The sequence below is a fragment of the Olivibacter sp. SDN3 genome (assembly GCF_014334135.1).
Classification (GTDB): domain Bacteria; phylum Bacteroidota; class Bacteroidia; order Sphingobacteriales; family Sphingobacteriaceae; genus Olivibacter.
The window spans coordinates 2076177-2133847 of sequence record NZ_CP060497.1 but is presented as its reverse complement, the minus strand read 5'-3'; the positions used below and the strand labels follow the sequence as shown (position 1 = coordinate 2133847).

The 57671-nt window shown below is 40.5% G+C and carries 52 protein-coding genes (1 of these 52 only partly in view); 5 read left to right on the top strand and 47 right to left on the bottom strand.

Features of this window, described 5'->3' with window-relative positions:
• The first annotated feature begins 161 nt into the window (after positions 1 to 161).
• Entirely contained in the window at positions 162 to 392 is a 231-nt protein-coding gene (locus tag H8S90_RS08740) for a hypothetical protein (RefSeq protein WP_187342171.1), read from the top strand.
• 80 nt (positions 393 to 472) lie between these two features.
• Here H8S90_RS08740 and H8S90_RS08735 read toward each other — a convergent pair whose 3' ends face one another.
• The 27 genes from H8S90_RS08735 to H8S90_RS08605 all read right to left on the bottom strand — a co-directional run bounded on the left by H8S90_RS08735 (position 473) and on the right by H8S90_RS08605 (position 30426).
• Positions 473 to 1864 (bottom strand): UDP-glucose 6-dehydrogenase, encoded by a 1392-nt coding sequence (locus tag H8S90_RS08735; protein WP_187342170.1) that lies wholly within the window; start codon positions 1862 to 1864, stop codon positions 473 to 475.
• Positions 1865 to 1944: 80 nt separating this feature from the next.
• The gene (locus tag H8S90_RS08730; RefSeq protein WP_187342169.1) at positions 1945 to 4305 is read right to left on the bottom strand and encodes a tyrosine-protein kinase; all 2361 of its coding nucleotides are present in this window, start codon (positions 4303 to 4305) and stop codon (positions 1945 to 1947) included.
• Between the two features lie 21 nt (positions 4306 to 4326).
• On the bottom strand, positions 4327 to 5106 hold the full coding sequence (locus tag H8S90_RS08725; protein ID WP_255501874.1) for a polysaccharide biosynthesis/export family protein: 780 nt from the start codon (positions 5104 to 5106) through the stop codon (positions 4327 to 4329).
• A gap of 49 nt (positions 5107 to 5155) precedes the next feature.
• Positions 5156 to 6397: a WcaI family glycosyltransferase gene (locus H8S90_RS08720; protein WP_187342168.1), complete on the bottom strand. Its 1242-nt coding sequence runs from the start codon at positions 6395 to 6397 to the stop codon at positions 5156 to 5158.
• 1 nt (position 6398) lies between these two features.
• Positions 6399 to 7226: a glycosyltransferase family 2 protein gene (locus H8S90_RS08715; protein WP_187342167.1), complete on the bottom strand. Its 828-nt coding sequence runs from the start codon at positions 7224 to 7226 to the stop codon at positions 6399 to 6401.
• Between the two features lie 31 nt (positions 7227 to 7257).
• Positions 7258 to 7815 (bottom strand): putative colanic acid biosynthesis acetyltransferase, encoded by a 558-nt coding sequence (locus H8S90_RS08710; protein ID WP_187342166.1) that lies wholly within the window; start codon positions 7813 to 7815, stop codon positions 7258 to 7260.
• 65 nt (positions 7816 to 7880) lie between these two features.
• On the bottom strand, positions 7881 to 9320 hold the full coding sequence (locus H8S90_RS08705) for a Coenzyme F420 hydrogenase/dehydrogenase, beta subunit C-terminal domain (RefSeq protein ID WP_187342165.1): 1440 nt from the start codon (positions 9318 to 9320) through the stop codon (positions 7881 to 7883).
• A gap of 13 nt (positions 9321 to 9333) precedes the next feature.
• Positions 9334 to 10482, bottom strand: a complete 1149-nt coding sequence (locus tag H8S90_RS08700) for a polysaccharide pyruvyl transferase family protein (RefSeq protein ID WP_187342164.1) — start codon at positions 10480 to 10482, stop codon at positions 9334 to 9336.
• Between the two features lie 33 nt (positions 10483 to 10515).
• On the bottom strand, positions 10516 to 11706 hold the full coding sequence (locus tag H8S90_RS08695; RefSeq protein WP_187342163.1) for a glycosyltransferase: 1191 nt from the start codon (positions 11704 to 11706) through the stop codon (positions 10516 to 10518).
• 13 nt (positions 11707 to 11719) lie between these two features.
• Entirely contained in the window at positions 11720 to 12805 is a 1086-nt protein-coding gene (locus H8S90_RS08690) for a glycosyltransferase (protein ID WP_187342162.1), read from the bottom strand.
• A gap of 9 nt (positions 12806 to 12814) precedes the next feature.
• Positions 12815 to 13975 carry an O-antigen ligase gene (locus H8S90_RS08685; RefSeq protein WP_187342161.1) on the bottom strand — a complete coding sequence of 387 codons (1161 nt, stop codon included), beginning with the start codon at positions 13973 to 13975 and terminating at the stop codon, positions 12815 to 12817.
• A gap of 35 nt (positions 13976 to 14010) precedes the next feature.
• Positions 14011 to 14964 (bottom strand): beta-1,6-N-acetylglucosaminyltransferase, encoded by a 954-nt coding sequence (locus tag H8S90_RS08680; RefSeq protein ID WP_187342160.1) that lies wholly within the window; start codon positions 14962 to 14964, stop codon positions 14011 to 14013.
• Between the two features lie 26 nt (positions 14965 to 14990).
• Positions 14991 to 15845: a polysaccharide pyruvyl transferase family protein gene (locus H8S90_RS08675; protein ID WP_187342159.1), complete on the bottom strand. Its 855-nt coding sequence runs from the start codon at positions 15843 to 15845 to the stop codon at positions 14991 to 14993.
• Positions 15846 to 15913: 68 nt separating this feature from the next.
• Positions 15914 to 17068 carry a glycosyltransferase family 4 protein gene (locus H8S90_RS08670; protein WP_187342158.1) on the bottom strand — a complete coding sequence of 385 codons (1155 nt, stop codon included), beginning with the start codon at positions 17066 to 17068 and terminating at the stop codon, positions 15914 to 15916.
• Positions 17069 to 17083: 15 nt separating this feature from the next.
• On the bottom strand, positions 17084 to 17965 hold the full coding sequence (locus H8S90_RS08665; protein ID WP_187342157.1) for a glycosyltransferase family 2 protein: 882 nt from the start codon (positions 17963 to 17965) through the stop codon (positions 17084 to 17086).
• Between the two features lie 27 nt (positions 17966 to 17992).
• Positions 17993 to 19141 (bottom strand): polysaccharide pyruvyl transferase family protein, encoded by a 1149-nt coding sequence (locus H8S90_RS08660; protein ID WP_187342156.1) that lies wholly within the window; start codon positions 19139 to 19141, stop codon positions 17993 to 17995.
• 19 nt (positions 19142 to 19160) lie between these two features.
• Positions 19161 to 20222, bottom strand: coding sequence for a nitroreductase family protein (locus H8S90_RS08655; RefSeq protein WP_187342155.1), 1062 nt, complete (start codon positions 20220 to 20222; stop codon positions 19161 to 19163).
• 2 nt (positions 20223 to 20224) lie between these two features.
• Positions 20225 to 21673 (bottom strand): lipopolysaccharide biosynthesis protein, encoded by a 1449-nt coding sequence (locus H8S90_RS08650; protein ID WP_187342154.1) that lies wholly within the window; start codon positions 21671 to 21673, stop codon positions 20225 to 20227.
• A 282-nt stretch (positions 21674 to 21955) separates the two neighbouring features.
• Positions 21956 to 23053, bottom strand: coding sequence for a GDP-mannose 4,6-dehydratase (gene gmd / locus H8S90_RS08645; RefSeq protein WP_187342153.1), 1098 nt, complete (start codon positions 23051 to 23053; stop codon positions 21956 to 21958).
• Between the two features lie 43 nt (positions 23054 to 23096).
• Entirely contained in the window at positions 23097 to 24038 is a 942-nt protein-coding gene (locus H8S90_RS08640; RefSeq protein ID WP_187342152.1) for a GDP-L-fucose synthase, read from the bottom strand.
• 38 nt (positions 24039 to 24076) lie between these two features.
• Positions 24077 to 24586 (bottom strand): phosphoheptose isomerase, encoded by a 510-nt coding sequence (locus H8S90_RS08635; RefSeq protein ID WP_222852263.1) that lies wholly within the window; start codon positions 24584 to 24586, stop codon positions 24077 to 24079.
• Between the two features lie 624 nt (positions 24587 to 25210).
• On the bottom strand, positions 25211 to 25693 hold the full coding sequence (locus H8S90_RS08630; RefSeq protein WP_187342151.1) for a phosphoheptose isomerase: 483 nt from the start codon (positions 25691 to 25693) through the stop codon (positions 25211 to 25213).
• A 293-nt stretch (positions 25694 to 25986) separates the two neighbouring features.
• Positions 25987 to 27081, bottom strand: coding sequence for a mannose-1-phosphate guanylyltransferase (locus tag H8S90_RS08625; protein ID WP_187342150.1), 1095 nt, complete (start codon positions 27079 to 27081; stop codon positions 25987 to 25989).
• A gap of 30 nt (positions 27082 to 27111) precedes the next feature.
• Positions 27112 to 27561 (bottom strand): hypothetical protein, encoded by a 450-nt coding sequence (locus tag H8S90_RS08620; protein WP_187342149.1) that lies wholly within the window; start codon positions 27559 to 27561, stop codon positions 27112 to 27114.
• 42 nt (positions 27562 to 27603) lie between these two features.
• Positions 27604 to 27807: a hypothetical protein gene (locus H8S90_RS08615; RefSeq protein ID WP_187342148.1), complete on the bottom strand. Its 204-nt coding sequence runs from the start codon at positions 27805 to 27807 to the stop codon at positions 27604 to 27606.
• A 397-nt stretch (positions 27808 to 28204) separates the two neighbouring features.
• Positions 28205 to 29110, bottom strand: coding sequence for a sugar phosphate nucleotidyltransferase (locus H8S90_RS08610; protein ID WP_187342147.1), 906 nt, complete (start codon positions 29108 to 29110; stop codon positions 28205 to 28207).
• Between the two features lie 569 nt (positions 29111 to 29679).
• Positions 29680 to 30426, bottom strand: coding sequence for a tyrosine-protein phosphatase (locus tag H8S90_RS08605; RefSeq protein ID WP_187342146.1), 747 nt, complete (start codon positions 30424 to 30426; stop codon positions 29680 to 29682).
• 267 nt (positions 30427 to 30693) lie between these two features.
• Here H8S90_RS08605 and H8S90_RS08600 point away from each other — a divergent pair, with 267 nt between their 5' ends.
• A complete protein-coding gene (locus H8S90_RS08600; RefSeq protein WP_187342145.1) occupies positions 30694 to 31020 on the top strand; it encodes a hypothetical protein in 327 nt (108 codons plus the stop codon).
• Here H8S90_RS08600 and H8S90_RS08595 read toward each other — a convergent pair.
• On the bottom strand, positions 31014 to 32432 hold the full coding sequence (locus tag H8S90_RS08595; RefSeq protein WP_187342144.1) for an undecaprenyl-phosphate glucose phosphotransferase: 1419 nt from the start codon (positions 32430 to 32432) through the stop codon (positions 31014 to 31016). The genes H8S90_RS08600 and H8S90_RS08595 overlap by 7 nt on opposite strands.
• 370 nt (positions 32433 to 32802) lie before the next feature.
• On the opposite strand from H8S90_RS08595, the gene H8S90_RS08590 reads away from it, so the two are divergent.
• From H8S90_RS08590 to H8S90_RS08580, 3 genes are all read left to right on the top strand, one after another.
• On the top strand, positions 32803 to 33807 hold the full coding sequence (locus tag H8S90_RS08590; RefSeq protein WP_187342143.1) for a sensor histidine kinase: 1005 nt from the start codon (positions 32803 to 32805) through the stop codon (positions 33805 to 33807).
• A 3-nt stretch (positions 33808 to 33810) separates the two neighbouring features.
• Positions 33811 to 34512: a LytTR family DNA-binding domain-containing protein gene (locus tag H8S90_RS08585; RefSeq protein ID WP_187342142.1), complete on the top strand. Its 702-nt coding sequence runs from the start codon at positions 33811 to 33813 to the stop codon at positions 34510 to 34512.
• Between the two features lie 147 nt (positions 34513 to 34659).
• A complete protein-coding gene (locus H8S90_RS08580) occupies positions 34660 to 35304 on the top strand; it encodes a CpsB/CapC family capsule biosynthesis tyrosine phosphatase (protein ID WP_187342141.1) in 645 nt (214 codons plus the stop codon).
• A 72-nt stretch (positions 35305 to 35376) separates the two neighbouring features.
• Here the strand turns inward: H8S90_RS08580 and H8S90_RS08575 are convergent, their stop codons facing one another.
• The 19 genes from H8S90_RS08575 to H8S90_RS08490 all read right to left on the bottom strand — a co-directional run.
• The gene (locus H8S90_RS08575; protein ID WP_255501938.1) at positions 35377 to 36462 is read right to left on the bottom strand and encodes an exopolysaccharide biosynthesis polyprenyl glycosylphosphotransferase; all 1086 of its coding nucleotides are present in this window, start codon (positions 36460 to 36462) and stop codon (positions 35377 to 35379) included.
• A gap of 54 nt (positions 36463 to 36516) precedes the next feature.
• The gene (locus tag H8S90_RS08570; protein WP_187342139.1) at positions 36517 to 38232 is read right to left on the bottom strand and encodes a capsule assembly Wzi family protein; all 1716 of its coding nucleotides are present in this window, start codon (positions 38230 to 38232) and stop codon (positions 36517 to 36519) included.
• A gap of 87 nt (positions 38233 to 38319) precedes the next feature.
• On the bottom strand, positions 38320 to 40035 hold the full coding sequence (locus tag H8S90_RS08565; protein ID WP_187342138.1) for a capsule assembly Wzi family protein: 1716 nt from the start codon (positions 40033 to 40035) through the stop codon (positions 38320 to 38322).
• Between the two features lie 184 nt (positions 40036 to 40219).
• Positions 40220 to 40957: a tyrosine-protein phosphatase gene (locus tag H8S90_RS08560; RefSeq protein ID WP_187342137.1), complete on the bottom strand. Its 738-nt coding sequence runs from the start codon at positions 40955 to 40957 to the stop codon at positions 40220 to 40222.
• A gap of 180 nt (positions 40958 to 41137) precedes the next feature.
• Positions 41138 to 43045, bottom strand: coding sequence for a nucleoside-diphosphate sugar epimerase/dehydratase (locus H8S90_RS08555; RefSeq protein ID WP_187342136.1), 1908 nt, complete (start codon positions 43043 to 43045; stop codon positions 41138 to 41140).
• A gap of 275 nt (positions 43046 to 43320) precedes the next feature.
• Positions 43321 to 44274 carry a glycosyltransferase family 4 protein gene (locus tag H8S90_RS08550; RefSeq protein ID WP_187342135.1) on the bottom strand — a complete coding sequence of 318 codons (954 nt, stop codon included), beginning with the start codon at positions 44272 to 44274 and terminating at the stop codon, positions 43321 to 43323.
• Positions 44275 to 44278: 4 nt separating this feature from the next.
• Entirely contained in the window at positions 44279 to 44791 is a 513-nt protein-coding gene (locus H8S90_RS26170) for a hypothetical protein (protein WP_255501873.1), read from the bottom strand.
• 21 nt (positions 44792 to 44812) lie between these two features.
• A complete protein-coding gene (locus H8S90_RS26165; protein ID WP_255501872.1) occupies positions 44813 to 45169 on the bottom strand; it encodes an NAD-dependent epimerase/dehydratase family protein in 357 nt (118 codons plus the stop codon).
• On the bottom strand, positions 45166 to 46308 hold the full coding sequence (locus tag H8S90_RS08540; RefSeq protein WP_187342134.1) for a glycosyltransferase family 4 protein: 1143 nt from the start codon (positions 46306 to 46308) through the stop codon (positions 45166 to 45168). Before H8S90_RS08540 ends, H8S90_RS26165 begins: the two co-directional genes overlap by 4 nt.
• A gap of 24 nt (positions 46309 to 46332) precedes the next feature.
• Positions 46333 to 47448, bottom strand: coding sequence for a glycosyltransferase family 4 protein (locus tag H8S90_RS08535; RefSeq protein WP_187342133.1), 1116 nt, complete (start codon positions 47446 to 47448; stop codon positions 46333 to 46335).
• A gap of 174 nt (positions 47449 to 47622) precedes the next feature.
• Complete coding sequence (locus H8S90_RS08530) at positions 47623 to 48957, bottom strand: alginate lyase family protein (protein WP_187342132.1); 1335 nt, start codon at positions 48955 to 48957, stop codon at positions 47623 to 47625.
• A gap of 58 nt (positions 48958 to 49015) precedes the next feature.
• Positions 49016 to 50230, bottom strand: a complete 1215-nt coding sequence (locus tag H8S90_RS08525; RefSeq protein WP_187342131.1) for a glycosyltransferase — start codon at positions 50228 to 50230, stop codon at positions 49016 to 49018.
• A gap of 34 nt (positions 50231 to 50264) precedes the next feature.
• The gene (locus H8S90_RS08520; RefSeq protein ID WP_187342130.1) at positions 50265 to 51728 is read right to left on the bottom strand and encodes a hypothetical protein; all 1464 of its coding nucleotides are present in this window, start codon (positions 51726 to 51728) and stop codon (positions 50265 to 50267) included.
• Positions 51729 to 51742: 14 nt separating this feature from the next.
• Positions 51743 to 52783, bottom strand: a complete 1041-nt coding sequence (locus H8S90_RS08515) for a glycosyltransferase family 2 protein (protein WP_187342129.1) — start codon at positions 52781 to 52783, stop codon at positions 51743 to 51745.
• Between the two features lie 41 nt (positions 52784 to 52824).
• Complete coding sequence (locus tag H8S90_RS08510; RefSeq protein ID WP_187342128.1) at positions 52825 to 53700, bottom strand: glycosyltransferase family 2 protein; 876 nt, start codon at positions 53698 to 53700, stop codon at positions 52825 to 52827.
• Positions 53701 to 53712: 12 nt separating this feature from the next.
• Entirely contained in the window at positions 53713 to 54882 is a 1170-nt protein-coding gene (locus H8S90_RS08505) for a polysaccharide pyruvyl transferase family protein (RefSeq protein ID WP_187342127.1), read from the bottom strand.
• Positions 54883 to 54884: 2 nt separating this feature from the next.
• Positions 54885 to 55943 carry a nitroreductase family protein gene (locus tag H8S90_RS08500; RefSeq protein WP_187342126.1) on the bottom strand — a complete coding sequence of 353 codons (1059 nt, stop codon included), beginning with the start codon at positions 55941 to 55943 and terminating at the stop codon, positions 54885 to 54887.
• Entirely contained in the window at positions 55927 to 57399 is a 1473-nt protein-coding gene (locus tag H8S90_RS08495) for a lipopolysaccharide biosynthesis protein (protein WP_187342125.1), read from the bottom strand. The genes H8S90_RS08500 and H8S90_RS08495 overlap by 17 nt, the downstream gene beginning before the upstream one ends.
• Positions 57400 to 57425: 26 nt before the next feature.
• Positions 57426 to 57671, bottom strand: partial view of a nucleotide sugar dehydrogenase gene (locus H8S90_RS08490; RefSeq protein ID WP_187342124.1) — the end only. The gene runs 1071 nt beyond the window's last position; 246 of the gene's 1317 nt are visible here — the last part of the coding sequence; its start codon lies beyond the right edge, outside the window — the gene reads right to left on this strand; its stop codon occupies positions 57426 to 57428.

Genomic DNA, 57671 nt, shown 5'->3' with positions numbered 1-57671 from the left:
AGACGTTGTTGAGCAATCTGAAATTCGCCAACTCTACACACAACTAACCACAAACATATCTCAATATTTAACAGGTAGTTATACATTACGTATGAAACAAATTGCGATATATTTTCTGCCTTATTATCACTTACTTTGTTTGAGTTTCAACAAAAAAACCAATGAGCAGATATGACATACTGATGCGCTTGCACGGAGAAATTTCTCTGGTGATTGCTAACCTTAATGAGGAGGAAGCCGATGATAATGTAAAAACGTTAAATCAACTGAGCAACGAAGGCGAAGTTTATTATAAGCAACTGACTCTTGAAGAAAAGGGTAGTAAAGCCTCAGTTCAACAATTCACTCATAACCCTGTATCGGCGATTACGCATCACGATACCCTAAGCTAAACAATTTAACAAAAAAGCGTCTCTTAGATGTAATTATATCTAAGAGACGCTTTTTTTTATAGTACTATGTCTATAGGCTATCAACTCCCGATAGCCTTCACCTTGAAGCCTATGGCCTCCAGTTTCGCTTTGTCCAGGATGTTCCTGCCGTCAAATACATGGGCAGGCTTCAGCATGTTGTCATAGATCCGCTGCCAGTCGTAATCCCTAAACTCGTCCCACTCCGTCAGCACAGCTACGGCATGCGCATCCCTGCACGCCTCATAGGGATCGTTCACCACCTTCAGCAACGACTTGTTCTCATCGCTGCTCCGCGTGGCAAGGTAATCCAGATCCGTGTAAACCTGCTGAACCGGCACCTTCGGATCATACACCGAAAGCTCCGCCTGCTCCAGCAGTAAATGGTCCGCTACATAGATCGCAGCCGATTCCCGCGTGTCGTTCGTGTCCTTCTTGAAGGCCCAGCCCAGAAAGGCGATCTTCTTCCCGTTAACCGTATTGTACAGCGTTCGGATGATACGGCCCGCAAAGCGCCGCTTCTGGTGGTCGTTCATGATGATAACCTGTTCCCAGTAATCGGCAACCTCCTGTAACCCATACGTACGCGCGATGTACACCAGGTTCAGGATATCCTTCTGGAAACACGAACCCCCGAATCCGACCGAGGCCTTCAGGAACTTCGGACCGATGCGGCTGTCCGTACCGATCGCTCGGGAAACCTCGCTAACATCCGCCTCCGTGTGCTCGCAGAGCTCCGAAAGCGAATTGATCGACGATACCCGCTGCGCAAGAAAGGCATTGGCCGTCAGCTTCGAAAGCTCCGAGGACCACACGTTCGTCGTCAGGATACGCTCACGCGGCACCCAGTTCGCATAGACCTCAACAAGCGACCCGATCGCACGCTTCCCCTCTTCGCTCTGATCACCCCCGATCAGCACACGGTCGGGGCTCAGCAGGTCATCGACCGCCGTTCCCTCGGCCAGAAACTCCGGGTTCGACAGGATCTGGAAGCTCGCACCGCTGCCCGTATGGGAAAGGATATCCTTCAGCGTGCTCGCCGTACGCACCGGAAGTGTCGACTTCTCCACAACGATCTTGTCCGTGGTGCTCACACGCGCTATCTGACGCGCGCACAGCTCGATCCATTTCAGGTCCGCGGCCTGCCCCTTCCCAGCTCCGTAGGTCTTGGTGGGCGTGTTCACCGATATGAAGACCATCTCCGCTTCATCGATCGCTCCGTCAACATCGGTAGAGAAAAAAAGGTTCCGGCCACGGGCCTCGGCAACAACTTCGCTCAGACCCGGCTCATAAACCGGGATCTTCGTCACGTCGGAATCGTTCCAGGCTGCTATACGCGCCTCGTTCAGGTCTACAACCGTAACCCGGATATGCGGGCACTGCTTGGCGATCACAGCCATCGTCGGGCCACCAACATAGCCCGCTCCTATACAACAGATTTTTGTTATGCTCATAAGTCGTATGTTATTCAATATATTATGTAGAAGAAATTATTTATTAACATTCAGATACAAAAAAATCTATCTATGAATTTCTACTTTCCTATCCTTTTCCACCATTTATCTTTTACTTCTTCCTGATTATAATAGCCATATGTATAACCATAATAACTTCCACTGCCTTCCTTGACATCATTTAAGACGACTGCCATATTTTTCATTTTCTTTTCTCTCCGCATGTCTTCAGGAAGGCCGATCAGATCACGCGGCGTATAATCTGCACGGACCACATATAGTGAAACGTCACAATATTCGCTTAACAGCTGTCCGTCAGTCACTGCGCCAATTGGCGGTGCATCCACTATAATAATATCAAACATTTCTCTTGCGCGTGCCAACATTTCCCGGGTACGTGGGTTTATAATCAATTCCGATGGGTTGGGAGGAATGGGCCCACAAGATCCGAAATAGAGATTGCCCGCTTTATTAACCGGCTTGATCATATCTGCCAAGGTCAATTGATTATCAATGATAAAATTCGATATCCCATTTCCGCTACCCGTATAGGTTTTAGATAATTTGGGTTTTCGTAAATCAAATTCCAGTAACAAAACCTTTTTATCTGATACTGCAAAAACGTTTGCCAAATTGATCGATGCGAAAGATTTTCCTTCTCCTGGCATCCCTGAAGTGACTAAAACCACTTTGTCTTGCTCATTTGGCATTAAGAATTGCAGATTTGTTCGCAGGCCTCTAAATTGTTCAGCAATAGGTGAACGAGAAGAATCAAAGTCAACAACTTCACCAGTATTCGTATGGTGGCTCAATTCACCTATGATCGGCAGCGAACTTCTTTTCTCAACATCCGCCCGCCCCCTTACCTTCGTATTAAAAATATCTTCAATATATATTTTGCCAGTCGGAATCAACAAAGCAAAAATAAAAGTACCCAACCATATGATTTGCTTTTTTGGAGAAAAAGGTGAGCCATCTGCCTTAGGCGGATCGATCACCCGGATACCCGAAATATTAGACGGTTTTGCCAATGCGGTTTCTTCTCTCTTTTGCAGTAAAAACAAATATAGTTCCTGCTTCAACTGTTGTTGCCGAGACATATCCAAGAAAGCTCGCTCCTGCGCCGGTAGTTGTCGGATATCACCTTGCGATTGTCCAGCACTTTTCATTAACTGCTCTCTATTTACATTCAGGGATTCGCGTGTATTTTTGATAAACTCAAAAATACTTGCCTTCATAGATTCTATGCGTTTATTCACATTGTCGATATAGGGGTGATCTGCCGTATAAGCTAAGGTTAAGCGCTCTTTTTCTAGAATTAGACTGTTGTAATTATTCAACATCGAATTGAAGCCTTGATCAGCTACGCCATCGTTCAGAGCTGTTCCGGAAATCAAACTTCTTCCCCCCGGCTTACTCAACAACTCTTCTACTCCATCCATCACCATCATCCGTGTCTCAAGCGTTGCTAATTCTTTGATGTACTCGTTGCTATTCTGCAAAATAATCTGCGATTGCGCACCAATGTTAGCTAAGCCCTTGTCTTGCATAAAGCGCTGTATATTCTGCTCAATGCCATCTAGCTCGGCATTTACCAAAATAATACGCTCGTCGATGAAAGCTATCGTACTGTCGGCAATTCTACTTTTGTCCCTTATATTCTGCCGTATGTATTCGTCGATGTAGTATTTTAAGATATATTCACCCTTCGCTCTTATAGCATGATCGAACTGTAAGTCGATAATGGTAGTCAATTTATTCGATATGTTGGCACTTAAGGCTCCTCTAAGCCGTCCAACGGCATTGTCCAGAGGTGCGATAGTTACTTTGTAAGTCTGTTTCCCTTTAGCAAAGGAGTAATTATTTTTATTCAATTTGAAAGCACCGTATCCCTCAATCTGAAAAGAGGTGTTAAAGGGGATATCATCCAAAACGATTTCTTCGTCACTGTCTCCAGTATACTTAAGGCTAAATTTTGCGGTGTCTGTGGGGCTAATGTATAAGGCCAATGTTTTATTAACCTCGTCATTCACGGTGAACTCCAAATCAAAAGGAGGCTCAAACAACTCTACATCCCTGAATGATCCCACATTAAACCACGTAACATATAACTTCAAGTCGCGCACCAGCGATTCCATCAAGAACCTGGTCTTCAGAATTTCCACCTGATTATCCACTCCACTAGTTGTACCCAATAAGCCATTCAAGTCATATTGACCCGAACCCTGGCTAGATTGGCTATCATCAATCAAAACTTTCGCAGACACATGATAGGCCGGTGTAACGTAATAACGCAGGTACAAAAATACCGCGGCAAAACAAATAATTAAGCTGACTAGAAAAAGTGGCCATAGGCGAACTAGCCTTCCCAAGTATTCCCGGAAATCAAACCCCGTATCAACGTTAGACTTGTACTTCATTTCTTGATTACTCTCTTGCATAGTAAAATACCCTTATAAAGATTAAAGTCGTGTAATAATTAATACCACAGTAGATGCCAATGACGCAATAACTGCTAGCATACTAAATCTTGATGACTCGGCAGAAGCAATTTTTCCCTTACTCGGTTCCACATAAATGATATCGTTTTGCTTCAAATAATAATAGGGTGAATCGAATAATTTTGAATCATTTAGATTGAAACGCACCATTTCCTTACCCTCCGGTGTTTCCCTTATCAAAAGCACGTTCTCCCGCTTACCATAAATAGTTAAGTCGCCCGCTAAGCCAATGGCATCTAATACCGTCACCCGCTCTGACGGCATGGTGTAGCTGGAAGGCCTGCCCACCTCTCCAATTATTGTTACTTTAAAATTCACAAACCGCACTTGTACGGTTGGTTGTATCAGATACTTTTTCGCTTTCTCCCGAATCAGATTTCGCGCTTCGTAGCTGGTTAAACCCGCCAATTTCATTCTTCCCAAAATCGGTAATTCTACTTCCCCTTCCTTATCGACCACAAAACCTGTAACTCTTTGTTGACCACCTGCGGCAACTACGCTATTGTTCGTTGCAGCCTCATTGATCGAATTCGAAGCCGTAAGTTCTGCTGTCTGTATAGTAATATCCAAGATATCATCAGGCAATATAGTCGGCTCAGTGAATGCTGATTGACGGATTTTGTTGTATTCTGATTCCGGTATATTTTTAAAATACGGGATGGTTTTATTACTTCTGCAAGACGAGCATACAATAGCGAGCAAAAGTGTTGGTAATAGTATTTTTTTCAGCCTATACATCATTCTTTACAAATTTGTCTTAAAATTATCATTTCTTCTCAATAGTGAACACTTATTTCACTTTTTCTTTACATAATACCCTCATATTTTCTTCAAAACCGTGCATGATCTTCTCTTTGGAAAGATGATCCATCGCATAAGCCCTGGCCTCATCTTTATATGGTTGCAAATCGGTATTCAGCATTGCTTTTAGCCCTTCAACTAGTGCACTCACAGATTCAGGCTCTACCAGAAAACCTAACTTATTATCGGCAATGACATCATGAAGTGAGGTACCTGGCAAGGCCGTGACCAATGCACATCCACCAGCTGCTAAAATTCCCGTAAGCTTGCTGGGCATCACCAGATCGGAGGCCGATTTTTTCTGCAAAACCAAATGGATATCGGCAGTTGCCAGCAAAGCACTTAGCTTGGCATAAGGCTGCAAGGGATAGAAGTAAATGTTTGGAAGCGCTTTAGTCTTGGCAAGTTGTTGTAAGCGCTCCTTAGCACCCCCCATTCCCACGATAATAAATCGAACATTATCCTGATGTCTGAACTGCTCAGCTGCATCAATAATCATCTCCAAACCTTGCTTTTCACCTAAATTTCCGGAATATAAAATTACCCTATCGGTTAATGGTATGTTCCATTCCTCCCGTAGCGATTCCTTCTTCGATAAAGGCTTCACGGCGTCTTCATCGACCCAGTTCGGGAACATCATGTATTTTTGCTCGGGAACGCCCTTCGATAAGATTTTTCTTTTCATTCCTAAACTGATTGACGAGATGGCGTCGCTGTGTTTAAGGATATAGCGTTCAGATTTAAACATTAAGCGCAACAACCGCTCGTTTTTAATCATACCCAAATCCTTCGCTGCATCTATCTGCAAATCCTGAATGTGCGTAATCAGCTTAGCTCTTTTTAATTTGGCATATAGCATTGCAAAAAAACCTAAATGAAAAGGAGGATTGATATTGATCACCACATCATATTTCTTTTTCAATAGCAAGGCGAACCAACGTGGGAAGACACCACCAAGAAAAGAGAATTCATGGACAATACGCTTTTTAGACGTCACTTCTTTTGGAACATATAAGGGCACACGATACACAGTCACACCGTCTCGCCTTTCCTTATGCCAACCCTTCCCCTTGTAAGCTGGATTTATCTCCCACTCGGGATAGTAAGGAGGCGCGGTCACTACGGCCACCTCATGCCCCTGACTCGCCAACCAAGTAGCCATCTCCCCTGTGTACTTCCCAATACCAGTGAGTTCAGGAGCATAATTAATTCCAAAGATTAAAATTCTCATATTAGCTTTCGGAATTTTTCTTATTTAATAATTCTCTTGTTTTCAAAATGATAAAATATTCATAGATAGCCTGTAGAGTCGCATAGGTAGTACCGGCAGATCCGTCCAAAAAAGCCCTTCGACCAAAAACCATATAACACCATTTAATAAAAGGCCTGCCAGGCATTTTATAGAAAAGTCCTTTTTGATGAAAGCGCTTTTCTGTAAAATCTTTACTGAACAGGGCTTTTCTCCAAGAGAACTTCGTACCCTTTCCCATATCTTCTAGTCGCATTGCCGCTTCCATGTCGGCGTAACTTAAGTGCCTTTGTAACCAGTAGCGAAATCCTTTACTGAACGGATAGTGATCTAAAAAGCCATTGATTCGACCGACAGGGCCGTCAGGAATCGACACCGGGTTTACCAACCGCTCATACCGCATCTTATCCGGCCTGAAAAATCGTAAGTAATATGGAGAAATCTGTGCATGCTTTAACCATTTGCCGTTCCAGGCAAAATCGCGTCGCTGCAATTCACAAGCGACCAAGTCCGTATTCCCATTAAATTCCAACACTGCTTTGCGCAATCCATCCGATACCCGCTCATCCGCATCTATATACAAGACCCATTGATGCTTAAATGGAATATTTGCCAGCCCCCAATTCTGGTGCGCTGACCAATTATCAAATTTCCGTTGTGTAATCTGAGCGCCCGCTTCCGTTGCTATCGACACCGTCCGATCATCACTAAAGGAGTCAAAAACATGAACATCATCACACCATGACACAGAGGCCAGGCAACCTGGCAAATCTTGTTCTTCGTTTTTTGTTAAAATAAGTACAGAAATCATTCTTACAAAATTGTCTTTAATAGTTGAGTGTTCACTTCAATATTACCCTTTCCTTTAAAGGCTTGCAGGGATTTCCGGCACAGACCATCCAGTCGGGCATATCTCTAGATACCACCGACCTCGCCCCTATTACCGTTCCTTCTCCTATGGTAACTCCCGGTCCGACAAATGCATCCGCAGCCACCCAAGCTCTACTACCTATGGTTATGGGGGCCAAAATCAGCTCATGCTTCGAACTGGTATAATCGTGACTAGATGCGCACAAGTATGCTTTCTGAGAAACAGTAGCGTTGTGTCTAATAGTAATCTTTCCCTGATTATAGCAATCGACTTCGGGTCCTAAACAGGAATAAGGCTTCATCTCCAAATTCCAAGGGGCCCAAATCTTTACATTGGAATGAATAGTACAGGTCCAGCTTACTTCTGCGCCAAAGCATTTTAATAAAAAGACTCTCCATTTTCTAAATACCCGAAGCCCGAAAGGTCTGAAAAAAAACAACCAAACAATCTTCCAGAAGAATCGGGCAGTTTTATTCTTTAATGAAAATCTAAACCTAGTTTCCGTCATATTTGGAATCACATCTCCCATAAAACTTCTCCATTTTTAAGTAAATCTTAACTCCATTAACATCGCTGGAAAAAAGCTGCTTCAACTTAATTTTCAGTAGAGGATCTTTTCAATTTCCTGAACTTAAAATACGCTAGCTTCCTTTTCACAATTCTGTCAACCGAACTGGAAATTTCAAGGAATCTTAACAATTTGAGCTGTAAGAGCAACTTTTTCTTATAGTAAGCGTAATCATTCTTTGCAACCGCCGTAACAAAAAACTCTCTTGAAAAAGCTGTTACATCATAGCGCATTTTATAGATAATTTTTCGTAATGGCGGCATTTGATACTCCCCTGCTTTCACGCGTTTTTCCGGATGCCACTTCTTTTTCTTATCGTATAACTCCAATCGGTAAGAGAGGCCTTCTCTCCGCTGCCTAAAACCACCGGACTGTGCGTTTAAGGCATCTTGTTCTGTTAACTGAACCAGTTCAACGCGATCCTCTATTTTTGAACTGTTCAACACTTCATTGATTTCAGCATTCCTAACGATCAGCAGATTTGTGCCATTTGCATCCACTTCAAATTGAGGTAACCAGGCATCGCCAATAGTAATATCGGCTGTTTCCCCAACCAAATCATCGCAGAAATTACAGGCAGGTAACATGAGTGCTCCCTGATTAAACTTACCACCTACAACATTTGCGGAATTCTCCATTACCTCATCCGTGGTGTTCCCCTTATTAAAAAAAGCTTTGAAAACGTAGGCCCTGGCAGGAATGCCCTTACCTTTGGTTCGATATTGGAATTTCTCCACATTTTCGGGAGAGACCCCCTTTCCCCATGCGAGCGATAATGTCCAGTTCACACTCTTTAAGTGCCCACATACCAAAGAAGCAGTATATTTGATCGACTGATTGATGACGGGGTCTACCAATTGTACCCGACGTATTGCCTTTACCATACAGGGCAAACCATAAAAGAGGTATCTGCCCGGCTTAGATCGGACCAGATCCAGCACCTCCGAGATTTCGATCACGTGATATTTTGTTCTGGAGCCGCCACGGATAGCTTCCTCCGTAGTACTAATCGCATATTTGAAGAAAGGGTCAGACGCACCTTTCCTTTCAATTTCTTTGACATGAATCACGCCATCAATAAGCCCTCTTCTAAAAAGCTCTGCACCTATCCAAGTGCCAAAACCTCCGGAAGTTCCCCTGTCTCGGTAGCTGCCTTCTTTTACAAAACCGCCGTACACGCTTTGATAAAAACCTATCTTATCACTATATGTTTCACACTTCTTTAAGAATTCCTTTCCAAGCACATCTTCATTGTATTTCTCATTTAATGAAGGGCAAACAAACTCCATTTTTTCCTTTACCTCACTGCTAACATCTGCAGCGTCCACTGAAGGGTAGTATTCTCCATACTTGTTCAGCTTCATTTCTTTGTTTGCAACAAAGGCACAAGCGCCACATCCCACACAAAACCCACCTTCAACCACTTTGTTTATATAAGGAATGTTTTCTATCATCTTATTTTCCATCGCCATTTTTTTATTAACTATCAATCGCGTTTGTCAAGAAGGCAATTGACCTATTTCTGTCCGCCTCCAAATGATCCCTGACAGGACCGAAATCTATACTTACGTCATCTAAATCGGGAAAATCATCTCCTTCCTTTAGCAGACGGGATTGTAAGCCAACCCGCCTCAGCAGCTCCTGCTGTCTGATATTATTATTTTTACTTGCAGGTGTAATCGTGAAAAAAGGTTTCTCAAAAATCAACGAAAATACTGTTCCATGGAATGATGTGGTCAACACAATAGCGGCCTTCTGATACAGTCCTAAAAACTCGAGTGGGCCAAGATCCCTAAGGTTCAATATTTTTTCATCAGACTCTACTCGCTTAGCGTTTTTACATACACGGATGATCCGATAACCAGTTTTCTTCTGAAGCGCATATGCCAGCTCCGTTACGTAGGAAGAGTTCTTAAATATAAACAAGAGAATGTAAGGTCTATTTTCCTCGTATGGCACCAAAATATCTTCCCATTCCCTTTTTGATAACAGTAGCGTAGGATCAACCACCCGCGTGGCTTCTCTTTTGGTGATTTCCTCTATAAGCGTTACTCCAGTTTCTTCCCTAGTACCGATGAAGTCCAGGTTATTCAAAAGCTTTCTATATATAGGGTAGATTAATCGATCAATTTTCCCTACGCCAAAGCTCGATGCGTAAGAAATCTTCCGTGCATTGGTGGGAGCAAATGTTAAAAAATAAGGTTCGAGGTTGGTACCATTGTTTGGATTCCACACTTGGTCACTACCGACAATAAACACGTTATACGGATGCTCAGCCTCGTAAAGCTCCGAAAAACTGTGATAAGTGACCGACAGTGCAGTATTTTTGAGGTGAAAGTTTTTAAACCGCTCTTCTCTCGTACGTGCGACCTCTCTATTGGTAGATTCTGCGTATTTATCCAACCATTTTATGGCAAGGTCTTTCACCTTGTTCATTTTTGATGTACCGAAAAGAGGTTTCGCTTGTTGTTCAAAGCGAAACCTAGGATTTTTGTAATACAAGTAATTGATAATCTCGCTATCATAACCCAACAACTTTAGCTTATGATGTAGGGCGAATGCCTGCAATTCGGCACCGTAATTGTTTACATTTAGAATGGTAATAATACCTATTTTCTTCTTTTCCATATCTTTTATCTCGTTGTTTGCCGCAATCATACACTAGTCCGTCACTACTTTGCAGATGGCGTCGATGGTTTTAGCAAATACCGCTGCTCTCTCTTCAATACTGAACTTCTCTTTAAAAGTGTTGTATGCATTACTTTCCATGCTTTCCAGATCCGATTCCTTCATTTGGTACAGGCGTTCAAATGCTCCATATAGAAGATTGCTGTCAGCTTCTTCTAACACAAGTCCACCATTCCCATCGGCTATTTCCCTCCAAATGTTAACCTTTTTGGTAATCACTACCGGCTTTCTACAAGCCAAAGCTTCAACGATTGCTATACCAAAATTTTCTTGGTGGCTGGGAAGTATATAAGCTTTGCAGCCGTAGAAGCCCCCCCATTTACTCGCTCCATTCAACATACCAGTAAAATGAATTTTTTCATTTGTCTTCGCCTTTTCCATCATTTGACGAGCATATTCTGAATCTTTCGGCCCAGCAATAACCAAATCCGGGACCTTGGGATATTTACTCGATATTTTGCTATACGCATCGATCAAAATATCGACACCTTTTTTTTCGTGTATGCGACTTAAAAATAGCCAATAGCCTTTCCCTATATCCGGACACTTCTGCAGAAATTCGTTTTTCATCTCAGGAACGAAAGCCGGGGGAGATTGAATACCCAAGCCCACATCTAATTCCTGTTTTGGGCGATACCCTTTAAACGCCATTCTTGCCAACAGCAATTCTTCTTCGCAGGTAAAGAATAAAGCATCCGCTGCGTTAATTGATTTCCTTTCCGTTAGCTGCCATACGATTTTATTGCGTAAAGCTTTCATTCTGCGGGTCTTAGACTTTTGAAAATAGGGGTCAAGCATCCCATGTGGCATAATGACTACTTTTGGAACCTTAGCTTTCCTAGCTTTTAATTTTTTTACCGCTTTGTAAACCGCATAGTTATGATATTGCCAGATACCATGCACCACAACAGCATCGTATCGACTGATATGTTGTAAAAGCCACTGATCTAACTTCGAGCTATATTGGAAAGCACTTTTTCCTCGGCCTAACTTATAAATCGTGAAGAGATCATTCATCGGATACGTTACTTCTTCCGGATCTAAACAAACGACCTCGTTATTTAGATGCAACTGCTCCAAATAAAAAACGCTATTCCTGATGACCTGTGCCGGCCCTCCAGTTTGTGGATCCATGGAAGTAATCACGTGAAGGATTGTTTTCATCTGTTCTATTCCGTTATATGGCCATTATTGATAATGCGTTTTCCACCATGCTTTTCATTGTTAATTTTCTTCTGACGAACTCCTTGGAATTACGCCCCATAGCGCTGATTTCCGAATCCGAAAGAAGAGGTACGCGTTCTTTGAAATCATCGCTATCCGCTAATAAAATACCATTGACATGATCTTTTATATAATCATACTCTACGCATTGTAACACCTCTTCGCTACGTTTATATGTTAAAATAGGCTTACCATAAGCCATCGCTTCGACCACAGACAGGCCCACCCAACCTGGTTGGTAATAGATGTCTGCCACTTCGAACAGCTCGTCTTTGATTTGCTTGTCGTAGACGGACCCAAAATCATATACATTTGGATAGCTTGAAAAATCCGGTTTAAATTGGCCCTCTCCTATGATAATAAAACCGTAAACCGAAGAGTCCAAATCTTTTATGCTGTTTACTAGCAAGTCAACTCGGCGATGAGGATTATCAAAGCGGGCACAAAATATAAAACAGGTTTGGTGAACGATTTTATATTTTTCTTTAAGCTTTTGCCTATCCAAGTGCGAATTTTTTGCTCCGAGTATCTCCCCTACACCAGAGATCGTATTATTTAAAGCTACTATCTTTTTATTGGGAAAAATAGCCTTCCATTGATCGCGTTCTTTTTCGGTATATAACCAAACGCCATCTGCCATGCGAATCATTTGTTTGAGTAGTAGATTTGGTTTTCTTTCCTCCTCCATGTAGCGCTTCACTGAAATCCCCTGTCCCCATAGAATAATTTTCTTTCGATGGAATACTTTCAGCAGTAACAACAACCACGTACTGATATGGCCGAAATGTAGCATTAGTATGATGGTATGATATCTTTTGAATAGAAAGGGAGTAATTGAAAACAGTAGGAAGCGCTTTTTAAAAAAAAGCAAACTCTTAAGCGACTTTACAGACAAATCGCTGATCTTAAAGTTCTTTTTTGAATACTGATTCTGGTAAGTATAAATATCCAAATCTACGTATGATGACAGTAGCTTAAAAAACTCTTCCCGATAATGAGGAACCATTGGATTTAGCAGCGCAACTTTCATTTTTTCCATCTTCTTCAATTAAAATTTAACATAAGTCAACAATAGCCAATACGTGAATACCGGCGTGCTCACATTGTCCAAAAGGTATCCCTCAAACGTCGAGCTAACCAAAAAAAAGGTTACTAAACCTCTGAATAGATTAACCGTCAACTTGTCAAATTGCGGGAGATTGGAGAAATACAATCTTAGCAATTCAATCAACGTTCTGAAAAAGAAAAAACTACCAAAAAGTCCTGTCGCCACAATAGAAAAAAGATATGCATTTGTGGTTGCGCCTACTCTACCATAACCAAATAGGGGAAGCTCGGAAGCACGTTCTAACATAGAAGCCCAAGTTCCTTCTCTAGTATTACCTCGACCTTCGAAATCTAATGACTGCAGAGTTAAATTAGCATATAGAAAAAGGCCAAAAATTAGCATGCATAGTATCAAAATCGGTTTGAAGGAGTTGTTTTTCAGGGTATAAGCCATTATACATGCCGTACCCAATGTGCCGGACAGGATTGAGGTACGAGAACCTGTTAAAATACAGCAATATATACTTAAGGCCAATGCTAAAACGAAAAATACCTTTGTTTTATATGCCTTAGCTCGTAAGAATAAAGCAAATGACGCAATCCAACATATTGATGCGCACATACCTAGAAAATTCGGATGAGAAGTCACTCCATATAAACGGCCTTTCCAAAATACGTTGGCACTTGGCGACAGGTATACAAAAACGTTAATGGCAATGAAGGCCAACAATCCGTAAAAAAAATAAATCAGCACTCCATTGCGGAGCGATTCATATAATGGAAGCGAACGTATCACATTAAAAAAGTATAAAAAGGTTATCGTCACAAAACTACCTCTAACCAAAAAATCCTGAAAATCATTTCTGTAGAAATAGCTCGTTAAAACAATGATGAACTGGAAAACAAAATAGCATACAAGCCCTGTAGGCACTCCTGAATGCAATTTTTTGTCGACTCTGTTAATGTTGATTAATATAGAAATTAGCATCAATAATCCTACTAATGGTAGCGATAATCTCTGCACTAGTGCAATATAGCTTGGCACAAAATAGCCCAATGCATCATCATCCGCACTTCCGCCTCTAAAAGAACCTAGCAGAAAGATGATGGCGCAAATTACCAGTAATATTTGCTGTTTACTTATATTTACTTTTTGAAACATTAACTCTTTACAATCATTTTTTGCTAAAAAATATGTTACCCTACTACGGCTTTTTTCAACAAATCTTTATCAATTTTATCTAGTAAGGCCCTTGAATGACGTGAAGAAACTTTTCTAACAAAAAGCTGTTCGGAATTCTCTATGAGATCAAAGTCATCCAAGTTAAACCATTTCCTTAAGGAAGAATCTATTATATGAAGGTTAGCGAATGCTGATGTAAACGGCACATAGGGTTCAGTCCCATCATACAAATTAGTTTTTGAAAATTTTGAATTAAAAAATATCGTATGGAAAAACTTTTCGTCAGATGCTAAGGAATATTTAAAGTATTTGCTTAGTTTTTTATGATTAGCAGTATATTCTATAATATATCTAATCACTTCAATATTGAGCGCCCACCATGAAGAGCCGTGAAATATATCAAGCTTATCTCCATCATTATTACGGATATAATTAGGTTTGGTCTTCAACGAAGAAACAATTAGATTGAGCATCTTACGGATCACCCTGGTGACAGTTAACGAAAAAATAAAAAAATTGAAAAACAAATAATTTCGTACACAATAATTGTATTTCGGTGTGTTCGCATCCGTAATATTCATTCCCCTAATAAAATTCACCTCCTTCCTATCGTCAAAAAAATTGTGGATATAATCGTTACCCTTAATTGGATAATCAGCGCCAGACATAAAAACAACCTTTTTGTATTCGGTTTGATTGCGATCATTTTCCGTTAAACATCGTCTCAGTAAATTAAGAGTCGCTTGAACTTGAGAAAAACCTCCCCAATACACTTTTATGCGATTATCGCCTGTCAAAAAAAACACGTTATGTTTATCAATTCGTTTTATGAATGGTTCAATTTCTTGCTTCTTGTCAATATGTATAAAAAAATCGGCGTCATCATCCAGTACATCAACTAATCTTTGGAGATGTTCAGGATCACTATGGGCGGCTATTAGATAAGCGATTTTTCTTTTTATTTCCATACTTCACTATGTTTAAACATCCATAATTATTTAAATATATCTTTAGGAAACGCATCTAGTAAGCCTTGCTTCATCCTTTCCAAATCAGGTAATGATGGAGCAGGAACACTAAGCCCTTCTTCTACAGTTTTTACTCTTACAAATTCTTTTCTTCCTGTACTGTAGTAATAGTCTTGATATTTGAATAAATTACCTTTTTCTACCTCATCTAATAAAATAGCAGGAACACCATAAGCTTCAGCTATAATAACCCCATGTAATGAAGAGCTTATTATCAATTTGGCTGAAGCAATTTCATTAATAAAATTCTGCCAGTCGTCCGTCAAAGGAGATAATACAGGGTAGCCCATTTCGATATATTTATCAACCGTTTTCCAATGCGGTATGACCAAAAAGTCTTTTTTTTCTGCAGATATAACCGGCGTATAAAAAGTAGGTAACAAAATTGCGGGGTCGCCATAGACTGTAGGGACATCGTATCCAATTTCTACTAACTTTTCTCTTGTCAACGGTCCTCTAACCGCCCGAACATCAAGCTTTAGTTTTTTCTTTCCAAACTTCTCCGCAACATATTCGAACAGAAAGCCACTTCCATAAACGACGGCATCCGCCGTTAAGAATTGAATGACAGAGCCTATGAAAGTTATCCTTATTGTGCGTTTAGCCTTCAAAGACTTGATCCCCTTGTAATTCAGCAAGTAATGAAAAGTCACCTTTGATAACAAATCGCCCACATTAGGCTTTTTTTCTGGTCCGATTTTTTCGTTAAAATACATCAGATTAACGTGATATGGTCTTATCAACCTTTTATAATCACCAAATATTATAAGCCTTCCTGCAATTTTTTTTGTCCACTTATTCAGAAGTATTTTCTTTATCATAAAGTCTGATTAGTTATAAAAATCATCAAGTTTGTATCTATCATTATTGCATCTCAAATTGCACACTGCTAGGAGACCAACTTGCACAAGTTTTGAAATGAAACTCCAATTGAAAAATTAGAAACCGCATGCGTTCTAATAGCTTTGCCTTCTTGTTTAATGGTACTACTTTTAATGGCCTTCTCTATACCTTTTGCATAAGAATCTGGATTAGGTAAGTTGACGAGCCAGCCTGTTTTCCCGTCAACGATAGTCTCTGCTGGGCCTCCTAGTTTCATCGCTATTACAGGTTTTCCCATCATCATTGCTTCAATAACGGTAAGGCCAAAAGGTTCAGCGTCTCTACGCGAATTGATAATTACATCCACAAGATTATAATAGCGTTCAACATCCTTTACTGTGGGATGAAAATAAACTTCTTCAGTTAAACCTAAATCGTTCACTAACTTATTACAATGGGAAAAGAACGATGAATGTTGATCATCCACACCGAGTAAGAATAAACGCAATTGTTTCTCTGGATACAATTGTTTGACCCTTGCGATACTTTCGATAACAATGTCCTGCGCCTTTCTTTTGCCCAAACTAGCAAAGATTCCAAAAACGAAATCGCCTTCATCGAACCCAAAGTCCTTTTTCTGAAAAGGTTGTTGAACTGCATCAGGATCAAAGCGGCTCTCATCAACACCAAGATGCAGAACATCTGGCTGAAAGCTCCCTTTGGCAATAGATGTAGCAGTGTAATGACTATTAGCTATTACATGTATATTTCCCAAACGACATACCAGTCTAGTTATTTTTTTATTGATATCTAAAAAATAACCGTTGCCAACGGTATTTGGCATAATCCAGCACTTTGTTAGACTATTTGGCAGTAAAGCAGCAATCTGGGTGAGATTAGGCGACCGATAGATAAAGGTATCATAATTATCCTGTTTGATTATCGCCTTTAGCGATCGTAAGATTTTTTTACTCAAAGTGAATGTGCTGTATAGATTTCGTAAGAAGGCGACAGTACTACCGCTAGCTACTTGTGGAGGTTCATAACCTAGACAAATGACACGCTGCCCTGCTTCCTCAAGAGCTTCTACCATCCGGCCGGACGCAATACTTACAAATTGTAATGCAATCTCTCCTTTAATGAATTCTCCAGCAAAAGAAACCGTGGCTCTAGAGATGCCAAATCCTTCACGACCATTTACTAACCACAATACTTTTTTCATTTTTTTCCCAAATTATTATCTTAGTGCTTTTCCTCCGAACAACAAACGAAAGTACTCGTATATCATAATTACATATATATATAATACTACGATAAAAACTTTTGCCTTTTCCTGAAAAATCAGCTCACTCCGACGAATTCTCCTCAAGCTAATCCATACGACAGTGTAAAAAAGGTATGGTATATATACAAACTCTTTGAAGATACCTTTAGCTGTTTTGAAATCATATTTTTTCTTCCCACCGAAAACGCGCCGCTTTTTTTGGCCTATCTCCCGTAATGTCCTCCTTGCTGGATGTCTTACGATGACATCTTTTGCATAAACCAACCTATTGTCTACTCGCTCATTTGCACGCCAATTCCATCCAAAATCTTCCCCGGATTTCTTATTCCCATCAAAAAGCCCAACTTCCAAAAACAAACTTTTTTTTACTAAAAAATTAGCGGTGATAGAGGCCTTATAAAGCCTCACATTCTTCTCCTGATCAAATGCGAAAATATACTCGTACAATTCAGCCATTGTTTTTTTCGTAAGATCATTAAAAAAAATAACCACGTTTCCAGCGATACGCTGTATTTGTTCATTCTTAAAGTACTCGGCTGCATTAGTCAGCCATAAAGAATCTATTATGCAATCTGCATCTGTAAAGGCTAAAATTTCTCCACGAGCTTGACCGACAGCCAAGTTTCTAGCAGCATAAGATCCAGGGGCAGGCTGATGTAATATCCGGACATTGGAAGCAGCAACCAAATCAGCAGGAACCTTATGAATAGGATCATTATCTACCACCAAAATCTCATAGTCATTTAACGGAAAATGCATATCCGCCAAAGAGGCCAAACATTTTTGCAAACTTTGCCAATCTTTATATGTAGGAATGATAACCGTGAACTTCATAAACTAATCTATTTTCTCAGCGAGAACCTATCCCTGTAGAACACTAAATACTTGCTCCCACATTTCTTCTGACAACTCTTTCTGCTTTTTTCCAGCTTGGTGAAGTTTTTCACTGATTTCACGTGCGGTATCAGGCTTAATTACCAATTCTATCTTTCTTTCCACCTCTTCAGAATGCAAATCCTCATTTGATAATAATCCTTCTACGAAACCGTAATCTTCCATAAGAGCCAAATATTTATGACTCCACCCTATACATAAGCAGGGAATTGCTTGAGACAAAGCACTAACCAAACCATGAAAACGAGATGTTATAATTGCCTTGGAGAGACCTATAATCCCTTTTACCTTTAATGGGTCATCCTCTTTCAAAATTGGAATATCCTGCCCGAATTTTTGATTAACATCTTTTGCAAGTTGTAAGTCCTTTGCTCCCTCATGAATTAGAAAAAAGGGGTTTCTACCAAGACTTTGCACTTTTGTCACTATTCGGTTCAAGACATTTAGATAATCGTCGCGATCTTTAAAAGTGCTTGACTCCAACAACTTATTATTCGGGATAATAGCAACTTCCAGCTCATCAGGATTAAAATCCACTGGTTTGAGCCCCTTTATCAAGTTAGTAAAATCAGGCTTCAGAAAAATATGTTGTTGATTGGCTTTCAGTGTTTTTAAATAATCAAATGAGTATTTATCCCTCGCAAATATGAGATCTGCCTCATTTAATATCGTTTCCATCTTACTTATCAAAGCAGGTTCTGTAAAAGGACCAAAAGCTTGTGGTAATACAATAATTTTCTTGCCATGAAGTTTCCACTTATGAATGTGGTCTGCGAGTCGTTGACCTGCTTTTGCTTCACCCCAAAAATCACCAAAAGCAAATCCAGAACCATCCAGAACCGCATCTACTTCTTTCGGTAAAATGAATTTGAAAGAACGTCGAATAAATTTCGGCACAAAAAAGCCCAACTTCGCAGTATTTAAACCATAGATCCTTTTATTCAACTTGGTGTAAACACCCACAGATCTCTGTTTATTTATTGGAGCACTGCCACCACGATGCTCCATCACAAATATAGTATCAGGCCATTTTTCCTTTACTTTGCTTAAAACAGCATGTAACATTAGTTCTGCACCTTTGTTTTGAAACTCTACACCGCGTAATTCTATAACCATTGTTCTATATAATTATATTTTAATTGTATTTCCTTATTTGATTGATGGACCTTTTTTCTGAAAATGCAACTAATCCCTCAGGATCTGCGTACCCCAGCCCCATGCACATTAATGGTCTTTGATAAGTTTTCAAAGCTAAAAACTTAGCCATTTTCTTCTCATTGGCCTCAATGTCAGGCCAGTTGATAGCACAACTTCCCAAACCTAAAGTCTCCAACGCTAACATAAAGGACATGGCTGCCAAGGAGGCATCAATATAGATGACGTGTCTATCCCGCTCGTCAAAATAAGCATCTAAACTACCGACCAACACCACGAACACAGGGATGCTATGCCCATATCCCTTCGTACCCATAGGTAAAGACACGCCTTGTTCTACCAACTCTTTCTGGTCAAAAATTCGAAATTCAAACGGCTGCCTATTGCAAGCGCTCGGCGATTGATTTGCTGATAAAACAGCTTTGTCAATTAAGTCACGCGGCACTGGTTTATCTAAAAACCATCGAACAGATCTACGCTGCCTACAAAGTTTGTGAAATTCCTCGTAGGTAATCTGGCTCCTATCTTCTACCAAACGAAAATAGGGTATTGACTTTATCTTTATATCACAGATCGATGCCGGTAAAGGTTGCTCGCTAATAATCTTATTAAATTTTTCTCCTAACTGTTTAATCAAAGGATCTTCGCTCCCGGCAGACCTGAAGTATTCACCCAAAACATCATGGAACCATTTCAATTGCAAATTATCACCCCCTTCTAGTGCAGAGGATTTCCAAACGCCCTCAAAACTATCTAGTGTCTCTTTGATATAACCTTTTCCAAAAACAGGTCGTCTCGGGCGCATTAGCAGACCTTTTTCAATACGATGGGTATCTCTGACCAACAAAAAATAATTAGATTTCGCCTTTTCGGAATCATGCACATGTTTTACCCGACCAGCTAACACGGCCTGTACCTCTCTTAAAAACGATTTATCGAAAATTAAATAATATAAAAATGCTCGTTTAGGCGACTTAGCACAGAAAGCAGGTAATTTCTCCCGTATTAATATTTTAAACCTTTTTTTTATATTTTTTATCATATCTATTTTTGTCTAGCTAACTTTAACTGCTTTACCTGTACTTTCAATTCATGTCCCATCAACAGCCATATGCTGAAACAATACGACACGAACTGAATTATCAGCGAAATATAAAAGTTAAAACCTAACTGCTCATAAATAAAGTATCCAATCAAAAAACCAACTATAGATGCGATCCAAGGATTTTTTACCGCGTTTATAAACTCTGTTGTCTTTACTTTAATATTTAACAGATTGTTAAAAGTATACTGAGCGATGATTACCGCAATGATTTTATTGATCAATACAGCACATGATGCCCCTAAAATTCCATAAAAATGGATTCCGGCCACTAACATGGGAACAAAAATCGATGATTTGAATAACTGTAACTTCATTTCTAAATCCGGTCGCCCCATACCACGAATAAGTGCTGTATTAGAATTCACCATCATATGAAACATCACTGCCACAGCCATTATTTTCAGAGGGATAATCGACGCCTCCCATTTATCGCCGAAGAAGTTTTCAATAATAGGGCGGGAAAAGGTAAAAAAAGCTAACATGATCGGGTAAATAATTAAGCTATTATAATTGACCACCTTGAGGTAATAATTTTTGAGAGCTACTGGCTCGTTTTGCTTCTTACCGTACATGGGATACATTACATTATTGATAACAGCCATCAGTCTACTGCGAAACGTGTCTGTTAAACCAAATGCGAATGTATAAGCACCTAACGCACCAGCGCTCAAAAGTTTTCCAATCAGCAAATAATCAATATTGTTGATTAAATAGTTCGCCACATTTGTTCCAGTGGTGTAAACACCGAAACCGAAAATATCCTTAAAAGCCTTCCTGTCCCAAATAAATTTCGGCAGCCATCCAGTGGCCCTAAAATACAATGGTATCGCTACCAATATCGATGCAACCGAATTGAAAGCTAGAGACCAAACGCCCGCACCCCACAGCGCTAAACCTAAAGCTATGCTCCCAGAAATAATATTTGAAGTATTATCTACAAATGCAATTTTCTTGAAGTTCATCTTCTTAGTTAACTGCGCCTTATTGACCAAGTTTATCGGGCTCGATAATATTCCCAAGCTAATAACAGGAATGAGAGATCTCAATAATGGTTCATCATAAAATAATACCGCCAAAGGAGCCACGCCAAAGCTAATGATGAGATACAGCGCAGTTGACCAAACTATACCTGTCCAGAATGCCGTATGGTAATGGGCTGCTGTTAATTGTTGTTCCTTCTTTTGGACTAGAGCGGCCCCAATTCCCAAATCATTTAGTACTTGGACAAAACCCGTAAAAACGGTAGCCATGCCAACCAAACCAAATTGTTCAGGAAACAGTAAACGGGCTAATACCAGTCGTATAATAAAGGCGAATCCTTGATTGACGACCATTTGGAATCCTGTCCAGAAAATTCCTTTAACAACTAATTTTTTTTCGTTATTCATTTAATTTGAATTCGCCAATGATCTCATTAACTAACGAATTGTATTAGTAGTACTTCTAATACCTAATGTTTCGTACATATTAAATTATTAAATATTCTCCCATCCTAAACACATAATATTTGGATTTTTTTAAAAAGAGCTATCAGCGGATCTATTTTACAGTATAAATTTTAACAGATTTCACGTTATTTTCCTATATTACTACCTAAAAACCAACACAAAGTCTATCAAGATTTAGTTTTTTGTAGTGAAAAGCAACTGATGAAATGTCGTTCCGAAGAACTACCCTGCCAAATGCTCCCACTGTGTTTTATTATCTTTCCTGAAGATCTCTACATCAGAAGCCACCATCTCTTTACACAAAGCAGGTAAGTCATATTCCGGCTCCCAACCTAGCTTGGTTTTAGATTTAGTAGGATCGCCAATCAATAATTCCACTTCCGTTGGACGGAAGTAGGCTGGGTCTACAGAAACCACCTCTTGCCCTACTTCTAGTTTAAATTCATCATTGGAAATCGACTTCACATACCCTTTCTCGTCAACACCCTCTCCTTTGAACTCTATTTCTGCACCAACCTCGGCAAACGCCATTTTTACGAAGTCGCGCACATGCGTGGTGATACCTGTTGCAATAACGTAATCCTCAGCTTTATCCTGCTGTAAGATAAGCCACATGGCCTTTACGTAATCTTTGGCGTGCCCCCAGTCGCGCTGTGCGTCTAAATTTCCTAAGAACATTTTTTCCTGTAAGCCCAAAGCGATGGCTGCAACCGCACGGGTAATTTTGCGGGTTACAAAGGTTTCGCCACGTAAAGGGCTTTCGTGGTTGAACAAAATACCATTACATGCATATAGATCGTAGGCCTCACGATAATTAACCGTGATCCAATAGCCGTACAATTTAGCTACAGCATAAGGGCTACGTGGGTAAAATGGTGTAGTTTCTGATTGTGGAACCGCTTGCACTAGACCATAAAGTTCAGAAGTGGAGGCTTGATAAATACGTGTCTTCTTCTCTAATCCAAGTATACGTATAGCTTCCAAAATTCGTAACGTGCCTATGCCATCTGCGTTAGCTGTATATTCGGGTGTGTCAAAACTCACCTTTACATGACTCATTGCCGCTAAATTATAAATCTCATCCGGTTGTGTTTCCTGGATGATGCGGATGAGATTCGTACTATCCGTCATATCGCCATAATGCAAGCGGAAACGTACATTTTCACTGTGCGGGTCTTGGTATAAGTGATCAATACGATCGGTATTGATTAATGATGAACGACGTTTGATACCGTGTACCATATAACCTTTTTCTAATAGCAACTCGGCCAAGTAGGCGCCATCTTGCCCATTTACTCCAGTGATTAATGCTGTTTTCATATTAATTTTAAATAATTTTTATTTTATCTTCAAGAAATTATAATCAACGCTCGGCCACCATTTCGGCATTTACGAAATCGGTATAAGCTTGTTCTATTCCTTGTCTTAAGGAGGTATGGTGTTTCCAGCCCAGGCGATGCAGCTTTGATACATCCATCAGCTTACGGGGGGTACCATCAGGCTTAGACGTATCGAAAGTAATCTCACCTTCATAACCTACGATATCTTTGATCAGGACTGCCAAATCTGCGATAGCTAGATCCTCTCCCGTACCCACATTGACCAGCTCCCTGCCATCATAGTTTTCCATCAAAAAAATACAGGCTTCGGCTAAGTCATCGGCATAAAGAAATTCACGAAGAGGTTTACCTGTACCCCATATGGTTACCTCAGGCAATTTATTCTCCCTTGCTTCATGAAAACGCCGGATAAGTGCGGGCAAAACATGCGAATTCTGGGGATGATAATTATCTCCTATGCCATATAAATTAGTAGGCATAACGCTGATAAAGTTTGCTCCATATTGATCTCTGTAAGCCTCGCAAAGTTTGATGCCGGCTATCTTTGCTATGGCATAGGGCTCATTGGTGGGTTCTAGAAGACCAGTCAATAAATATTCCTCTTTTAAAGGCTGTGGAGCAAGTTTCGGATAGATACAGCTGCTTCCTAAAAACATTAATTTTTTGATTCCATTAACATGGGCGGCATGGATAATATTAGCTTCCATGATCAGGTTGTCATAAAGGAATTCTGCACGATAGGTGTTATTTGCTACGATACCCCCCACCTTAGCAGCAGCTAAAAAAACATAATCCGGCCTTTCTCTGTCAAAAAAATCATTTACAGCTAATTGATTACGTAAATCAAGCTCAGAAGAGGTTCGCTCGATAAGATTTTGATACCCTTGCTTTTTTAAATTACGCGAAATGGCTCCTCCCACCATTCCTCTGTGCCCTGCAACATAGATCTTTGCATTTTTATCCATTATGGTCTGTATTTCAAAGTAATTGTGTAAACGATTTATCAGATTAAATAAGTCCCTTTTGTTGATTCCAACCTCACCACGTCTTGCTCATCCGACGGTTGCGCCCCGTCTTCCGGTAACTGCCACAGCTGAGCAACAACACCCCAATCGTGCAAACCAACGAGCTGATGTCGTTTACTTACTCCTAAGTATACCCACTCCCCAGCGTCCTTATGTTCAATCGCACCTAAAACATCGTCATCGCTGGTAACTACGCCTACCTTACCTACCAACACTTGCCAAATCTCTGCACGCCGTAAATGGTATTGCCAAGCAATGCGTTTACCAGGTGCTACCACCAAAATTTTAGGCTTTACTACGCGATGACGCTCTTGTTCCAAATCTTTACCGCTGAAATAAATACGAGCGAATTTTTCTGCCTGACTTTCCTCAATTAAAAGGGAGCCTCCCCATGGTTGATTCTGATCTTGGTTTACCACTTTAAAACCTTGCGAAGCTAACTTGATCTTAACTTCTTCAAAAAGATCACATTTGTTGGATATACGCATCTAATAGAAATTAATTTATATATGAGAGAATGTTTTTAATACCATCTATCAGGCGTGTTGATTAAAAATAGTATAGTAATTTGTTCATTCTGTTCATTAAATTCCCTTGAATTTCGTTGCGCTTTCTCGTACACAAAACCCTTGCCACTATTAAATATCGTCCTGAGAAATGAACTTTTTATATTAAAAATACAATTTTATAAAAAATTTATCAATAAAAGATATAAAATGATAAAAAATTACAAAATCTTCATATTAATTTCATTATCCACCACAAAAGTAAGAAAATTACCGGTTATACAAGAATACACAGTATACCATGTATACAAACGAACATATTTTGTGTAAGAAATACACCCTTATCTCAAAAAACGTACTGGATTTAATACAAGCTGTATATTTTTACATACAATTTGTAAAATGGCTCTCAATTTTTTTTCCATAAAAAGAGAAAAGGCCTACCCAAACAGCTATCGCTGTTTTGAATAGACCTTAAAAAAAACGAAGATTGGGTATGGCGATGTTGATTAGCCCATTAGGTACTCCTGCCGGGTTTCGCTATATTTTTTAGCTTTGTTATCTTTCTTGGAGGTTATACGTTTCTTTTTTTATATTGAGCTGATATTAATAGGTGAAACCCGAAGCCAGACGTACCACATCTCCGTCATCTGATGGCTGTGCAAGATTACTGTGCTTCCAAAGTTGGGCAACAACACCCCAATCATTGAGTCCTACCAGCCGATGACGATCGCCGGGATGCAGTTGAACAACTTCTCCACAGCTTTTAACCCGCAAGGGCTGTTCTTCATCATTCTTACTCACCACTATACCTACCTCGCCAACCAGTACCTGCCAAAATTCGCTCCTTCTAAGGTGGTATTGCCAGTGGATGGCTTTACCCGGTGCTATCACCAAAATCTTTGGACGCTGCGGCAAATAGAGTTGTTTGCTGGCAAAAAAAGTATCAGCAAACTTATGGGCATGTTCTTCGTCGATCTGTAGAGTACCGCCCCACGGAAAAAAGTCTTGTCCTATTACCCGGAAGCCTTCTCGCTGAAGCTTTACTTTCACTTCCTCAAAAAAATCGGTCTTGTTAGAAATACGCATACAAATTCGTTTTAATTTTAAAGCAAAAAATCTAAATTAACCGGATATTTTATCTAGGCACCTATTGTATCTATAGATGCTATAAATCCTCCTCATCACCGGAATGACCATATCCGATAATCATGATAATCATTTAAATCAATTAGCTAAAAATAGCCAAAACAAAACATATACTGAACAACAGCGGTTTGTACGTATAAGGAATTGGTGGGTTTTGTATAGATTTAGGAATGGGAATGTAAAGTCAGCAGTAGCGGGCAACAAAACTGCCCACCAACTGATAACCCTTTAACTTAAATATAGGCGGAACCAAATTGCTTGGTGGCATCGGCCACGACCTGCTTAACTTCTTGTTCACTACTAATTGGGCAAATCAATAAGGTATCATTCGCTTCCGCAATAATGTAATTATGCAGATCTTTGATCACCACTTTTTTCTGCCCGGGAATATTGACCATACAATTGCTGCTATTGTACAAAATAACATTATTGGCATCGGGAATAAGCACATTGCCGGAAGTATCTTTATCGCTCAGACCATAAACTGATGTCCAGGTACCGAGATCCGACCAGCCGAAATCTACCGGAAGTACGTAAACCTTTTTACTTTTTTCCATCAATGCATAATCTATGGAAATGCTGTCACAAGATGGATAGTTTTCCTGTAAAAACTTTTCTTCCCGTGCAGTATTATAGACATCCTGTCCTTTTTTAAAGACAGCATTTAATTCAGGGGTATATTTCTCTAACTCACGTAGCACATTTTGTGCTTTCCAGATAAAAATACCCGCATTCCAAAGAAAAGAACCGCTGGACACATAAGCTTTTGCCGTATCCAGATCTGGCTTCTCTTTAAAAGCACTTACTTTGCTGAAAGCATTAAAAGCTGGAAGGCTTTCGTCTGATAACTGGATGTAACCATAACCGGTATCTGGACGGGAAGGCTTAATACCTAAGGTAATCAGGGCTTCTGATTTGGCTGCCGCCACTAATGATGAAGCGACATCTTCCAGAAACTGATGCGTATCCTGAATGAGATGGTCTGACGGTGCAATAACCATAGTAGCTTCCGGATTCAAAGCCTGTAATTTATGACAGGCATAGGCAATACAGGGTGCCGTGTTACGCATAGCAGGCTCGCCAATGATGCGCTCGGTACCTTCGATACCCAGCTGCTCCTGTACTAAAGTTATATATTTATGATTGGTAAGAATATAGATATTTTCTTCTGGAATAATTTGCTTAAAACGTTGGTAAGTATCTTGAATAAGTGTTTTGCCTGTGCCCAACACATCAATAAATTGCTTTGGAAGAGCGGTTCTGCTAACTGGCCAAAAACGGCTTCCAACCCCTCCCGCCATAATAATGGCATACTGGTTTTTATTCATCTGTTTCTTTTTTGTTCTTAAAAAATCATCCTAGATTGCTAACTGTCTTTGGCCAGCAGATAACTCCAATCTTGCCAATACCAACATGCCATCCGTATAAGTCACGCGATAATTTGCGCCATTGCTTGGCACATACCCATCACCCGTAAGTAAATATTTTGCTCCAGCTCCACTGCCTGCTTTATCACCAATTGTTATGCCAGCGGAACCATAGAGCACTTTCAGATAAACATGTTCACTCCCCTCCAGTAAAGTTAATAGATCGGCCTCATTTTTAATAAATCTTATGCTACATCCGATAACGGGGTAGTTGATTTTTACCTCTTCAAAATGTAGTTGAACGAAACTATCAAATTGACCTTTGGATATTGTTAACGTATTCTCTAAAATATCCTGCTGCAATACGGCCTTATCAAAGATAAAGCCCTGCTTAAGCAAGAGGGAATAAGTGTCATAAAAAATGTCGTGCGTCTGATCCATAAAGTATAACATTGCTAAGTCGAAAGCATGTTAGAGCGGACGTTAAGCATCAAAAAGTGTGAGATAATCATTGTTTACTTCAAATTCGTTGAATGCAGTGCATTCTTCTCCCTCCTCGGTACCATCATCCCTTTCTTTTCCCCGATCTAACTGCCAGTTATTTCCATTTGAAGGATACAACATACGTTCTTGCCCAGCAAGACCCGTGTCTATTCCATACTTTCTATTGATCAAAATCCCTTCCATATTCTAATTAGGTTAGTAGGTAAGCTGAGCAAAGATAAGTAATATCCATTACTAAAAAAACATGGCCTTCAGCCATTTCTTTTAAATGGACATTTGGTATCACTTCATGGTATAAAATGTACGTAAACACTTAGTACACCGGTAATGCTTAAGCGGAAGAAAACCTAAAAATGATTTGATGACCATTCCCCGTCTGATACGGATACAATCCTTCGCTCCACAATATCGGCAACTAATTTCTCCTGATTGCTGTATCTTATCTGCTTGTTCTGTAACTTTCATCTTCGTCGGTTTTTAAGGGCTGATACCATAAAGATACCAATGCCGTATTACCGCCAAAAACGAAAGTGTACAAACAACACAATATTGTGTAAGAATGTGTAAAAGCGAGAAGAAACTATACCCACAGCTGATTGGGATACACCTCCTCCGAAACCAGCCCGGCCAAGGCCTCCTTCACTAAAGGCTTATCTTCCTGATAAGTTACACCGAAACAAGGTGCATTTACCTGCAATACCTTAAATTTAGCTTTTCCAGCCTGCAACAATTGCTGTGCCGCTTCAGGAATTAAAAACTCGGCCTTAGGATCTGCTTTCTTGACGGCTACAAAGTCTTTGAACAAGGGCTCTAACAGTGCAAAGATGGCTGGCGTAAAACCCCAAAAGTTCATTGAAACGGGAGCATCTGCCGGTAAGGTACCTGGCGTACCATCAGCTTGCTCAAACTCAATAAGTCCTTCGGCGTTGCGATATACTTTAGCCCGCTCATCCAATTGCTGCAGATAGCCTTCGGCACTAGTGGCACATACCCCTCTGGTTACCGGTCCACTATCCGATAGCGTCTCGCCAATGGTATAACCTAATAAAGCAAAATGATCATCGGCCGCCTCATTCGTTAAAAAGGCCGCCATCTGCTCAAAGGCGGTAGCACTGTAAAAGTCGTCAGCATTGATTACACAGAAGTTTTCTTTAACCAGATTTCTGGCGGCAAGCAGTGCATGACCTGTACCCCATGGCTTGGCCCGTTCTATGTTTTCATGGATGCCGTATTCATCTAGCTGCGGCTCCTGGAAGGCATATACAACTTCAATTTTGCCACTGATCTTATCGCCGAATTTTTCCTGAAAAGTTGCTTGGTGTTCCTTACGGATAATAAAACACACTTTACCAAAACCTGCACGGATGGCATCGTAAATGGAATACTCTAAAATGGTTTCATTGTTAGGTCCAAAACCATCGGTTTGCTTATTGCCTCCATAACGACTGGCCATACCTGCAGCCAAGATAACTAGTGTTGGTTTCATAGATGTTTGTTTTATGTTTAAAATTTAATTTTTATTTATCACTTTTTTCTATTTACTTTTTTCCGCAAAAAGTAACAAAAACTCGCAGCTGAAAACTTTTGATGACTGGCAGTAGTATTACCTAGCTTTTGCTATTCAAAAGTTTTGAGGCCGCATTATTTGCATATGATTGTTTTACCATTGACTTATATCCTTGCAATAACAGCCCTCATCAATCGAAGCTTTTGAAGCCGATTTGAGTATATGAACATACTTACCATAACCTGAACACCCTTAATACGACCATAGGTTGCTGTATGATTTGCATATGATTGTTTTACCATTGACTTTTATATCGTTGCAATAAAAGCTTTTATTAATCGAAGCTTTTGAGGCTGATTTACATGATTGTTCTTCTACGAACAGCACGAATTATATAAATCACTTACCTTTAGCAATAAAACCGTAAAATAACGGCTTTGATTGTTAAGTATAGTTTAATTTTTGCCTTTGGTAAACAAATTGTGTACCAACTGCAAAAATTTGAGTAGGAAAAGGTATATTACTTGAAAAAGGGTACTTACTGCTAACTATTGCCCGAACAGTTCTTTGTTTTTTAAGCCGAGGTGGCCTAAGTCTTTGTAGGCTTGCCCACTCTGCACGTATTTGGTGAGCTTGGCAAGATGCCGTTCATGGTGTAGATCAGTTCCTCCCAGATCATACAGCTTATTTTTGATCATATACTGAGCAGCTTTGGCGACATCTTTACCGTAATAGCCGGCGGGAGACAACAGATTTACCTGCAGCAAACAGCCCATCTCTTTTAACTTATGGTAAGCATCAGGATTGTTGAAATAAAACACATAGCGCTCTGGGTGTGCCATAATTGGCTTATAACCATGCGTTTGTATCTGAAAAATAAGTTCTTCAAGCTTTAAAGGCTCGGAGAGCCACGACATCTCGATCAATAGATGCCTATCCGGAAAGGCCTTCATCTCTTTCTGTGCCAATAAGCCCGAAAAATTTTCGCTCAACATGTACTCGGCAGCAGAATGGGTGTAAACATCAGACAAGCCTTCGTTTTGCATCTCCCGGTACAGCACCTCATGTGCGGCATTGATGGTTTGCGGTGTATTGGGATGCACCTCATCATAGATGTGAGGCGTCATGATAAATTGCTGCAAGCCTAAATCCATCAAGGCTCTAATAAACTTAACACTGGTAGCCGCATCTGGCACACCATCGTCAATACCAGGTATAAGATGGGAATGTATATCGGTGTGCAGCCAACCTAAATCGGTTGTTGGTACTGCTTTCTTTTTGAATATATTGAACATGTTAATTTCTTCGCTACCAATAGTCAAAATCAAAGGTACTGTTGCGCAATCTTTATATTATTATGTGCTATACAGTGCCATTCCTCACAATTTATGTCCCCGTTTTGTGTAAACAAATACAATTCTTTATTGATTATGTTTGGATGGTGCAAATTTAGCTAAAAAGCCCATTATATGCAATTTAGAACAATAGCATTTAATAGGCAGGTTATTGACCTCACTATAAACCATGATTTTTCACCAATGAAATATAAAACACGTTTACGTATGAAAAATAGATTTTTACTATTATTGACTTTCGCCATTCTTTTGGGCTGTACCAAAGATGACCTCTATCCGATCCCGATAGAAATTACGCTAACCAGCAATGAGGGGGCACTGGAAATTCATTATGCCCCAAACAAAATTGACACACTCCTAAACACCCAGGGCACAGCAAAACTTACGGTGATGGAAAATGATGTGGTACGCATACGCAGCATCTGCAAATGTAACGGCAAGGTACAATACAATATCAAATCACCTACATTTAGCCATCTTTCATTTCTATTGGCTTATGGCGATGAAAATATGCACCGTATCAGCAATCAATAGGCTTGTTTATCGCCTATTACCATGCGCCAAAAAGTGAGGAAAATAATCTTTAGATCGAGCAAAAACGACCAATGCTCAATATACCAGATATCATGCTGAATACGGGCCTTAAGCAAGTTTGGGTCTGCTGATTCGCCGCGCAATCCATTTACCTGCGCCCAACCGGTAATACCGGGTTTGGCCTGATGCCGCACCAAATAGTTCTTGACATAATGCGTAGACTCGATATTCATGAGGGAAGCATGCGGCCTCGGACCTACGACACTCATCTCTCCCGATAACACATTGAGAAACTGTGGAAATTCATCCAAGCTGCTCTTCCTTAAGAACTTCCCTACCTTGGTTATACGGGGATCTTCTTTTGTGGCCTGCTGAAACTTGCCCTCAGTACTGATGTTGGGTGCTTTCACATACATCGATCTGAACTTATAGCACAAAAAGGGTCTATTACGCTTACCCCAACGTTCCTGACGGTAAAAGATAGGCCCCGGAGAATTGAGCTTGATGGCAATAGCGATAATGGGAAACAACCAGGAACATATAAACACAAGTACAAAAAGGCTGAAGAATACATCAAAGGCACGCTTTGCCGCCCGATTGTACACGTCTTCCAAGGGTTCATTACGCACGCTGAGCAAAGGGAAACCGCCCAGCATACTGAAACTGTACATGCCGGAAGAACTCATATTGAACATGCTGGGGATGATACGTAAACGCACCGCATGTGAACTCAATACGGATGCTATCTCCCGCGTATTGAAATGCCCATCGGGCGATTCGGTAATAAACACTTCATCAATCTCGTTAATATCGGGCAGAGGCCTATCACCTACCATCAAGGTCCTTCCGGCATAGCCTTGCGTATCGTCGTTAGACAGCTGAAGTTCGCCATGTATAAAACGCACCAGCTCATATCCATAATACTTATTCTCACGCAGGTACTTACAAAATGCCTGACCATTCTCGCCGCCACCGATAACCAGCGCCCGCTTACGCAGATAACCATTACGGTATAGCAGAATATAAACACGTTTGAGCGTAATTTTACTCAAAGGGATCAAAAAACCCAGCAAGATACCATACGTAAACACGAAAGTGCGCGAATACTCTTTTTCCTTAATAACAAAGATAAACAGAATGGCCAACATGATCTGCCATAAAATGGTATTAAGCGTTTTGAAAAGTTCACGCATTTGATTCTCGCGGACTTTATCCTCGTATAAACGGTTAGATCGCGCGGTAAAATGCCAACCACATAACAAAAATAGGAGAAAACCGAGATCATACAGCGCTATGTGATGAAGCTGAAAATCGTCACTGATATATATCGCTGCAAAAAAAGAAACTACCAGAATAACCAAATCGGTTACCGCGTGGGTGAAATAGAAAAAACTCCGACTACTTATGTTCATGTTTTTACATATAATATTCTATTGGATCTGGGCTGAAGGCCAATTATTTTGTTCCTTTTGTTGACGTCATCGCTCACGCAAAAAGCATACCGAAAACACATATACCTCTTGAAATTGAGATTGAGCGCTATTAGAATAATAGTTCAGTTAATTGAAAAATGCTACTATCGGGAACAAAAGAAAGAAAAAACCTTAAGAAAATCAATTTATTACAAAAACTTTAATGCTTTATTAACAATTTTATCATCTAAAAGCCAGTTCATAAAAATTTCATAAATCTTTTTGTTCATTTTTTTGAACACCTATCATCTTTTGTTCACAATATAGCGTATCTTAGCGTGTGATATGCGCGTTGAACTAGCAATTCTCATTGGTCAGATATCTAAAAAGCGCTACACATGTACAAAAACCCATACAGCTGACAACGATGTATCTTTCTGTCATCTTCTTATTTCACCTGACGGCCGCTTCTCTTGCCGCATTTGATGAACCAACTGATATTGCATATACGCAGCACGAACGTACACAGGTCTTTTCGGCTATAAATGAAAACTTCGCAAGCTACCGCCGTGAGCAGCAATTGCTGCTAAAAGAACAAGATCTGCATAATATAACCCAGCAACGCCTGGTATTGATAGGTAGCCTACTACTATTGGTCACCTTAGGCATGATCAACTATAAACGTTACCGAGAGAAGAAAATGCATGCACTGGAGCTCGCCGCCAAAAACAAAAAAATTGATAGGCAGTTTGCACAACTTAAACGTACGAATGCGCAAAATGAACTACTGCTACGTGAAATTCATCACCGGGTTAAAAATAATCTACAATTGGCTGCTTCACTGCTCAACATGCAATTGCGCAGCTCTGAAAATCCGGAAGCAATCTCTGCCCTACGGGAAAGCGCCAGCCGTTTGCATTCTATGTTATTGGTACACCATGAACTTTACGATAAAGATCATTTGGGAACGGTGCGTATGGCGACCTATATTAAAAGCTTGATGGAATACCTCTTACAAAGTTACCTACGCAGCCAAGACGAAGTGATACCATCGATACGAATTGCCGAAACAATCACCTTAAAAACAGATATTGCCATTCCACTGGGCCTCATCATGACCGAACTCATTACCAACTCGCTCAAATACGCCAAACCTCCTGAAAAAGAAATAACCATACAGGTCTCCCTGTGCGCCGAAACTCCGGAGAACTATCGCCTTAACTATCGCGATAACGGGCAGGGTTTACCCGAAAACAGAGACGTAAAAGCTGGGGACACCATGGGACTCAGGCTTATACGAGACTTAACAAAACAGTTAAAAGGCGCTTTAACTTATCAACACCCAGCCGTTTTTACGATAACCTTTAAAATTTAGCATATGCAACGGAAATTACGATTAGCCATTGTTGAGGATGAAATGATTATTGCTGCAGACATGCAAGACACCCTGCAGGAACTCGGTTACGAGGTTTGTGAAGTGGCCTCTTCTTATCAGGATGCTTTATTATTGGCAAAACAGCAAAAACCTGACCTCTTTTTACTGGACATTCATTTGAAAAGTGATAAAAATGGTATTGATATTGCCCGATCGTTGCAAGAGCTAAAAATTCCCTTTGTTTTCGTTACCTCGCATGCGGATAATAGCCTCATTACCGCAGCAAAAGAAACACGCCCTTTTGGTTACCTGATCAAGCCTTTTACCAAACAGGATTTATTTGCCACCATCGAAATGGCCGTAGGCCATATCGTCTATGCTCCCCCAGCAAAAAATTTATTTGTACCTACCGGCAAAGGGAAACAACAGGTGGCATTGAAAGATATTCAATATGTGAAGGCAAACGGCAACTACGTGGAAATAAAAATGGAAAATAGACGAATTGTATTACGCAAAAATTTAAAGGAATTTGAATCAAAACTACCTCATGCGCATACGTTTTTGCGGGTACATAAGTCTTTCCTGGTAAATCAAAAGCACATTATGGCATACAATCAGCTCGAACTGGCACTAAAAGACAACACGAAGATACCTATTGGAAGAACATATTTTACAGAATTGAAAAATACACTATCAAGCATTTGATTTATTTTAATAAAAATTACTCACAAATGCATTTTATACACAAAAACAGGCGGTTTAAATACAACCGTACAAACAAACAGGCAACAACGTTAATTTTTTGGTAAATTTGTTTTTAGAAATTGATCCTTTCACCAAAAAATAGGTCATATGCTATCATTACTACACAGCAAATTAGGTTACATGCTGTCGTTACTACACAGCAAACCGGCAATACCTATCGGAAAACTATTACATACAGACATCAACATTGATCTTCTTTCGCGTACACAAAAAAAAGTACAGCAAACCAACATGAATACCAGCTTGAAAGTTTGGGGCATGCAATCCAATAGGGTTAAACTTTATCATACTTATTTGGATATGGAGCTGTTGCTGGAACATGAAAACTTAGAAACATTTGGTAAAGCGAATTACCTGTTGATACAAAGCGATCAGCATACGCTGAGCGGAGACCTGGAAGAGGTAGTGACCCTGCTCCGCGGAAAAGGTTATACACCGGTACTGGCACGAGCCGAACGCTACCCTTTCTTGCAGGATAATTATAGCAACGTGAAACGTCTGTTGGACAAAGGCTGCTTAATGGAAACGGAACTGCTATCACTATGTGGTAAACATGGTGCTGCGGCAAAACGCCTGGGTGAAAAGTTAATGAAGGAAGAGTGGGTAAGTTTTGTGGGAACAGGAGCCATTGATGACGAGGATTTGAGAGAAGTACAAAAACTGCTTACCTCAAAAAAACTGATTAACCAACTACAGGCTGCCTCTATTAAGAATCGGGAACTGCTGGTATGATGGAGTCAAAATTTTAGTCGAGGGGGTGAGGTTCTTTGTTAATTCTTTACGGCAAAGAAGGTAAAAAAACCTCTAATAAGCTTTCTTATCTCCGGTAAACATCTTTACAACGGTTAATGCAATGATTTTGAGATCAAGCAGGAAAGACCAATGTTCAATATACCAGACATCATACTTTACGCGCGCTCTCAGCTGATCTACATCACGAGACTCTCCCCTAAATCCATTAACCTGTGCCCAACCTGTAATACCGGGTTTGGCCTGATGTCTTACCAAATAGGCGTCAATGGTGTGAAGCGATTCTAGGTTCATGATAGAAGCATGTGGCCTTGGCCCTACCACACTCATATCACCGGCCAATACATTGATAAACTGCGGCAACTCATCCAAATTGGTCCTACGCAGTAAGCGTCCCACAGCGGTTACACGCTTGTCGCCCTTACTAACCTGCCGGAAATTTCCGTTCTGATCTTCCATGCAAGACGCTAAAGACATTGAACGAAATTTTAAACAGGTAAAACGGCGGTTACGCTTGCCCCAACGCTCTTGCTTGAAAAACACGGGGCCCCTGGAGTTAATTTTAACGAGAATGGCGATGAGCGGAAATAGCCATGAACAGATCAACAGCAGCACAGTTACGCTAAAAGCCACATCAAACCAGCGCTTCACGAAAAGATTGTCGGGATTTTCCAAGGGTTCGTTACGCACACTCAACAGTGGGAACTCACCCAACATGGTCATACTTTGGAAAGATTGACCAGTCATCTCCTGCTTGCCCACCACCCTTAAACGTACCGCGTATTTTCGCAGTAAGCTAATAATCTCGTGTAAGTTGTAACTGTTACGATCACTTTGGGCAACGAAAACTTCATCGATATAACCAATGGCCCCATTGCCAATAGCAATGCTGTTAATCTTTTTTGCCGCACGCCCATTAGCCTTGGCTATGACGGCTCCATTGATGTATTTGACCACATCATAACCGTATTGCTTGTGCTGCCTCAAAAAGTTCAACAAATTCTTGCCCGTTGACCCATCGCCAATAATGATCGCTCGCTTGCGGAGCTTCTTTTTCGCAAATACACTTGCTTTTGTAAGGTTTATTCTCATAAGCCGCCTCCAAAAAACGCCATAAGTGACTGTATTTCTGAGTTGAATTGGTTATTTAGAGTAAACGTTAATGTGCAAATTAGATGCCATGATTTAAATCAGCTAAAACCGGTACATTACCGCTACACGGAATTGCACATTGTTCTTATCCTGTGGGTCGATATCCCAAAAATCGGCACCGCTCCCATGCCCGCCTTCTAACTCCCACTGGTAATTAAGCGCGCGCATGTACTGTAAACTGCCCGTAAATATCAACTGCCGATAATCCCACACGCCATACAATGCTCCACCGATATCTACCCAGTTGCGACGAATATCTCTGCTGGCATCGTAATAAAAATCATTGTTGTGTACCAAACGCTCCAGCTGCAGTCCTAGCTGTTTGACACCCCTTACCCAACTGATACTGCCTGATTGCAAATTGCTGCCCGGCCCAATACCGGCGCCTAAAATCTGCCCCCGATGAGTATAACCATGACGTACGTTTTCATCAACATACCATGACGGGCTACGTCGTACTTGGCTGGTACGTGAACGCTCCAGCTGTGTAAATTCTAAGTTAAACTGCAACAAATCTTCATGCTCTGCGCTTTTTAAAGGTACTAACTTAGTAAAACCGATCACATAGGCCCTAGAATGTTCCAACTGCACCACCCGGTCGCGACTGTTCCAAGGTGGATCGGTACGTCCGTACTCCGCATAGATCTCAGCTTTTCCCTTCGGAAATACCCATCGTCCAAAAAAAGAACCATACTGATCGCGCATTTTTTCAGCTTCCCCATTAACCGGCCGATCGGGGTCACCCTGGTTTTTCCAAGCCGAGCCCGACCCTAGCAAAGGCAGGAGGTTATTCAGGGAATTACCGCCATCATTATGATAACGCACAAAACTCCGTGTAAGTCCTAAAGATAATCCGGGCAACCATTTGGGCTGATATGACAAGACGATACCCGAAAGGTAACGCCAATCGTCACGTTTAGGGTTATAGTATTCATCGTAGTGGTTTGGATTGCCCAAAGGGGTAGGAGTAAATCCGGATCCCTTCAATTGACCGGCAATGAGTTGTCCCTCAAATGAACCAATACCGGTACGTACCGGACGGGTGGTATTCACCGTTGCATGTAGAAAACCAGGTGCGGTGTTACTCATGAGCAGGGAATTACGCCGGCCAGGGCCCCACCAGATATTTTCGGTAGAGAGCCCTACAGATACGGGATCAAAATTCAAACGCACGGCACTTTGACCTAAAAAAGCTCTTGTATAAGCACCATCACCAAATTGCTCAGGCATATCAATGTTATTGCCCTGATTATACCACGCTTCCCAGGAAAGGTCTGTTTTTCCATCAAAGCCCATGTAAGCACGGTTCTGTGCCGCCACAAACTCTGGCCGAAACTGCACGCTGATAAACTTATAGGAGGCGTATAGACCTGCACTGAATAGCGTTTGAAAGCCTCGCGTAGGTACCATCGGACCATCGTTCCAACCATAGGGATAGGCACTGGTATATTGTCCCTCCAATACTACAGGCATTAACTGCAATACACCTTGACCGTTAAAAATAGGCTGCGTGCTCCGATCGCTATAGGCAAGCGAATCATCCGTCTGATAGATGCGCTGCCTCATCAACACATTACTGCTTAATGGCCGGATAGCAAAAGAAACGGTAGAATCTACCCTGCCCAATAATTGTTCGCGACGGTACCATTCTTCATAGGCAGGCAAACCCACAGGTAATACCTGCGCACGGAGCTGGTATACCACGGAAAAGGATAACGCAGCTACCAATAAACATATGTTGTAACGAATTGCATTCATATAATGTATGTTTCTTCTGTAAATAAATTAATCCATCGGCCAAAAGGAGCTTATTCAGTTTTAAATACGATCGCTTCTTCTTTCCTGTTAAAATCGATAACTAGCCCCAAGCTGAAACTGTACGTTACCCTTATCTTGCGCTCTATAGTTCCAGTACAACATCGGATCATTATTCTCTTCTATGGCATATTGGTAGTTAAAGGCTTTCATAAAATGAAGCTTGCTACTGAAGATAAAGTTCTTATAATCCCACACGCCATGCAGTGCTATACTGAGATCTACCCAATTTCGCCGCGGATCCCGGAACGTTTCAACATAGGCGGCACCATAAGATTGGTAAAAAAAATCATTGTTATGCACCAATCGCTCAAACTCCACCCCTAGTTGCTTAATCCCCCGTATCCAACTGACATCCAAGGACTGCACATTATTGCCAGGGCCTACGCCGGCACCTAAAATCTGTCCCTGGTGTGTGTAACCGTTGCGTACAAGGGAATGCGTGTACCAAGTAAGACTTTCACGTAACGTCGCCGTTTTGGGTGCCTCCAGCTGCGTAAACTCCATCCCCACTTGTAGCAGATCTCCTTCTGGCTTGTGCAAATCCACCAATTTACGAAAACCAATCATGTAAGCCCGTGAATGTTCCAATTGTACCAATAGATCTCGAAAATCCCAGGAAGCATCATTACGTCCATACTCCCCGTACACTTCAAGCTGAGCGTCAGGGATGACCCAGCGACCGAAAATTGAGAAATATTCATCATCTCGCCGTTGATTAGCTGCCACCTCTCCAGTTTCTGGATCCAGTGAAGAGGATTTGCTAAGACCATTAAACAAAGGAAAATAGCCTCGAAAACCATCTGCCATATTGTTTCTATTAATGATAACGCTTCGGTTCAGACCGAGACTCAAACCGGGTAACCATTTGGGTTGATAACTGAGTACCACGCCTTGAAAATAACGGCGATCAATACCGTCTTTAGGTCGATAGAGGTTGGTATAATCCTCTTCCAAGCGCAAGGTAGGATCAATGCCAGACGACCGAGTGTATCCCGTAACAAACTGCCCTTCAATAGAACCAATGGGTGTTCGGATCGGTTTTGTGGTATTTAGGGTGATATGCGGAAAACCGGGAGCAGTATTACTCATGAGCAGGGCGTTGCGACGTCCCGGGCCCCACCAAATATTCTCCGTAGACACACCGATACTGATGGGATGAAAGTTTAAGCGTACACTACTCTGTCCTAAAAATGCTTTGCTATAGGAGCCTTCGCCAAAATAAGGAGGCATATCAATACGATTGAGAATTTGAGCATACCGTATTCGCGTACCTCCATCATCCGATCGGAAACCTAAATAATCACTGTTCTGGGCATAAACCACCTCCGGCCGCAGCTGCACACTCAGAAACTTGTAGGAGGCATAAATACCGGCACTGAACATCGTCTGATAACCGGTCGTGGGCACCATTGGACCGTCATTCCACCCGTAAGGATAACTACTGGTAACCTGATTTTGCCACGTTACAGGTAATAGCTGCACACGCCCTCTACCTTCCTCCTCCCAGAGGATGCTGTTACTAGTAGCCTGCTGAGCGGTAGGATCAAAAATATTGTGCTGCTGAAGAACTTCTTGACTTAGTGGTCTTACATTGAAAGAAAGGGTAGAGTCTAAACGACCCAATAACTGCTCCCTTCGATAGTAATCTTCTAGACCGGTTGTACCAACGGGCAAGGTTTGTCCAGAAAGATGGACGATGTTGCCGAAAATTACTAGGACTAAGACAGTAAATTTCTGGACCATATATTAATTTGGATATGTATACGTGAACTTTCGTGTAAAACTATGTATTAAATTGAGTACTTAAAAGCTCTATCCACAAAGTTTGGTCCAATTCTTTACAATTTTGGCAATTTTTATTAAAAAACCGTGTTATCAACTTAAACTTCGCTAAGCAAACCTCCTAAGCCTATGCGGCCTTTGCTCCTTAACGAACATTCTGATTTTTAAATGGCGTATTTTCAAGAAGCTTGATTACTTTACGATCTAAAGAAAAGTGATTGAAAAATTTGAGGTGTTTCTCATGATGGATGTCTGTACCGATAAAATCTACCAAACCCGCTTCCAAAAGCTGTATGGCAGTATGTTTTTCATGTTTGCCATAATAGCCGAGCAACGATAGGGCGTTGATCTGCAAAAGTGCGCCCCTATCTTTCATACGTTCTGCCCGGTGGATATTATGAAACACGTAATGATAACGCTCGGGGTGCGCCACAACTGGCTGATAGTTTAAGGTCTGTAGGTCAAACAAAATGGAACTGAAATTGGAAGGCTCTGCCATAAACATCGTCTCAACCAGCACGTAGTCCTCCCCTATCTTCAAAAGCGGTTCCTGATGTATTTTTTCTTCAAATGCTTCATCGAGCATATATTCCGCGGCATAAGCTATTTCTATATCCATATTGGCATTTGCCAAAGCTTCTTTTAAGCGGGAAGCCGAAGCTTCAATGGTTTGCGGGGTGTTGGGATAATGATCGCTCATAATATGTGGTGTAGCGATAAAACGTTGAAACCCTAATGCTATCAAGCCTCGAATTAATTGCAGGGATGCATCTTCATCTTGTGCACCATCGTCTATACCGGGTAGGATATGGGAATGCATATCTGTTTGAAGCAACTCAGCAATTGGAAAAACTACGGGGGTTGATTTAAAGATGGATAGCATAGTCTTAGATTATGATATGGTTACGAAAATTCCCTTCAACGGAAACCAACGTGTACTGAGATTCCCGCAAAATGCTTTCAACAAATAAAAATGTTTACTATACCGTAAACTTATAAAAATATGACTGGTTGACTGCTAAGCAAGTATACAATAAATATTGAATATTAAAAACAACAGTTTTTAAATCATTTCGCTTTCTGCGTCTAAGGCTTCGTATGGAGAATTTTTACTCACAAACTCTGGAACGATGGTTTTCATCTGTTTCACTACCGCCACATTATCGCCTTCGCTTCCGAACGCCAGCAGCTTATCGATAGCCACCGTGGCATCAACATAATCATGGTTGATGACCTGTGCAATACTTATTTTCTCGTGGTGAGTAGGTAACGTAAGCTCTTCGGAGTTCAAGAGCTCCTCGTATAGTTTTTCTCCCGGGCGCAATCCGGTATACACGATATCGATCATGCCCGGTTGTATACCCGCCAATTTAATCATCTTACGGGCAAGGTTCACAATCTTTACAGGTTTACCCATATCAAATACGAAGATCTCACCGCCATTACCCATGGTACCGGCCTCCAACACCAACTGCACAGCTTCTGGAATGGTCATGAAGTAACGGGTAATCTCTGGATGGGTTACGGTAATAGGCCCTCCCTTTTCAATCTGTGACCTGAATCGAGGGATGACGGAACCATTGGAGCCCAGCACATTACCGAAACGGGTAGTAATGAAACGGGTTTTCTTATTAAAAGGCGCGTTGTTAAGGCTTTGCGTATAGATTTCGGCGATGCGTTTAGTTGTACCCATCACATTGGTAGGGTTCACGGCCTTATCTGTGGAGATCATCACGAAACGTTCGGCACCATATTTCACGGCCAGATCGGCCACAATACGTGTACCTTTAACGTTGGTGCTGATGGCTTCACAGGGGTTATTCTCCATCAAAGGCACATGCTTATACGCGGCAGCATGGTACACCACCTGCGGACGGAGTTGACGGAACAGCCTTTCCATACGGATGGGGTTACGCACATCAGAAATAACAATTTCACAATGTATTTCAGGATACGTCTCTTCTACCTCTAACTGCATCTCGTGCAATGGCGACTCTGCATTATCGCATAAAATCAATACCTTCGGGCGGTAGCTCAGCACTTGCCTTACAATTTCGGAACCGATAGATCCGGCAGCGCCCGTTACCAATACCCTTTTATTGAACAAATCTGCCTTAACGCGGGCATTATCAATCTCGATAGGCTTGCGCTGCAACAGATCTTCAATACGTAAATTTTTGATCTGCGACTCGCCGATGGTACCTGAGAGCCACTTATCTGGCGTGGGCGCTGTTACTACTTGAATATCTAGGCGTAAACAGCGATCGATCACCACTTGTTTATCGCGCTCGCCCAGGCGATCGTTCATTAACAGTAGCTTATCGATATTACGCGTGGCCTTTAGGCGTGGTAGATCTTTAAAGTGATAGACTTTCTTCTGCTCTACCAAACTGTTGAGCTTAGACCGATCGGTATCAATAAAACCTACAATAACAAATTTTGAAGTGGCGCTCCGCTCCAAAGCCTGCTTCACCAGTACGGCACGATCATCCGAACCGTAGATTAATACATGCGTTTTATCTTTCTTGGAAAGTTTATCGTGAAAATACTGGTAAGTGCTCTTTGCTGCGATACGTAAAAAGATAAGCAACGATGAGCCTACAAAGAAATTTACCAGCAGGACCTCGCGTACTTTGAGGCTATAAAAATTAAAATAGGGTTCCACAATACCTTTGATCACCACAGAGTAGAGTAAAGTAGCTGTTAAGATCGCAGAGAATATACGCAACATATCGCGCATATTGGAATAACGGATTAAACCTGTGTGTACTTTAAATAGAAAGAAAACAGGTATACAGAGTACCACATATAAATTGGTGTAAACAAAAAAGTGTCCACGCAATATATGTGGAAACTCGAAATTTTCCGAAATAAAGTATGCTAATACAAAAGACCAACTGGCAAGTACTAAATCAATAAGAAAGATTATCCAACGAGGAAGTACCCTATTATCCAACAAAATTTTTCTCATTAGCTTAGTTTTTCTTAATATGCCAGCAATCCTTGCTTTTAAAACAACACTGATCGCTCCCCAATGTATTAAGGATGAAACAGTGTCGACGGCCAATTAGTTTTCAAAAATAGGTAAAAAAAATCATATCTTATCCAACAGCAAATGATTAAGGCTTAATTTACGTCTATGTATGTGTAATTATAACGAAAAAATTTCACAGGTGCTACAGCATATACTTTATTTTTTGTGCTGTTATGCAAGAAAACCAGTATAAGCCGCATTTTACACTAGGTTTATAAAAGTTTCTTTTCAATATTATTTTTAATATATAAATAAATAAAACTCATTAACAACAAGATTATTACAGATGAAATAATTTGTACAGTTATACCATAATTAGTGATATAAACAACCATCAGACCTATAGACAGCTGTAATAAACCATAGCTTGCAGCGACCACAAGTTTATTAATACCTGCCTCATTGGCCAAATATTGGTATAAATGGGATCTATGCGCCTCAAATATGTTTTCCTTTTTCCGAATTCGCTGTAGGATAGTCCACCCGGTATCGACACCATAAACGGTTAAAAAGAGTAAATAAACAAAGTTTCCACTGGTTTTTATAAGCATCGCCAGCATGAATACCAACAAAAAGGCCATACTAACGCTTCCCACATCGCCAGCAAAACATTTAGCCCGTTGCCGGTAATTGAAAAATGCAAACACCGCATTAGCAATGCCCGTACAATAGAGTAAACGCTCATCTATGAAAGCTAACTCCCTGTTAACCAACCACAATAACCATAGTACGGCGAAGCTGTAAATGGTGGTAATTCCATTGATCCCATCCATGAAGTTATAGGCATTGACGATGCCAATGGTTACGACCAATGCAAGAGGTATAACCCATAGCGGAAGGGAGAACAGGCCTACTTCGAAAAAAAGCAAAAAAACCGCTATCAGATGAATAATTATACGGAGTTTATTTGATAACGTATACATATCGTCGAGAAAACTAATCAAGGCCATTAGTGTAAGTCCGCAAAAAAAATAAGGATACTGAAAGCCCGACCAGATAAAGTAGATCAAAGCTCCAAAATAAAAAAGAATACCACCTCCTCTGATCGTAATGGCGGTATGTGAGCTGCGATGGTTGGGCTTGTCAATAATATTATAACGATGAGCGACACGGAAATAAACAAGTATAGCGAACAATAGCAGCGCAAAAATAGCGAGATATATCATATAATTAATTTTCGAAACTTTCGATCGTTTTGAGCAAGCCATCCTTAGCAGCTGTCGGCAAGGTTGTTATACCCAGCGCTGCTTTTATTTTCGCATTATCTACCACATAGCTTTCTGTTAATTTCTGTAACCGCTCCCTATTTAACGGTAAGCTCAACAGGTCTCCGACTTTAGCCAAAAGGTTAACTAAAGCCACAGGTGTTCTCCAAATATGCGGTTTACGATGACTGGCCATACCTATTATTTTAATAACCTCTGTAGTGGATAAAGGAGAGTCATCTGCCAAATTATATATTCCACCGGCTACCGAAGGATCGGTCAGGATTGTTTTTATTACAAATAGCAAGTTATCAATGGATAGGAAAGATCGCTGGTTCTCAAAGGCTCCCAAAGGATAAGGCACACCTTTTTTTACCACCTTATACAACAGGTTGAGATTTCCTTTGTTCCCCGGCCCATGGATCATGCAAGGCCGGAAAATAAACAAACGTTTCCCTTCAGGCAAGGCTTGTTTCAACAGATAGGTTTCTGCCGCCAACTAAGGGGTAATGGGCGATGGAACCACGTCTTCCTCCAGCACTCCATGAACAGTATCTGCCACTGCCTTTACACTGCTGAAATAAATAAAATCACGCACATCACTGATCAAAAACCGATCAAACAGCGCTTTAGTAAGTTCTGTGTTGACCTTAAAATAGACTTCTGCATCGCTGGCATTTTTAAGGTCGTGCGCCTTGCCGGCCAAATGAATTAGCGCAGAAGCCTTAGGCAACTGCGGTGGTAATACATCACGCAGGTTCAGATTGCTCACCGAAACCACTTGATCATCGTTGAAATAAGTAATCAAGTTTTTACCCACAAAGCCTGTATAACCGGTTAATAGCGTATGTATCATCTCTTTATTAATTGCCTATATAGTTTGAATTGACCATCCCAAATAACTTCTGAAGCAAACGAATCTCTAGCCCGCCGCGCGCCGTATGCACCGTGCTGAATGGCAAGTGAAGGATTTTCAATGTAAATGTTAAGCGCCTTGGCCAAAGCCTCTGGATCTCTCGGTTTAACGATAATACCTGATTTCATATGCTCGGTGGTATCTCGGCCGCCCGGAATATCGGAGACGATAACCGGCCTTTGCATACTGGAAGCTTCCAAAGCAACATTGCCAAAACCTTCACGATAGGAATATAAAACCAACAGATCATAGGCGGCATATACTGACGTAACATCTTGTGTCTTACCTAAAAAAAGTACATCACGATCGTCCTTCATCACCGTCATCAATTGCTCATCGAGCGGATCATCATTTTCAACTGGACCTGTCAATATTAACTTGATGTTCTCGTGTTTTGACCGACAAATTCTGAACGCTTCATATACCTCCTCGATTCCCTTATCTTTTGTAATACGACCTACATAACCGATAACGAAAGTGTTAACCACTCCTAGGCGCTCGCGTAACGCAATACCTGATTGTTGATTTTCATCATTAAGCGCATATTTCGTCACATCAACACCGTTACTGCTCCCTTTACCTAGCACAATCGCTTTGCTCTCATTTAAAATTTTTCGCTGAACGGCGTGTGTTTTTAACGAAGGACTGATAACAATTACCCTATCTGCTAAATAGCAGGACAACCACTCAGTGAAAGTAACCACTCTTTTTTTCAAGCCTGAAAGGGTGTCTGACCGTAATCCCCTTAATGTAAAAATCATAGGGATAGCAGGGAAAATTAGCTTGGCTAGCATAAAGAGAAATCCGGTCTTCGGATTTCCTGCATTAATAATGGATGGCTTTTCTTTTCGCAAAAACTTGATAACCGCCACAAGACTTTTACTATCGCTAGCTAATGAAATTTCTCTACTGAAGGGTATCTCCACCAGCCTCGCACCTTCTTCATCAGCTACGGCCGACACTTCCGGCCCCGGCGCCGACACGATAACAACCTCACAGCCCCTGTTTTTTAAGTATCTGGCCTGCCCCCTGATAAAATTAGCGCAAAACGAATGAGATATGGCAATAACAATTTTCATAAATATTTTCAGTACAAAGCAAAACTATAAGCGGTCGATCACCTCGAGATAGTTTTTAATAATGTCTTCCCATGCAAATAGCTTAGCTGCCGCTTGGCTGCGCTCAGACAGCTGTGACGATCGTGCAATGACCAAATCTAACCGCTCCTTAAGCTCATGCACATCGTCCTCCGAACAGGAATAGCCAACTTCACCGCTGGGGAAGAAACCATCTATACCTTGATTTTTTGTATAAATGATAGGGAGGCCCTGCGAAAGCGCCTCTATATATACAACCCCAAAGGTTTCTGCATGCGAAAGCAAGACAAAAATATCATTATTTAAGTATATTTGGCGCAACTCTTCTTTAGACGACAGTTCTCCGAGGTAAACAACCTTGTTATTGTTTTGTAAACCCTTATTAAATGCCTCAAAATTAAACGAATCGGTGTTTTTTCCTACAACCTGAAGCACATATTGCTTATCGTTATAACTCGTAATAAAAGACAATAGTATCGCTAGATTTTTCCTTGGAATAATCTGTCCGACAAACAATAAATTTATAACCTCTTTGGACTTCAAAGGAGCCCTGGCTATGTTTGGTGGGTGATCGAGCCAATAACCATCCAAACCGTTCGGAAGCATAAATAACTTATTACCGGAAATATTGGGATAAAAGGTGGTCAATGTGTTTTTTATCGATGGAGAAATGCAGAATACTGCACCGGCCCGCTTCAAAATTTTACGACCAATCCATACAAATAGTTTGCTCTTAGGTAAAAACAACCTTACATCGGTATCCCGTACGGAAATTACCAATTTTTTCTTTAATAGTATAGACAATAGGTAAGCACCAAAACCGTCGCTGAATAACGTATGGGCATGAATATACTCGTAATCTTTTAATAGCTTTTTTTTGAAGGCCAGGTAAATGATTTTTATCGCCTTAGTAAAAAAAATTTTGCTGTCAAGCTGATCAAAAACGTAATCAATAGCAATGCCGTGTGTTTCGGCACCTTTGAAATGTTTGTAGACGGGGATTAAGAACTGATCGTCTTTTATCGCCTTTATTCTTTTGTAAAAGTTATAGTGTATATTATTGGAAAGAAAATAACTATTGATATGAAGTGCGCGTAAACTTCCTCTACTGTCTTTACTCATGTGACTTACTTATATGACTTTTGGCTTGCCCACTCAAAGAGCTATGCTTTCCAAAAAGCAAAGTTCTCTATAAAAATCCGAAAATGGAGATTTACAGATGATTTTGTTAAAATTAAATCATCTGTAAATCTCCATTTTTTGGGCAATATACTTACAGGTGAGATCTTGTTAAAACTAGAAATTAACTTCTGTAAGAAAGCTGAGTGCATTACTGTTGGTAATGGTTGTCTTGGCAGTAGCGCTAGCAGTATTGTTTTCAGAAGATTTGCCTGAGATCAACTTAAGCACTCCTTGTTTTGCGTTAGCTACACTTGTTTTGGCATTAGCAACGTTTCTCCGTACACTAAGTTCAGCACCGCCGGTTGCGCGATGTAGTTCGGCCCTTTTTCTGTTTGCTTCAAATGTGGCCCGCATATCAACTCCCTCTTTTTTACCGTAAGTCCACTGTGCTTTACCTTCCGAGTAAGGTAACATCCAGCTATAAGCCTTTTCTAAACTCTTCCCTTTGTAGCTGTATCCCCATAAATCAAAATCTACCAAACGCGCGAGCTGCAACAGCTTCATCCATTGATTTAGATTGGAGTTAGAATACATCCAGGCATCTTTCCGCTTCAACTCATGCGGCTGCTTTCCATCACTCTCAAATTGATCATCAAACAATTTGGGCAACATCTGATCAAAATACTTACGACCAATCTGGGGTTGATCGGTATATACCGAAAAACATACAACCTGTGCGAGATACGCAGTACCGATATTGTTCGTAATATTTTGTGTGCTTTTCCCAATATTACTGGTTAACATCCAGTTGAGATAGTCTTTGAACCATGCTTTCAGTTGGTTATTATTGGATGCGGTCCATGCCTGAGATCCCGATAAGAGCTGAACACCATCCAGTAAGTCTACAAGGTCGCGTGTATCAACCATTCCAACTGAACGGCCTTCATTGACACCCCGAACGCCTTGCCCGAATTGCAAATTAGGGTTCATTTTAGTTTTGTCATTTAAAAACCACCTCGTTAAAAACTCAGTAGCTTTTTTTGCATACTGCTCATCTTTGGTATAGTAATATAAAGTACCTAGGGCTCTTACATCCTTACTCATCTGTATGAGATCTGATCGATCTTTTATTTTTGATGCCTCGGGGTTCCACTGACCATCTTTGTGAATATAAGGTAAGCCGTCTTTCTTCTTTGGATCTGGCCAATAATACCCGGCTAAACTGACAAAATCATGTTTATCGCCACTAGGTGGAACATATGACTTTTCAACAACTGAACGCGGTTGACGTTTCATAATAGTATTTCCCTGGGCTTTTAATAACTCGATCGCCTGTTTTACACTGGCATTATTGCCTTTCTGTAAAAATTCCAAATTGGATTCGAGAACTTCGGGGTTGGATATATAGGTCTGTAACTGTTGACCGTCGACAGTTGTTGTGCAACACATGAGGAAGACGGCCATGCTTATACATTGTATTGCTTTAATCGTTCTTTTAAGTAACATCATAATTACAATTTTAATTTATAACATATTTATAGAATATCTTCTGCCAGCGCTAATGATGCTAAAGTTCTAAAAATCTTTGGGCAAGTGTAGTGAAATTAGCCTCGGCATTAAATTTATCTTCCCACGTTAGAAAGGCCTGACGTCTTTTTGAGAGATAAACCGCACCATTGTCTCTCAATAGTAATGCTTTAATCCTTTCGACTCCATCATCCAAGGCCAATAGAAACCCGTTGTCTTTATTAACCAACTCTCGAGTGGCACCGGCATCAGTGGCTATGACAGGTATACCAAACGACATCGCCTCCATTATGCTTACTGGAACACCCTCGTGTTTACTTACATTGACAAACCAGGTAACATTATGTTTTTTATAAAAATCAAGTATTTGCTTTTGCTCGGCCCATCCGTGTAAAAAAACTTTAATATTATCTGGTAAATCTTCAATTATACATTTAACTTTAACAAATTCCGTTCCATCGCCAAAATGATGCCATTCTATCTGCCTATCTTTCACTGCCAGAACGGTCTCCGCAAGCAAATCTACTCGTTTGATGGGATCTATTCTACTACAGGATACAACGCGGAGCATATTGTTTTCTACAGATAATACATCGGGTGGAGATGATATATTTCTCTCTACACCTAAATAGTTAACCATTACTTTGCTTTCATCAATCTTATAATCTTTTTCTAGCATGGAGGCGATATTTTCCGAAATCGGGAGCAACAGATCAGCCGCATCATAAATCTGTTGACGCAATGGCAAATATCCACCATATTCACTAACATAAAAATCACCCCGATGCATCCGCACCGCCTTTTTGTAGTTGCTTGCAAATTTTGTAATAAAAAGAGGTGCTTCGGCCCAATATGAATACCATATGGCTGCGTTGCCAAACTGCTGCAATATAGGCTTTGCCCGCTGGTAGAAAATACGGAACATAATTAAAGACCATCCCCAGATAAGAACATGTTTAGAAGAACGGTACACCTTTTTTTGGAAAAACTCCCTGATATAAAAGGAAAAAGGACTTAGATTAAATATTCCTTTAAAAATACGCGTGACCTTACCTTGTGGAACCAGCGGTGGCCAAACCTCTGCGTTTTTCGGTATAGCACGCCTAATACCTGTTTTATACGGATTGTATTTTGGAAGAATGATAACTTTATCAAAATGATTGGCTAAATAACCTAACTCGGTTTCAAAGTAAGTCTCTCTGTTTCCGTAAGGATACGAATTGGTAAAACAAACAATTATCCTTTCTGACTTCATTTAATGATCCTATCTTTTTTTAAAAAATTAGTGCCTACCGCATAACGGTTAGTAACAGGTAAGCGGCGAAGACACCTATATATCCCCAAGTGGTTCGTTTCTTTAGAAATTTCACTTTCCCCTCTGGCAAATTATAATAAAAAACAGCCGCAGTTAGGAAAATGACAGGATACACTGCCATTAAGCGCCTGAACTCATAGGAAGTGGCTCCCGCAGCCACGATATAGAGTAAAGCAATAGCCAAACAGTATTTTAAATGCTGCGGAATAATTGTACGATAGCTTTTTTTATAGAAACCATACAAAACAAACACCCATACATATATCCAAAAAATTTCTGCAATACATAACGGAAATAACAAATATTGGTAGGTATCGATATAGTTGACGTACATGCCCCGATAAACTGGAAAGGGATAAATCTGGCTTAACGTAATCATAAGAATGGGCCTCGCAAATACAGGTGCCCGCAAAATGACGGCAGTTAACCCGGTCGCTTCTTCAAGTTTTCCTTCGTGATAATTCTGATAGGTAGACAATTCATCGGAAGTATCGCCAGTAACTGCGGTAAAATTAAAGGTAACAACCAACGCTACCGTTAATATCAAGGTAGTGACAAATAGGAATTTGGCGATCTTGGGTTGCTTATTCCGAATATGTAAATAAATATAAAGCGCTATAAAACAAAGGAAGAAAAGGCCATTGTGCGATCGGATATGCCAAGCGAAAACCCCTAATAGAATTAATACGAGCAGGTTGACAGGTTTCCACTTATTAAATAAAATATAAAAACCCATCGTATAAATAAAAACCATGTAAATATCGCGCATAAACACACCGGAAAACACCATCACATGCGAGAGAAGCCCAAAAGCAATAGTTGCGTTCCAAGCCTGTTTACGGGTAAGATATTTTAGTGATAAATTATATACCAACACTATGACCATTGTAGACAGGAATACAATCTGTAATTTTTGAATCAACAGGCTGTTTGGCTCGTCAAAAAGGTTGGTGGTAATCATAGCAATTACCCATATAATGGCGCCAAAACCTTTCCAATCACCTACGTAGAACCCCTCCATCCAATGGTACATGTTTTTAGATGATCCTATTTTCGAAAGATAATCGATGCGTGAGAAAAATTTAACACTATCTGGATTATAAAAAATATCAACATGCGGATCTTTAACATAGACATAATTGGTTACTACCATGTATATGAGGTAAACCGTAAAAAAAAGAAAAAACAGTCGAAAAGATTGTAGCTGATGCTTTTTGTCAAATGAAAAAAAGATGATCATCACTCCTAAGCTTATCCAAAAAGCCGAAAAACAGAAAAAAGCAAAACTATACTCGATATAGGTAATTGTTAGACAAATAGCTAACAATATCATCAGCATGGCCCTGAATGATACGCCGGAAACCTTAGCTTTATCTGCATTGACCAACGGTACATTATCTGTTTGACCGGAATAACTATAATCGAGTGAGTTTCTCATGCTTCTCTATAGAATTAAAGGGTACTCTTGTACAAGCGGATCAGTACACCCGGTATTTTCAACTGATAGCTCACTTCAGTGCGCAATAGCCTGAGTAAGCGCCGAAATAAACCGAATTTACCATCTACAAGTATTTTCACATTACTGCGGGCATAAAAGGCTTCCATTTTGTTTTTCACTATTACTTTCAAAGCGATTGAATAATTATCTCTCAAATACCGATAAGCTAATTTTTCTACCTCCAGCAGATACCCTTGCATGGCCCGTTTAGCAAATGACTGCTGCTCAATGATAGGTACAAAGTAATCAATAAATTGACAAAAAGCCTGAAATTGCTTCTCAAAAAAAGCATGCTCGTCCCAAACCGTACGTTCATCATCTTTTCGATGTAAAATGTCATGATCGGTAACATCCATGAGGTATTTCAATTGAGCATCTGCCTGCAATAAGATACGCGTATGCAACTCCGGGTCCTGTAAACGCTGAAAATCTTCGTTAAAGCCTCCCCTTTCTTGAAGAAATGCTTGCTTCCAGATTGGGCCTGAGGTATGCCATGGCAAATCAAAAGTTAAGAATTTCCTCAAAAAGTATTCTCGTTTGTTATTGGCTTGCTGATAACGGGTGACTTCTTTACTTGATGGCTTTAATTTGGCGTAAGGACGGGCATCGGCTCCTTTACAATAGGCAACATTGAACACATAAAGTGCATAACTTGGCATTTTTTCCACGGCTACCGCGCGTTGACTTAGACAATGTGGTAATAACAGATCATCCGCATCTAAGAAAAGTACATAATCTCCCTTAGCTTGTTCCAAACCTATATTACGACACACATTGGCTCCGCTTTTAGCCGAATGATAATCTTCCCGCCGTAGGACTTGTATATTGCCAGGATGTGCTGTTTGATAAGACCGGGCAATTGCTAAAGATTCATCGGTAGAACCATCGTCTACCAACAACAACTCCCAATCTGGGTACGATTGGGCAAGCACACTTTCAATAGTTCGTGCGATGTATTTTTCTTTATTATATAACGGACAAATAACTGTAATCATGATGATGCTGGTAACCTAACCCTTTGCCATATTAACATAAATTACCCCTGATTGCGAACTATTATTTTAATGTACCTATATAACGACCGGACGGCATACTTAAAATTACCCTCTCTCACAAAGCGACGAATATATTTGAAAAAAAAATCTTTAAAATATATAGTAACGGATCTGTCGCGCACTTGCGACAAGACAAAATTTTCATAATTAAATACATTGGCCACAAACTCAAATTTTGATTTATCGGCCGAGCGGTTAACGTTCTCACTCAATTGATCGTGATGCATTCTCCGCAAGATAAAGGCCTCGTCAACAATACGATATCTTTTATCTCGCAAAACAACCCTAAAAAAAAACTCTTTCTCCTGATGACGCTTTAGACCTTGGTTGAAGAGCTCCATTGGATGGAGAAAATCTCGTCGGAACAACGGACCCGGTGTAAAAAACTTTGTCTTAAAAGTTAAATAATCGACGTATATATTGTCGGTATCCAAATGTTGATCATAAAAAGAGCGTTCATCAATCCGATCATCGTAAAAGTAGGCCGTCCGGCAGATGACATAATTATAGTCTTCATATCGTTGCAACTGCTCAACTTTAGCCGAGAGCATTTCAGGATGCATCAGATCATCGCTATCGAACCATTGTACAAATTCTCCCGAAGTTTTGCTAAAGCCATAATTTCTGCAACTATTGCCCCCTTTAGGTAAATGATCGGGCCTTGATACAACATTTATCCGCTTATCTTTCAGCGCAAAGCTACGTAAAAGTGCCAAACTCGAATCCGTAGATCCATCGTCCACACATAGACATTCCCAGTGCTGATAACGTTGTGCCAAAATAGATTGAAGGGTATCTTGTATATATACTTCGCTGTTATATACCGGAATGATAATAGATACCTGGCCCTTATTCATAAGTAAAACAATTTAAGAATCAACGACTTTAAATACCTGTTCCCACATCTCTACACTTTTCTCTTTCTCGATACTTGCTTTTTCTCGGAGTTTCGCCCGAATGGAAGCGTGTTTGTCTTCGTCCAGCAACAAGTCTATTTTTTGTTCCAGATCTTGATAGGGAGGTTTTACGAGTGCTTCGCTATAAGCATAGTCTGCTAAGAGCATCTCATACTTATGGCTCCAGCTGGTGGCTAAACTTGGAACTCCTTGTGACAATGCACTTACCAAGCCATGAAACCTCGACGTGACAACACCATGAACTGCGCCAATAATCCCTTTAAGTTTCAAGGGATTTTCCTCCCAAATAATGGCTAGAGGTTGGGCTAAGGTACTGTTGACTTTCAACGCAATATCTTCATCTTTTTTACCTTCATGCATGAGGAAAAAAGGCGTATAACCCCGTTTTTGGATGCCTGTTACGATCTCTTTTAATAAATGAAGATAGGCCGCAGCGTTTTCTCCACCATTAAGCATTTTAAAGTTAGGTATGACAGCTACCTGGTATTTGTTTTGATCAAAACTTATCGGTTTCTCTCCAAGGGACAAGTTGGTGAAATCCGGGCGTAAATATGTAAGACCATCCGCACCAGATAGCGCTTTTAGATGTTCATATGATAGCTTATCGCGGGCAAATACGAGATCGACATTGTGGATAATTTTATTCACCTCTTTTACCACATCATGCTTACCGAAAGGACCAAAAGCTTGTGGCAGTAGAATGATTTTTTTCCCTGCTAACTTCCATTTTTCAATGTCATCCGAAAGCCTCTTCTTCGCAAAGGTTGCTCCCCATTGATCACCAAAAGCAAAACCGGAAGCGTCTAACACCACATGAATATCTTTTTCAGGCAACAAGTGGGCGCGCATTTTGGAGAACCGTAGAAAAAGAGCAGCAAATAGTGCTGCAGGAATTTTATACCTCCTGCCAGAAGGCTTCACATATAATCCATAGCTTCTGATTTTTTGATATTGTGTTTCTATAAACTGCCTATCTTTTCCGATATTGAGTTCCATTGCCATTTTAGCATTAGGGTACCGCTTCCTGATTTGTTGAATGACGGCATTCAACATCAACTCTGCGCCCTTATTTACAAAGCTTACCCCTCTTATCTCAATATTTATTTCTCTATTGCTGATCATAACTAATTGTATTTCCGAATCATCTCTATAGGTCTTTTTGCAGAATAGGCAACACGCTCCTCTACATCGGGATAACCTACCGCGATGCACATAATAGGCCGTTGATATTTATCAAGTTTGAGAACTTTTTCCATTTGTTTTTCTTTTACCTCTATATCAGGCCAATTGATTGCACAGCTGCTCAAGCCTAAGGTTTCAAGGGCATACATAAAAGCCATAGATGCTAAGGAAGAATCAATGTATATCACATGCCGATCGCGCTCATCAAAATAGGCATCTAAATTTCCAACAACAACAACAAGAACCGGTATGTTTTCTGCATACCCCTTGGTGCCCATCGGGATCGAAGCAACTCGGTGTACCATCTCGGGATCATCAATAACGCGAAATTCAAAAGGTTGCCTATTACAGGCAGAAGGTGCCTCTATCGCAGCCAAGATCGCCTGATCTATCAAATCTCTGGGAACAGGCTGGTCCGTAAACCATCGAACGGAACGTCGTTGCTTGGACAGGATATAAAAATCACGGTAACTAATAGCTGAAGACCTCTCTCCATTTAACACACGTTTATATGGGACATATTTCCGATCTAAATCGTGATGATTAACAGACAGTGGATAATTTTGGGTAATCGAATTAAACCGTGTACGAAAAATATCGATGTGCGGATCGGGAGCACAAGCTGAAAAATAATTCTCCAACACATCATGAAACCACTTGACCTGTTGATTAGCATTATTTTCGGCCTCTTTATAAATCAATTCGAAACTCTCGATCGTTTCTTGTATATAGTCTTTTGCAAAGACTGGCTTTCGAGTTTTCATGAGCAGCCCTTTTTCTATACGGTGGATATTTCTCGTCAATAAATAATAGTTGGCTTGCTTATGTTCAATATCCGACAGGTGTTTAAGCTTACCTTTCAACGCTGCGTAGAACTCGCGTTTAAATGATGGGTCTAAAAAGCAATAGTATATGCGTGCCCAAAATACAGACTTGTGCCCACGCCGTTCAATGGCCCTTTTAGCAAGAGTAATAATTTTCTTTTTAATGCGACTTAACATGCCCCTTCCTCTGTTTGAAAGATTGTTTAATATCTTTTAATTGACTACTCAATTCCGTACCCATTAACAACCATATACTAACAACATATACAATAAAAAAAAGTACTGATAAAACCCAAAAATTAAAATTTGTATAAGTTCGTATAACGTACAGACTACTATAGGCTATGATGGATGCTATCCATGGATTTTTTACTGCTGTTAAAAAAGTTAAGGTACTGATCTTTATATGTAATAAGCGATTAAACGTATATTGTGCTATAATTACGGCAATCACCTTGTTGATTACCACCGCCCACGCCGCACCGACAATGCCATTGTATCGGATACCGATATAAAGTGTCGGCAAAAATATGACCATTTTAACAATCTGCAAAATAAGTTCCAGCTGCGGCCGCCCCATACCTCTTATCAATGCCGTATTGCTGTTGACCATCATATGTATCATAACCGACAGTGACAGTATCGCCAAAGGGTCAATGGCTTCGCTCCATTTATTTCCAAAAATATGGATAATAAATAAATCACCTAGAGACACCATAAATGCCATTATCGGAAAAATAAGCAGACTATTGTAATTGACAGTTTTTAAATAGTATTTTTTTAATGCTCCCGGATCATCCTGCAACTTGCCATAAACGGGATACATGACCTTATTGATAATAGTCATGAGTCTACCTCTGAACGTATCTGTTAATACAAAAGCGAAGGCATAGGCACCTAAAGCTTTGGCACTAACCAACTTCCCGATAACCAGGTAGTCAAAATTTGACATTAAATAATTTACAATATTGGTTCCGGTAGTGTAAATACCAAAACCGAAGACTTCGTTGAAAGCGTCCCTACTCCAAATCAATTGTGGCTTCCACGCTGTGGCTCTGAAATACAGGGGTATTGCCAAAATAATGGTTGCTACCGAATTGAAGGCTAATGACCAGATACCAAAGCCTAACCAAGCAAGCATAATGGATAAAATGCCCGATACAATACTCGAAGTATTTTCGATAAGCGCCATCTTCTTAAATTCCATTGCCTTGGTTAACCTGGCCTTGTGAACCAAATTGACAGGGCTGGAGAGAATCCCTAAGCTGAGAAACGGTGTCAGTTGTTTTAAGATGGGTTGATCATAAAAATTTGCCACCAAACCACTCGCAACGATTGCCATCAATAAATACAGAAAAATCGCCCACAATACACCAGTCCAAAAAGCGGTGTGGTAATGCTCCTCGCGAAGGTCGGCATCTCGTTTCTGCACCAATGAGGCACCGATACCCAAGTCGTTTATAACCTGCACGAACCCGATAATTACGGTGGCCATCCCCACAACACCGAACTGCTCAGGGAAAAGTAATTTAGCCAGTATCAAACGTACCAGAAATGAGAAAATCTGATTGATAATAACCTGTAAGCTACTCCAAAATACACCTGATAAGATTTTTCCCTTTATGCCACTCATAATGTAGAAAAAGTATCTACCTGACCCTATAATCTGCCGTCTACCAATGCTCGGTCTAAACACCCTTTGGTATCAAATATAACTCCGTTATTACGTTTAATCGTTTGGAAATCATAGGTTAAAAATTCATCATGGGATACCGCCACGACAATGGCATCATATAGAATTGATTTGTCCAATTGATTCAGAATATCTACGTTATATTCTTCCTTAACCTCTGTGGCATCAGCCCATGGATCGAAAACATCCACTACCAATCCAAATTGTACCAG

Coding starts and splice junctions, on each gene's coding strand:
- H8S90_RS08740 (WP_187342171.1), top strand. CDS start 162: ATGAGCAGATATGACATACTGATGCGCTTGCACGGAGAAATTTCTCTG.
- H8S90_RS08735 (WP_187342170.1), bottom strand. CDS start 1,864: ATGAGCATAACAAAAATCTGTTGTATAGGAGCGGGCTATGTTGGTGGC.
- H8S90_RS08730 (WP_187342169.1), bottom strand. CDS start 4,305: ATGCAAGAGAGTAATCAAGAAATGAAGTACAAGTCTAACGTTGATACG.
- H8S90_RS08725 (WP_255501874.1), bottom strand. CDS start 5,106: ATGATGTATAGGCTGAAAAAAATACTATTACCAACACTTTTGCTCGCT.
- H8S90_RS08720 (WP_187342168.1), bottom strand. CDS start 6,397: ATGAGAATTTTAATCTTTGGAATTAATTATGCTCCTGAACTCACTGGT.
- H8S90_RS08715 (WP_187342167.1), bottom strand. CDS start 7,226: ATGATTTCTGTACTTATTTTAACAAAAAACGAAGAACAAGATTTGCCA.
- H8S90_RS08710 (WP_187342166.1), bottom strand. CDS start 7,815: ATGGGAGATGTGATTCCAAATATGACGGAAACTAGGTTTAGATTTTCA.
- H8S90_RS08705 (WP_187342165.1), bottom strand. CDS start 9,320: ATGGAAAATAAGATGATAGAAAACATTCCTTATATAAACAAAGTGGTT.
- H8S90_RS08700 (WP_187342164.1), bottom strand. CDS start 10,482: ATGGAAAAGAAGAAAATAGGTATTATTACCATTCTAAATGTAAACAAT.
- H8S90_RS08695 (WP_187342163.1), bottom strand. CDS start 11,706: ATGAAAACAATCCTTCACGTGATTACTTCCATGGATCCACAAACTGGA.
- H8S90_RS08690 (WP_187342162.1), bottom strand. CDS start 12,805: ATGGAAAAAATGAAAGTTGCGCTGCTAAATCCAATGGTTCCTCATTAT.
- H8S90_RS08685 (WP_187342161.1), bottom strand. CDS start 13,975: ATGTTTCAAAAAGTAAATATAAGTAAACAGCAAATATTACTGGTAATT.
- H8S90_RS08680 (WP_187342160.1), bottom strand. CDS start 14,964: ATGGAAATAAAAAGAAAAATCGCTTATCTAATAGCCGCCCATAGTGAT.
- H8S90_RS08675 (WP_187342159.1), bottom strand. CDS start 15,845: ATGATAAAGAAAATACTTCTGAATAAGTGGACAAAAAAAATTGCAGGA.
- H8S90_RS08670 (WP_187342158.1), bottom strand. CDS start 17,068: ATGAAAAAAGTATTGTGGTTAGTAAATGGTCGTGAAGGATTTGGCATC.
- H8S90_RS08665 (WP_187342157.1), bottom strand. CDS start 17,965: ATGAAGTTCACGGTTATCATTCCTACATATAAAGATTGGCAAAGTTTG.
- H8S90_RS08660 (WP_187342156.1), bottom strand. CDS start 19,141: ATGGTTATAGAATTACGCGGTGTAGAGTTTCAAAACAAAGGTGCAGAA.
- H8S90_RS08655 (WP_187342155.1), bottom strand. CDS start 20,222: ATGATAAAAAATATAAAAAAAAGGTTTAAAATATTAATACGGGAGAAA.
- H8S90_RS08650 (WP_187342154.1), bottom strand. CDS start 21,673: ATGAATAACGAAAAAAAATTAGTTGTTAAAGGAATTTTCTGGACAGGA.
- gmd (WP_187342153.1), bottom strand. CDS start 23,053: ATGAAAACAGCATTAATCACTGGAGTAAATGGGCAAGATGGCGCCTAC.
- H8S90_RS08640 (WP_187342152.1), bottom strand. CDS start 24,038: ATGGATAAAAATGCAAAGATCTATGTTGCAGGGCACAGAGGAATGGTG.
- H8S90_RS08635 (WP_222852263.1), bottom strand. CDS start 24,586: ATGCGTATATCCAACAAATGTGATCTTTTTGAAGAAGTTAAGATCAAG.
- H8S90_RS08630 (WP_187342151.1), bottom strand. CDS start 25,693: ATGCGTATTTCTAACAAGACCGATTTTTTTGAGGAAGTGAAAGTAAAG.
- H8S90_RS08625 (WP_187342150.1), bottom strand. CDS start 27,081: ATGAATAAAAACCAGTATGCCATTATTATGGCGGGAGGGGTTGGAAGC.
- H8S90_RS08620 (WP_187342149.1), bottom strand. CDS start 27,561: ATGGATCAGACGCACGACATTTTTTATGACACTTATTCCCTCTTGCTT.
- H8S90_RS08615 (WP_187342148.1), bottom strand. CDS start 27,807: ATGGAAGGGATTTTGATCAATAGAAAGTATGGAATAGACACGGGTCTT.
- H8S90_RS08610 (WP_187342147.1), bottom strand. CDS start 29,110: ATGAAACCAACACTAGTTATCTTGGCTGCAGGTATGGCCAGTCGTTAT.
- H8S90_RS08605 (WP_187342146.1), bottom strand. CDS start 30,426: ATGTTCAATATATTCAAAAAGAAAGCAGTACCAACAACCGATTTAGGT.
- H8S90_RS08600 (WP_187342145.1), top strand. CDS start 30,694: ATGAAAAATAGATTTTTACTATTATTGACTTTCGCCATTCTTTTGGGC.
- H8S90_RS08595 (WP_187342144.1), bottom strand. CDS start 32,432: ATGAACATAAGTAGTCGGAGTTTTTTCTATTTCACCCACGCGGTAACC.
- H8S90_RS08585 (WP_187342142.1), top strand. CDS start 33,811: ATGCAACGGAAATTACGATTAGCCATTGTTGAGGATGAAATGATTATT.
- H8S90_RS08580 (WP_187342141.1), top strand. CDS start 34,660: ATGCTATCATTACTACACAGCAAATTAGGTTACATGCTGTCGTTACTA.
- H8S90_RS08570 (WP_187342139.1), bottom strand. CDS start 38,232: ATGAATGCAATTCGTTACAACATATGTTTATTGGTAGCTGCGTTATCC.
- H8S90_RS08565 (WP_187342138.1), bottom strand. CDS start 40,035: ATGGTCCAGAAATTTACTGTCTTAGTCCTAGTAATTTTCGGCAACATC.
- H8S90_RS08560 (WP_187342137.1), bottom strand. CDS start 40,957: ATGCTATCCATCTTTAAATCAACCCCCGTAGTTTTTCCAATTGCTGAG.
- H8S90_RS08555 (WP_187342136.1), bottom strand. CDS start 43,045: ATGAGAAAAATTTTGTTGGATAATAGGGTACTTCCTCGTTGGATAATC.
- H8S90_RS08550 (WP_187342135.1), bottom strand. CDS start 44,274: ATGATATATCTCGCTATTTTTGCGCTGCTATTGTTCGCTATACTTGTT.
- H8S90_RS26165 (WP_255501872.1), bottom strand. CDS start 45,169: ATGATACATACGCTATTAACCGGTTATACAGGCTTTGTGGGTAAAAAC.
- H8S90_RS08540 (WP_187342134.1), bottom strand. CDS start 46,308: ATGAAAATTGTTATTGCCATATCTCATTCGTTTTGCGCTAATTTTATC.
- H8S90_RS08535 (WP_187342133.1), bottom strand. CDS start 47,448: ATGAGTAAAGACAGTAGAGGAAGTTTACGCGCACTTCATATCAATAGT.
- H8S90_RS08530 (WP_187342132.1), bottom strand. CDS start 48,957: ATGATGTTACTTAAAAGAACGATTAAAGCAATACAATGTATAAGCATG.
- H8S90_RS08525 (WP_187342131.1), bottom strand. CDS start 50,230: ATGAAGTCAGAAAGGATAATTGTTTGTTTTACCAATTCGTATCCTTAC.
- H8S90_RS08520 (WP_187342130.1), bottom strand. CDS start 51,728: ATGAGAAACTCACTCGATTATAGTTATTCCGGTCAAACAGATAATGTA.
- H8S90_RS08515 (WP_187342129.1), bottom strand. CDS start 52,783: ATGATTACAGTTATTTGTCCGTTATATAATAAAGAAAAATACATCGCA.
- H8S90_RS08510 (WP_187342128.1), bottom strand. CDS start 53,700: ATGAATAAGGGCCAGGTATCTATTATCATTCCGGTATATAACAGCGAA.
- H8S90_RS08505 (WP_187342127.1), bottom strand. CDS start 54,882: ATGATCAGCAATAGAGAAATAAATATTGAGATAAGAGGGGTAAGCTTT.
- H8S90_RS08500 (WP_187342126.1), bottom strand. CDS start 55,943: ATGTTAAGTCGCATTAAAAAGAAAATTATTACTCTTGCTAAAAGGGCC.
- H8S90_RS08495 (WP_187342125.1), bottom strand. CDS start 57,399: ATGAGTGGCATAAAGGGAAAAATCTTATCAGGTGTATTTTGGAGTAGC.